The 56726-nt window shown below is 38.5% G+C and carries 33 protein-coding genes and 1 pseudogene (1 of these 34 cut by a window edge); 3 read left to right on the forward strand and 31 right to left on the reverse strand.

The window, feature by feature from the left end:
- From ABDJ41_RS07785 to ABDJ41_RS07860, 16 genes are all read right to left on the reverse strand, one after another.
- Positions 1–1078: the 5' portion of an L-rhamnose mutarotase gene (locus ABDJ41_RS07785; protein ID WP_349785335.1), read on the reverse strand. It extends 1475 nt beyond the left edge of the window; only the first 1078 of its 2553 coding nucleotides appear in the window; its start codon is at positions 1076–1078; its stop codon lies beyond the left edge, outside the window.
- A 10-nt stretch (positions 1079–1088) separates the two neighbouring features.
- Positions 1089–2018: a sugar phosphate isomerase/epimerase family protein gene (locus ABDJ41_RS07790; RefSeq protein ID WP_349785336.1), complete on the reverse strand. Its 930-nt coding sequence runs from the start codon at positions 2016–2018 to the stop codon at positions 1089–1091.
- Positions 2015–3418 carry an acetylxylan esterase gene (locus tag ABDJ41_RS07795; RefSeq protein ID WP_349785337.1) on the reverse strand — a complete coding sequence of 468 codons (1404 nt, stop codon included), beginning with the start codon at positions 3416–3418 and terminating at the stop codon, positions 2015–2017. Before ABDJ41_RS07795 ends, ABDJ41_RS07790 begins: the two co-directional genes overlap by 4 nt.
- A gap of 23 nt (positions 3419–3441) precedes the next feature.
- The gene (locus ABDJ41_RS07800; protein ID WP_349785338.1) at positions 3442–4575 is read right to left on the reverse strand and encodes a sialidase family protein; all 1134 of its coding nucleotides are present in this window, start codon (positions 4573–4575) and stop codon (positions 3442–3444) included.
- A 7-nt stretch (positions 4576–4582) separates the two neighbouring features.
- A complete protein-coding gene (locus tag ABDJ41_RS07805; RefSeq protein ID WP_349785339.1) occupies positions 4583–7324 on the reverse strand; it encodes an alpha-L-rhamnosidase in 2742 nt (913 codons plus the stop codon).
- Between the two features lie 63 nt (positions 7325–7387).
- Positions 7388–10177, reverse strand: coding sequence for a glycoside hydrolase family 2 TIM barrel-domain containing protein (locus ABDJ41_RS07810; protein WP_349785340.1), 2790 nt, complete (start codon positions 10175–10177; stop codon positions 7388–7390).
- Between the two features lie 12 nt (positions 10178–10189).
- Positions 10190–11635, reverse strand: a complete 1446-nt coding sequence (locus tag ABDJ41_RS07815; RefSeq protein ID WP_349785342.1) for a sialate O-acetylesterase — start codon at positions 11633–11635, stop codon at positions 10190–10192.
- Between the two features lie 5 nt (positions 11636–11640).
- Positions 11641–13488 (reverse strand): exo-alpha-sialidase, encoded by a 1848-nt coding sequence (locus tag ABDJ41_RS07820; protein WP_349785344.1) that lies wholly within the window; start codon positions 13486–13488, stop codon positions 11641–11643.
- The gene (locus ABDJ41_RS07825) at positions 13488–14411 is read right to left on the reverse strand and encodes a glycoside hydrolase family 43 protein (protein WP_349785346.1); all 924 of its coding nucleotides are present in this window, start codon (positions 14409–14411) and stop codon (positions 13488–13490) included. Before ABDJ41_RS07825 ends, ABDJ41_RS07820 begins: the two co-directional genes overlap by 1 nt.
- Positions 14411–15841: a glycoside hydrolase family 140 protein gene (locus tag ABDJ41_RS07830; protein ID WP_349785347.1), complete on the reverse strand. Its 1431-nt coding sequence runs from the start codon at positions 15839–15841 to the stop codon at positions 14411–14413. The genes ABDJ41_RS07825 and ABDJ41_RS07830 overlap by 1 nt, the downstream gene beginning before the upstream one ends.
- Before the next feature lie 13 nt (positions 15842–15854).
- On the reverse strand, positions 15855–19043 hold the full coding sequence (locus ABDJ41_RS07835; RefSeq protein ID WP_349785348.1) for a DUF6298 domain-containing protein: 3189 nt from the start codon (positions 19041–19043) through the stop codon (positions 15855–15857).
- A 4-nt stretch (positions 19044–19047) separates the two neighbouring features.
- Positions 19048–20676 (reverse strand): polysaccharide lyase, encoded by a 1629-nt coding sequence (locus ABDJ41_RS07840; RefSeq protein ID WP_349785350.1) that lies wholly within the window; start codon positions 20674–20676, stop codon positions 19048–19050.
- Between the two features lie 2 nt (positions 20677–20678).
- Entirely contained in the window at positions 20679–22334 is a 1656-nt protein-coding gene (locus tag ABDJ41_RS07845) for a pectate lyase family protein (RefSeq protein WP_349785351.1), read from the reverse strand.
- 607 nt (positions 22335–22941) lie between these two features.
- A complete protein-coding gene (locus ABDJ41_RS07850; RefSeq protein ID WP_349785352.1) occupies positions 22942–23568 on the reverse strand; it encodes a porin family protein in 627 nt (208 codons plus the stop codon).
- A 133-nt stretch (positions 23569–23701) separates the two neighbouring features.
- Positions 23702–25480, reverse strand: coding sequence for a RagB/SusD family nutrient uptake outer membrane protein (locus tag ABDJ41_RS07855; protein WP_349785354.1), 1779 nt, complete (start codon positions 25478–25480; stop codon positions 23702–23704).
- A gap of 11 nt (positions 25481–25491) precedes the next feature.
- A complete protein-coding gene (locus ABDJ41_RS07860; protein ID WP_349785355.1) occupies positions 25492–28581 on the reverse strand; it encodes a SusC/RagA family TonB-linked outer membrane protein in 3090 nt (1029 codons plus the stop codon).
- A gap of 581 nt (positions 28582–29162) precedes the next feature.
- On the opposite strand from ABDJ41_RS07860, the gene ABDJ41_RS07865 reads away from it, so the two are divergent.
- Complete coding sequence (locus ABDJ41_RS07865) at positions 29163–30053, forward strand: sigma-70 family RNA polymerase sigma factor (protein ID WP_349785356.1); 891 nt, start codon at positions 29163–29165, stop codon at positions 30051–30053.
- Between the two features lie 77 nt (positions 30054–30130).
- Here the strand turns inward: ABDJ41_RS07865 and ABDJ41_RS07870 are convergent, their stop codons facing one another.
- From ABDJ41_RS07870 to ABDJ41_RS07885, 4 genes are all read right to left on the reverse strand, one after another.
- A complete protein-coding gene (locus ABDJ41_RS07870; RefSeq protein ID WP_349785358.1) occupies positions 30131–31081 on the reverse strand; it encodes a hypothetical protein in 951 nt (316 codons plus the stop codon).
- 33 nt (positions 31082–31114) lie between these two features.
- Complete coding sequence (locus ABDJ41_RS07875; RefSeq protein ID WP_349785359.1) at positions 31115–33001, reverse strand: RagB/SusD family nutrient uptake outer membrane protein; 1887 nt, start codon at positions 32999–33001, stop codon at positions 31115–31117.
- A 10-nt stretch (positions 33002–33011) separates the two neighbouring features.
- Entirely contained in the window at positions 33012–36155 is a 3144-nt protein-coding gene (locus ABDJ41_RS07880) for a SusC/RagA family TonB-linked outer membrane protein (RefSeq protein WP_349785360.1), read from the reverse strand.
- Between the two features lie 301 nt (positions 36156–36456).
- The gene (locus tag ABDJ41_RS07885) at positions 36457–37194 is read right to left on the reverse strand and encodes a DUF3826 domain-containing protein (protein ID WP_349785361.1); all 738 of its coding nucleotides are present in this window, start codon (positions 37192–37194) and stop codon (positions 36457–36459) included.
- 241 nt (positions 37195–37435) lie between these two features.
- On the opposite strand from ABDJ41_RS07885, the gene ABDJ41_RS07890 reads away from it, so the two are divergent.
- Complete coding sequence (locus tag ABDJ41_RS07890; protein ID WP_349785362.1) at positions 37436–38320, forward strand: AraC family transcriptional regulator; 885 nt, start codon at positions 37436–37438, stop codon at positions 38318–38320.
- Here ABDJ41_RS07890 and ABDJ41_RS07895 read toward each other — a convergent pair.
- The 7 genes from ABDJ41_RS07895 to ABDJ41_RS07925 all read right to left on the reverse strand — a co-directional run bounded on the left by ABDJ41_RS07895 (position 38309) and on the right by ABDJ41_RS07925 (position 52441).
- A complete protein-coding gene (locus tag ABDJ41_RS07895; protein WP_349785363.1) occupies positions 38309–39241 on the reverse strand; it encodes a dihydrodipicolinate synthase family protein in 933 nt (310 codons plus the stop codon). The two genes, ABDJ41_RS07890 and ABDJ41_RS07895, sit on opposite strands and share 12 nt — an antisense overlap.
- A gap of 87 nt (positions 39242–39328) precedes the next feature.
- The gene (locus tag ABDJ41_RS07900) at positions 39329–42844 is read right to left on the reverse strand and encodes a malectin domain-containing carbohydrate-binding protein (protein WP_349785364.1); all 3516 of its coding nucleotides are present in this window, start codon (positions 42842–42844) and stop codon (positions 39329–39331) included.
- Entirely contained in the window at positions 42841–45663 is a 2823-nt protein-coding gene (locus ABDJ41_RS07905; RefSeq protein ID WP_349785365.1) for a glycoside hydrolase family 95 protein, read from the reverse strand. The genes ABDJ41_RS07900 and ABDJ41_RS07905 overlap by 4 nt, the downstream gene beginning before the upstream one ends.
- Positions 45664–45679: 16 nt before the next feature.
- A complete protein-coding gene (locus ABDJ41_RS07910; RefSeq protein WP_349785366.1) occupies positions 45680–47287 on the reverse strand; it encodes a glycoside hydrolase family 28 protein in 1608 nt (535 codons plus the stop codon).
- Positions 47288–47309: 22 nt separating this feature from the next.
- A complete protein-coding gene (locus tag ABDJ41_RS07915) occupies positions 47310–48854 on the reverse strand; it encodes an MGH1-like glycoside hydrolase domain-containing protein (protein ID WP_349785367.1) in 1545 nt (514 codons plus the stop codon).
- Positions 48854–51592 carry an alpha-d-galacturonidase gene (locus ABDJ41_RS07920; protein ID WP_349785368.1) on the reverse strand — a complete coding sequence of 913 codons (2739 nt, stop codon included), beginning with the start codon at positions 51590–51592 and terminating at the stop codon, positions 48854–48856. Before ABDJ41_RS07920 ends, ABDJ41_RS07915 begins: the two co-directional genes overlap by 1 nt.
- A gap of 165 nt (positions 51593–51757) precedes the next feature.
- A complete protein-coding gene (locus tag ABDJ41_RS07925) occupies positions 51758–52441 on the reverse strand; it encodes a helix-turn-helix transcriptional regulator (RefSeq protein WP_349785369.1) in 684 nt (227 codons plus the stop codon).
- 166 nt (positions 52442–52607) lie between these two features.
- Between ABDJ41_RS07925 and ABDJ41_RS07930 the strand changes: the two genes are divergently transcribed.
- Positions 52608–53033, forward strand: coding sequence for a lipocalin-like domain-containing protein (locus tag ABDJ41_RS07930; protein WP_349785371.1), 426 nt, complete (start codon positions 52608–52610; stop codon positions 53031–53033).
- 88 nt (positions 53034–53121) lie between these two features.
- Here ABDJ41_RS07930 and ABDJ41_RS07935 read toward each other — a convergent pair whose 3' ends face one another.
- From ABDJ41_RS07935 to ABDJ41_RS07950, 4 genes and pseudogenes are all read right to left on the reverse strand, one after another.
- Positions 53122–54462, reverse strand: a complete 1341-nt coding sequence (locus ABDJ41_RS07935; RefSeq protein ID WP_349785373.1) for a S8 family peptidase — start codon at positions 54460–54462, stop codon at positions 53122–53124.
- An 80-nt stretch (positions 54463–54542) separates the two neighbouring features.
- Entirely contained in the window at positions 54543–55196 is a 654-nt protein-coding gene (locus tag ABDJ41_RS07940; protein WP_349785375.1) for a DUF4136 domain-containing protein, read from the reverse strand.
- A gap of 136 nt (positions 55197–55332) precedes the next feature.
- Positions 55333–56286: an IS3 family transposase gene (locus ABDJ41_RS07945; RefSeq protein ID WP_349785378.1), complete on the reverse strand. Its 954-nt coding sequence runs from the start codon at positions 56284–56286 to the stop codon at positions 55333–55335.
- A pseudogene (locus tag ABDJ41_RS07950) lies at positions 56250–56678 on the reverse strand (transposase); the annotation flags it as partial. The gene ABDJ41_RS07945 and the pseudogene ABDJ41_RS07950, both read right to left, overlap by 37 nt.
- Positions 56679–56726: the final 48 nt, after the last annotated feature.

Below are 56726 nucleotides of genomic sequence, written 5' to 3' on the forward strand. Positions count from 1 at the left end.
TAAGTTTATAAGCATCCAGCATATACATACCTGCCTGATGCGGTACATGTCCAAAATGTGAAGGCCTTAACCAACCTGCATGCTGAAAGGAAATGCCCTGAAAGAACACATATGAAACGGGATGATCAATAGTTCCCTCCATTTTAACTAAAGTTTCCAGATATGGCGCAATCACTTTAGCAGTATTCATATTTTCGCCAGCCCTTGGCCAGTAATAAACCTTGCCATTCTTCAGATCCTCATACCACTCGCCCGGCTCATCTAAAAACTGAATGGCATTGGTTAAATAAAAAGGTGAGTTGCCGGTCTTCTCAGAAATCCATGGCGCTGGCCAGGGATGCTCTGACTGTACACGGCTTTCGGGTTCCATAAAACTTAATTCCGCTTCATTGCCCTTAACTTTTACAGATTTTATGCGCAGATTGGCGATGGCCCACCATTGCTGAATGACCATTTCCATGCCTTTAATCTCTTCGAAATTGCTTATACTTTTTAAAGCTGGCAGAGGGATCTTGCAGGTTTTTGCGGGAAAATTCCAACTCAGAATGCGGCCCATTTTATCAGAATTGAAATCCTTAGCCCTGATTGCCTTTTTTTCATAAATCCACAACTGCCTAAATTCTAAATAACTATTATTCAGATCATATACATCGGCCACCAAAAGTTTCTCTTTAATATGATCTGGTACCCCTCGCACTACTTTTGACAGCTTTTTCCATCCGGAAATTGAAATTCCACCACTTAGTACAACCTCTGCTCCCGCAGCTTTTTTAATAATAGTCGGACTCTCTGCGGTACCTGAATCTTCAGGCCTTATCACTACCGGTTCATTCAATTGATAAAAACCATTTTCGATAATAATATTAATCCCCCCTTTCACTGCCGGATCATTCAAACGTCTCATTTCACGAGCCTTACGTAGTGCATTATTTAATGTCGCTACCGGCCTCGCTTTTGTACCTGCATTGCTATCTGATCCTTTTAAGGAAACATAGATATCTGCAGCCAACAGGTCGGAATTATTAAATAGCAATCCCAGAACCAATGCCCATAAGCATGATTTCAAAGTGTTGTTCATTTTCTTTAAATTATTGAAAAACAGACTTTACATAAGTAGTATTTGCAGTAAAATTCCATTTTACATTTCTTGGGTTTGTAGCATCTCTTGAACGTTCAACAACCAGCCAGCCTCTCCATCCCATATCATCCAATGTTCTTTTTACCGCCTTCATGTCAATTTTAGGGTCATTCTGCAACCAAACCCCATCATCATTGGTACAATGAATCTGAACAATATTCTTTTTGCCCAGAATTCTTAACTCCTGATGTATATCACGGCCATTTTTTATAGCGTTTGAAAAGTTGAAATAACTTTTAATATGTGCTGAACCTATGTCCTTTAACAATTGCAGTTCGCCACGAGCATCCAATGCAGTTTCAATACCAATGATTACCCCCGCCTTTTTAGCCATGTGTCCTGCAACCTTCAGCCGCTCTACGATTGCCGGCCTTAATTCCGGGTTCTTAACCAAATCGCCCTGTACACCCAATGGAAGAAAAGCAACCTTTACATTCATCGCTTTCATTGTATTAATACAATCACCAATCATTTGCTGATAAGTTGGCCTGGTAGCCAATGATTGAGCATAAAAACCAGTCATAGCCAACGAGCAGATTTCCAGATTCAGTTCTCTGGCTTTATCTATAAACTGTTGTCTCAGAACAGGATCTGCTAATTTACTATCAAAAGTATCCCTGTTACCTAATCCACCCATATCCAGTTCAATACCATCAGCACCTATTTCCTTACTCAGTTCAAAAGCACTTAATTTCTGCCTTTTTAAGATCATCAGATCTATTACAGCAACCTTATAGCGCTGCTTTTTGCCTTGCAGAGCATGATGATCAGTCGGCATCATACTGGTAAAAGCCTGACTATACTGACTGCTCAGTAACAACCCACCTGTAAGCAAGCCTAGCTTCCCTAAAAACTCACGTCTGTTGTCTATTTTGCTCATTTCGAAATGCTTTCGTTAAATACCTTTTCTAAACTTTCAAATCCTTTTATGGCATTTGATGGTAAACGTTCCCCCTTATCGCCAAATACATACATGGCAGATTCCTTTTCTACCGTACATCTGCTTTCATCATACTGACCATTTTTATCCTTTACCGCAGCAGCGTTCAGCCTGAACTGATCAATTAAAAAATCATACAATGCCTTGCGTTTCGAAAAACCAAAGTCATGTCCTTCCAGAGGTAAATGAATATTTTGCACCAGGTCTGTCCGACCATAATAGCCATATATTTTCTTCAAAAAAGGCATGTCGTGATCAGGTACTGAAACCGTCCAGTCTTTACCATCTGATACTACTAACTGTGGATTCGGAGCGGCCATTGCAGCAATCTCCACATTGTTAGTCCCACCACCACAGAGATGAACAGGCATTCCACTTTCACAAGGACAACCACCATAAAATGAAGATGATAAAGAAACTACCGGAACACTTAGTTTAATACGATCATCCATAGCAGCCATCAACACGGTATGACTTCCACCACCAGATCCTCCACTGATCCCTACCCTACTCTTATCGGTTTCTTTGAGTGAAATCATGTAATCCAGAATCCTGATACCACCTAAAGTTTGTATGGTCTGAGCCAGGCTCCGTCTGTGATCTTCCGACTTAAACTGAAGCAAAGATTCACCCCATGCAAACAGGTCATAGCTGACCGCCATTGCCCCCATCCGTGCAATCATTGCACAGCGGATCTGGGCGTCTTTACGATAACGCTGCTGTGCCCAATGTCCATCCGGACTCAGCACTACAGGAATTTTTCCTTTAATTTTTAGAGGCTTGTAAATAGAGCCGTTTATATATAACCCCGGCAATATTTCAATTGCAATATTTTCTATGGTATAACCATCCATCACCCTTTTTGGCGTCAGGATTGGTTTTGATGATGGTTTCGGAGGTAAAGGCGATAATTGCTGGGCTTCATACAGCAATGGCTTCAATAATGCTTTGCGTTGTTCCCAGCCTGACTTATCATGATAGAGGGTAGCCAGATGATCCAATGTATTTTGCCCCTCCTGTACCTGCCAGCGGTAATATTCATAATCCTTTAACTTGTAAACACCGGCTGCCTCTTTATTCACCTTCATATCCAGTGGTAAAAGCACATTATTCAGCGTTTCATCAATATCAGGTCTGAAGCGCCATAAGGCATAATTCACCCAGCGGTCTTTTACCTGTTCATCATTATACTTTATCTTCACGTTAAAACGACTTTCTATCTCCACTATGACCTTTTTTAACGGCATACGGTACAAGAAGTCGGAATTCTGAGTTTGTGCAATAGCAGCGCTTAAAAACAGCGAAAAACCAATAGCCAGAAAAAAAGTATATCGCTTCATCAGATTACTCCTCGTTTTAAATGTTATTCCTCGTTTTTAAATTCGGTAAGTACTGGTGCTTTATATCCTTTTACAGTCGGCCAGATACCATTTACAATCTTTTTAAGTTTTAATTTTGATGGATCTACCACAACATGTTTGATTTTTTGTCTTCTCCAGGTATAAATAAAATGCAACATCCCATCTGATGTCTGTATCACTGCCGGATAAGAATACTGGCTGATTGGCGAATCTTCCAGAATTAATGCTGCAAACCATTGCCTGCCATCTTTAGAAATTGATACGTTCAAAGGTGTTCTTGGCCCTTTTGCCAAATCTCCCGGAGGCAATACATGGTTGTAAACCAATACATGGCGACCGTCTTTCATAGTCACAGCATCCGTACCAGAGTTGTTATTTGGTAGATTGGTTTTAGCTAATGGCGACCAGGTTTCCCCATTATCGGCAGACCAGGATTCAACAAGTGCCCTATTTTTGCTTCGGGCTAATATCTGCAACTTACCTTTTCCATGATCTAAAATACTTGGTTGTATTGCATCAAGCCCGCCACCAGCGATCGGCCCTACAGTGCGCCAGTTCTGACCATTGTCTTTCGTTACTTCGAAATGGACTTTCCAGCCATTACCTTCAGTGCTTGATGGATTAAACAGGTTTCCATTGCTCAGCAGAACCGGCTTGTTTTTAACAGGGCCAATATAACCTTCAGGTAGTTTCTTAGCATCAGACCAGGTAATACCACCATCTTTTGAAGTCTTCATTAATCCCCACCATTCTGATGGTTTAGGGCCAATTTTATAAAAAAGTATTAAATCACCACCCGGCACCTGGTATAAAACAGGATTCCAGGTGGGTAATCTTAAACTATCATTTTGTATGCCATTGGCTACGGAAACTGGCGCTAACCAGGAACCATTTACTTGTCTGCTGATGTAAATCTCTACATCGGGATGGCGTTCTCTGGTCCCACCAAAATAAGCTGCTACTAAACCAGTTGGAGTTTCTGCAATGGTTGCAGAATGACAGGACGGAAACCCAGCCTTTTCATATAAAAACTCATCCGTTATTATTCCTGAACGCCATTTTTGCGATTGCGCAGAAGCGTTTAGCGTTAACAAGGCAATCAGAATAGTTAGTATATATATTTTTTTGTTCATCATCTTTCTTTTATAGTTCAGCTACAAATGAATAATCGCCTGATCCCAGTTCAAGGACTGCTCTGCTACCCTCCATTTGTATAAATTTCACACCTTTAACATTTGCAGTGATCCTCTGTCCGCTTTCCTTTATCTGTGCTACAGATTTAGCTGGAATACTTATCCTTGCTATCGTATTAGCAGGCACAGTAATTTTCCATTTAAAATCCTTTGCCGACTTCGTCCAATTGCTTTTAATCAGGCCATGAACAGAATTGTATGAAGCATTTACAGCATCCAACCCTTTAATTAATTCTGGCTTCATTATAATTTCTTTATAGCCAGGCTCTGCGGCTTTGATCCCTGCAAGGTTTTCATAATACCAGATCAGCAAATCGCCCAGCATCATTACATGGTTCTGCGAGTTCATTTTAGGAGCTGCAGTGTTTCCATTCCACAATTCCCAAATTGCAGTTGCGCCGTTTTCAATCATATATCCCCATGAAGGATAAGTCTTTTGCGAAGCAATCTGATAAGCAAGGTCAGCACGGCCATTTTCAGTAAGCGTACGCATCAGGAACTGAGTACCTATAACTCCTGTACTTAAATGTCTTTTATTCTTTTCTACAATGATGTATTCAATATGTTTCAACACTTTCACCTTTTCAACATCATCAGTCAGACCAAAATAAACAGGCAGCAGATTATCTGTTAACTTATCACCATAATAGCGCTGAGCATTGTAGAACTTACGATTAAAAGCTTTTTTTAAATCTGAAGCTAGTTCAGTATACCCAGCAAGATCTCCTCCATTCCCTGTTAAAGTGCTATAACGGATCATCATGGTAGTCAGATGATAGTAGTAAGCAGTAGCAATTAAAGCACTCGGATGCTTCTGGTCAGCTATTACACCTTTACCATCTTCAGCAGTTACAGGTGGCGCACACCAGTCACCATAACTATCTTTGGTAATAATTCCCTCAGCATTCATATACCTGCCTTTCATATAAGCCATCCACTTTTTTACTGCCGGATAGTTTTCCTGCAATACAGCTAAATCGCCTGTTTGCTTGTACAGCATGTCAGAAACCATCAGCAAAGTTGCCGGCCAGGTTACATTATCACTGTAATACCTCCAAAATGTTGGTGCAACATCAGGAATTGCACCATCTTCTTTCTGGGCACATCTAATATCCTGAAGCCATTTCTTATACATGGCGGTGTTATCGAATAAAAAGCTTTCCCCATAAGCACCAACAGTTCTGTCGCCCAACCATGGCTGGCGCTCATTACGTTGCGGACAATCAACAGGCATCCCTTTATAATTGGATGCTATCCCCCACCATGAGTTCTTAAAAATCTGGTTCAGCAATGTATTGGAAGATTCAAAAGTCCCAATTGTTTTCATGTCATCATACACCAGACAACCTGTAAAGTCACTTTTCTGAGGAACACCAGGATAACCACTCAGCTCCACATACCGGAAACCCTGATAAGTAAACCTTGGCGCCCAGGTTTCTAAGCCCCCGCCTTTAAGGATATAAGTATCTGTAGCTTTGGCATCACGTAGATTTGTTCTGAAAAGTTCACCGTTTGGTTCCAGTGATTCTGCAAATTTTATTGACACTTTGGTTCCTGCCTGTCCCTTAACATTAAACTTAACCCATCCAGCGAAATTCTGTCCAAAATCAATGATATATCTACCATTATCACGCTTTGTAATAGAAACAGGAGCAATATTTTTCATCACTTTCATCTGTTCGTTCATCTGTGCCTGATAGGTGCCACCCGGTTCCTGAACATATTCAGCCGTTAGCCATTTGTCTTCCTTAAATCCCGGTTCAGCCCATCCTTTAAACTCCTTACGGGCATCATATATTTCACCATCGTATTCATTATTGGCTAAAATTGGCCCATCTGCAGTGCCTTTCCAGGTATGATCTGTTTTTATAGATAATGTAGAGCCATCGGTGTATTTAATGATTACCTGAAGTAATAACTTAGGAAAGCCAAATGTTTTAACTTTATAGGGCTTAGCCTGTCGCATGGCAAAAAAGCGTCCGTTTCCCAGCACCACACCAATAGCATGCTTGCCCTGCTTAAGGTGTTCAGTAATATCTAAAGCATTGTAATTTATATTCTTAGTATAATCAGTAGGCGCAGGAGCTAAAACCTGATCACCTATTTTTTTACCGTCGACATACAGTTCATAAAGCCCCATCCCCATAATATAGGCAGTTGCAGATGCTACTGTTTTTTCTGTTGTAAACTCTTTTCTAAAATAACGAGCAGATAAACGTCCTTCGGACAGACTATCCCATGGAAAAAAACGATCGAAACCTATCCAGCGACCTTCCCAATCTTTATAATTCAGTAAGCCCATTGACCATGAAGCAGTCTTGCTCCATTCAGAATCACCTTTAGTTGTTGTCACTTTAACTTTCCAGTAGTATTTGTTTTTACTCTTTAAAGCTTGTCCCCCATATTGATTATAAACCGAAGCTGCAGAATTTACCAGACCTGAATTCCAGACATCTGCATCCTTTTCCGTCAATTTATCGACTGAAGAGGCGACTAACACATGATAAGCAGTCTGCTTCACATCACGCTGAGCAGAATGAATCTCCCAGCTTAGTTTTGGTTTTAGTATATCTATCCCTAAAGGCTCTTGCAGCAATTCAGTACGGAGGTTTTGCAGCGACACCTGAGCAAAAGCAACATTAAGACTAAAAGTCAGAAATGCTGTAAGAATAATACATCGTTTAAATATCATTTGGCGCAGCTTTATCAACTGAATTATTTATATATGAATTTATCATTCATATAAATATAAGTATTATTTATTTGAATTACCTGGCAAAAAGTCAAAATACAATGTCATATCCAATGCCCTTGCCGGTTCTTTCTCATAATCATAAAAGATATTCTGCATCGACATCGGACCTGTTCTGTCCTTTCTCTGTGTTTTTGTACCTATTCCGGGAATTCCATGCATAAAAGAAATATCACCTGATGGGAAATGTGGTTCATAATTATGCCACTGATCAGTTTTCCAGGCTGCACTAAATAACCTTAAAAAGATATCTTCATTCTCTGTAATAACGGTAAAAGGCTGATCTTTCGTGGTGAATTTACACCAGTACATATTAGAATGATAACCTTTAAACTCCGGATATATCCAGGATTCACCAGTTTCAGTATTGTTATAATCTTTTTTCCATATGCCAAACTCATTACCTTTCATACGGTTCTTCCATACCCTGTGTGGTCCACGCCCCATATATTCCACTCCTTTAATCTGATCTTCCGGAAAAGAGAAGTTCAGGCCAATAAAGTTCGTCAGATATTCTGCAGGGAAATATTTTACGTTTAGTTTTAACATACCGGATGGATAGATTGTCCATTGTAATGTATTGTATGCTTCTTTTCTATCGAATGAAGACTCAATGATCAGGTTCTTTCCATCCTTACGGTATGTGATGTCCCTGAAATTCGTTGCCCCCTGTTGTACAATTGGTCCATTTGTAAAGGGGATGATTCCCTTTTCGTTTCTTACTTCCCGAAGAATCCCTGTTTTCTTGCTAAAACTCAAGGAAATTCCATTGGCAATAGTGGTATACAATGAATCTCTATCCTGAATTTTTACAGCGGCAGCACCATCTTTTTTAACCATTGCCAAGGCTTCTTTATCTGGCAACGTAATAGGGAAACTCCAGGTATATAATTCCTTACCATGGAAATCAGTTGCAGTAATACACAATACATCAAAGGCAGTCCAGCTTGCAGGTAAAGCAATACTTAACTTACCTTTCTCCAAAGGTTTAACATCTGGTGCCAGGGCTTTTCCTTTAAGCGTTTCCTTAGTTTTAAAGTTAGTTAGCTTCCAATCAAACGTACAGGCATTCAAATTTGCAAAATGATATCGGTTCTCGATATTGAATACCCCATCAAAACCAACTGTCATTTCCCTATGCTCAAAAAACACCGGACTCCAGATCTCTTTAATTGCAAAGTAACTACCTTCTTTTTCATGATATGGACCAACAATTCCATCCGCTCCACGATTACCATCTGCATCTATGATATTATTCTTATCAGTCCGTACCACCCCCTGATCTGCAAAATCCCATAGAAAACCACCGGCAGATAAAGGATTCACTAACATATCATTCCAGTAATCTTCTAATCCCGCACCATGTCCACCATCAAACATTCCATGTAAAAACTCGGTAGGCATCACTATGCTATGTCCGTGTCTGTAGTTACCAATACCATAATTATACTCCCGGTAGTGCTGGGTATCGAAACCATTAAAATCTTCCCAGGGATGAATCACAGGACGTTTCTGAATATCAAACTGTGCAAATAAAGGATCAAGCTCACGATTATGACCACCCTCATTCCCATTTGCCCAGATCACGATAGACGGATGATTCACATCATGACTCATCATCTCTTTCAGTAATTTAGTGCCTGTTGGTGTATCATAATGACCATGCCATCCCGCTAATTCATCCATCACATACAAACCAAGTGAATCACAAACATCAAGGAAATGACCATCTGGCGGGTAATGCGACATACGTACCGCATTCATATTCATTGCTTTTATCAGCTCAACATCTTCAATGCTGTTCTTTTTACTTAATGTTCTGCCCGATGCAGGACGGAATGAATGCCTGTTTACTCCTTTGAACTTAATTTTAACACCATTTACAAAGATTCCATCTCTTGGTTTAACCACTACAGTTCTGAAACCAATCTTTTTAGATATGGTATGTACGACTTTGTTTTTCTGATATAAAGTAAAAGTTGCTGTATAGAGGTTTGGAAACTCGGACGACCATAATTCTGGCGCTGAGAACTTTCCTGAAATACTTAGCGGAACTGTTCCCTTTTTATCTGAAGCAGTTTTATTCAGATCTGAACTTAATAATGCGCCATATTTCTTGCCATCAGCTGCATACAACTGAACAGTTAATTTATCGGCATTTCCTTTTACAAAAGCTTCCGCTTTAAACTGACCATCTGCTTTTGCATCAATAGCTACGCTTTCGATATGGGAAACTGGTAGAGTTTCTAAAAACACTGGTCTGAATATCCCTCCAAAAATCCAGAAATCGGCTTTGCGCTCTGCCTCATTTACAGATTGGTTAGCAGAATGTTTGGAAACCTTTGCTTCTAGCAAATTATCAATGCCATATTTTAGTAAACTGGTTATATCGTAGCTGAACACATAAAATGCCCCTTGATGTATTGGTCCGGCCAATTTACCATTGATCTTTACTTCAGTATCAGTCATCGACCCCTCAAATACAATATTTATCTTTTTACCTTTCCAACCGTCTGAAACCTTGAATTTATACTTATATAAACCTTGCTCCTTACCTCTAACGCTATCCTTTGCAAAACCATAATCATACTTTCCAAAACCTTGCAGTTCCCAGTTTGAAGGTACAGCAATGGTAGACCATTTACCGGAGTTCATTCCCCCGGTACTGAAAAAGTCCCATTTTACAGTATTATCGTTACCAGTTCCGGATAGGTAATAACGTTCTGTCTGCTGTGCATAAACAATGGTGGAAAGCATCAGCAAAATATAAGAAAGGATTGATTTAAGCTTCATGAATAAGGGATCTTATATAGGTTTAAATTGTCTTGTTAATGGATTATCTGTTCTAAAAGGTAATGCTGGCAAGCCATCCTTATTATAAAGATTTGCCCGCACGGCTTCATTCCAACCAAACCGTACCGCTACAGGTTTTTTCAACCCCTTTACCGAGACGATGATTTTTTTGCCTTTAATTATAGCTTCTGCGGGGAAGAATTTTCCATCTTTAGCTGCCATAGTGAAACAATTCAAGGCTTTTCCATCTTCACTGATCAGGCCTTTTCCTGTATGTTCAAATTCAAGTTCAGCGGTATTTCCTTTAAATTTTACAGATTTATAAATTGGTCCGGACCAGGTTAATTGCTGATTATAATCTCTGGCTAAAGCCCATAATGCCAGTCTTCTTCCAATCTCCCATTTATAATTAGGATGCAGATCGTCCGGATAGTCATTCAGGTCTGTCGTAACAACCATACCTGTATTTGGCATTCTTAACAGTTGCGCCTGTGCTTCCCAGAACTCAGGTTCTGTTTGTTCATCCAGGGCTACTTTCCCTTTGCTGGCAGAATAATTAAAAGGTGCAACCTGCACATAGTAAAATGGCATATCTTTATCCTTCCATGCAGATCTCCAGCTATTGATCAATGCTTTCATTTTATAACTATAGCTGATGTTCTCTTTTAAAAAGCAATTGGTCTCTCCCTGATACCATAAAAAACCACGTAAAACGAAAGGTGTTAAAGGTTCAATCATCGGGGTATAAAACTTACCAGGGTCGTTTCCTACCTTTTGTCCAGCGAAATAGCCGCTTTCCAGACTTTCCCGGGGAATCCATGGCTCGATAGCGCTACCACTTACAGCAGAAGAAATCATTCCGACAGGAACATTTAACTTCTCCTGAAGTTCCTTTGCAAAAAAGTAACCTGCTGCCGAAAAGTTTTTTAAGGCAGAATCCTGAGCTATGCTCCAGCTTTTATGTAAGGAATCCGGCTTGCTCAGTTGCTTTCTGTTAACCAGAAAAATACGAATCTGTGAATTACTGGCTTTCTCTAATTCATCAACGGGATATCCTAACTTTTCATTCAGGGGCTTTTTTACCTTTGCAAGTTTACGCATCGCGTATTCCATATTTGATTGCCCGGAACACAGCCATACCTCTCCTACTAAAATATTATCAAGGACGATGGTATTGGAGCCTTTTATAATCATTTTGGCAGGGAAAGCAGAAGTTTTCAGCGCGGATAAAACTACGCTCCATTTACCATTTGAATCGGTAATGGTCTCTTTAACTTGACCTGCAAAACTTACAGTAACAACTTCAGCAACCGCAGCAAAGCCCCAGATATTTAAAGGTTTATCACGTTGCAAAACCATATTACTGGATAAAATCTGAGGTAAAAGTACTTTCGCATCGGCAGAAACAACTGATCCGATTAACAGCATCAACAAGAAATAACCTTTTACCCCTTTCATCTTTTTTACTTTATCAATTCTGTTTTTAATGATTTAATGTAATACACAGCCTCTGCAACAGGTGTTCCTGCATCTTTCAGATCATAATCCTGATCTGTAGGGGTATCTACATCTGGAAAGCGACGCACATCACCTGTCCTGAAAGTTACCTTTTCAAAATCCAGAACCGGATCAAACATCAAACGAGTGCCCTTGCTCTCACCATTTATAAAAATGTTGTACATCCTTTTATCCATGTCCAACTCTACACGGATGTTATAGGTTTTTCCAGCTTCATATTTCGCAATTCCTGAATTCCTGTACCCAACTTTAGCACTTAATTCACCATTTGCATCAAATATCAATCTGGCCGCAGCTGCTCCTTTTGCATCCTGAAACTCTACCTGCAAAGAACCTGTATTATTTTGAGCGGGCGTAACAGCAAATTCCACATTTACTTTTCTACCTTTCGGCATCATCCTTTCTGCTTTAGCATAGTCGTATGGATCTTTATCTCTAAGCGTAAGTGCTTTGGTTCCGTCTTCAGTTTTTTCAATTTTAACCGTTGCCCATAGTGGACTAAAGGTATTCCAGAATTTCAGTTCTTGTCCGTCTGGGATTGTATTAAAAGTTTCATTTACCGGACCAGGTGCTGCAGAGATTACAGGAACAGGTACATTCGCTATCCAGATATCTTCCTTGTTCATGCTATAAGTAAGCCACATATTGCCATCGGCCGGCTTACCATTGCCTTCCAGTATTCCTCTGATATATTGCGGACCGTATGATTTATAATTGCCACCATAACGCATTTGCGAAATCTCACCATTCACTAACAATAGATCTTTATAATTCAAGCCATCATCACTTGTAGAGACAGCTAAAGGCCAACGGAACTCTGAGGGATTGTATACAGTAGCATATCGACCATCTGAAGTTCTTTGCCCCCATATTTTCGCATTGCTATTTACCACTCCTGGTGCTCTTAGTGGTGTATATTGCCAGGTTTTTGCGCCATCATTACTCACTGAAGTCAGCGCATGTTTCCATAAACCCACTACTTTTCCGTTTGGTAAATGATAATAACTAAATGCCTTTACGGGTCTGTGGAATGGAATTAAAGGATCATTTCGATCTGCTTCTTCTACCATTTGCTGCATCATCAGCGGATCCGCTAATATTTCTTTACAGGCAGCCAGCAATCCCTTATCCTTACTTTTGGTATATAAAGGATAAAGGGTATGCTTCATATCCCAGGTAGAATTTGGTCTCAATAAGTAAACCGGCCCATATGTTCCGTCCTTTTTAATTTCACGGATAACCCTGCCAATTCCTTTTCCATCGTTAGGGTCATCCTTTTTATCCATAGCAATACCATAATAAGCTAAAGCAAAAAGCCGATCGGCTTTGGAAACATAAAAGCCCACACGTTGGTGCATTGTAGCATATAAGTCCTTTGCAACTCCTTCAACACCTTCTTTTTTCCATCCATCAGGGATTTTGTAAGGTGGGAAAATAATATCCGGTTTAGACCAGTTGTATCCATCTTTAGAGGTTTGCAATAAGGTTCTGCTTGGCGGAATATGCTCTCCTACCGGATCACTTAAAAATTCAAGGTAAAACGTATTGTTCCAATAAGCCAGCATTGGTGCATGGTTATAGGTCCAGTCTAAGCCGTCCGATAATTCAGGATGCTCGCGATTTGCTCTTAATGTCTGGATATTATGTACCCCCAGTGCAGGCACAAGCTGACCATGATGATAATCGGAATTTGAAATTGTACTACCTGTATAACGTAAAGTATCCTGGGCTTGTGACACCTGTGCTGTTACAAACAGCATTGAGGCCAACCATATTTTATTATATATCTTCATTATTTTATCAGTCTTTCTATCACTTTCCTGTCTACTTCTACTATTGTTCCGTGTTTATGTCCGGCAGGGATTACCGTTTCTGCAGAAACATCCTTGAAATTCTTAAAATCATTTGTTCTTATAGCAGCATATCTTTTTTCGCCATAAGCATCATAATAAATCAGCCAGTCATTACCTATTTTCACTACTGATGGCCCTTCTGTAAGCAAGCCGCTAAAAGGTTCAGAAATCCTTATATAAGGTCCCAAAGCCTGTTTGCTAAAAGCCACCTTCAAATTCCTGGCTGGACGGGTATTGTCTTTCAAAACCAGTACATAATCGTCTTTAGCTTTCTTTACAATAACTGCATCAATCACACTATAACCTGGTTCCAGGAATAATTTAGCATCCGAGAAAGTCTTAAAATCTTTTGTAGTAACTGAGTACATCCTGTGGTTATTATCTTCTGCTTCAATACCTTTTGCAAAACGATGAGGAATAGTTGATGCCCAGATAATGATATATTCTTTTTTTACATCGTCATAAAAAATCTCAGGTGCCCATACATTTACTGTTGTCGGCTCATTCTGCAATACCGGAATAAACTGCTGTTCAGACCAGTTGATTAAATCTTTGGAACTGGCATATCCAAATCCCCTATCGCCCTTCCAGCCACATGTCCACACCAAATGAAAAACACCATCAGGTCCTTGTACCATTGATGGATCACGCATGATCTTTTCTTTACCGATTTCTGGTTTCAGAAAAATCCTGTTCAGATCATTCCATTTATAACCATCATAGCTATACAACATCCTTAAACCTTCATTTGCGGGTTCATGAAAAGAAGTAAATACATACGCTTTTTTAGAGCAGGCACTAAACGTAACGACCAGTGCCAGGAACAAAAACAAACGACTGTAATGCTTATATCCCTTCATCATTATTTCTTATCTATGATTAATACCCAATCATTACCATCCTTCACATCACCTGGAGGATCAAAATCATGAGTCCCTTTATTATCTATCAAACCTATTTCAGTAGTTTTTCCATCACGCGGACTAAACCACGAAGCTTTAACCTGATCTCCATCAATCACTCCCATTTTCAGAGAAATATTGCGGCCATTATAAGTATATACGAAAATGTAATCCTTAGCCCGTGTAGCCAATAATCTGTTGTATTTTTCACCCACATCACCAGCTATTACCGATTGATCAGGGATCCTGTCGAAATAACCACTTGCATCCGAAGCAGTACCATCACCTTTAATGCGCGATAACATCAGATTTTTCAGATGAACCATTTGTCCGGCTCCCGGATCATTCAAGGCTTTTTGCCAGGCTTCCGTTGCACCGAAAGCTGCGTCTTTAGCTGCGGGATTATAAAACTGCATTACAGAATTACTACCATAAGTATATCCAAAGGCACCTGCAAAAACTGACCAGTAGCCGTATCTTCTTACGTCAGCATCATTCCAGCGTATCTCTTTAGGGTTATGCAGACCTTGTGGTATGCCTTCGTAAGATGGCTCCGCATCAATTGTCGGCATGATTCGTTTTTGATTATAATCCTTTTCAACATATTTCCAATTGTCCTCACCATAATGCCATTTCTCTTTAGCAGAAGTATCCTGATCATAACGACGGTGCCCGGACTGTATCATATTAAAGTCCATCCATTTTGATTCCTGAAACCATTCTGATGAGCCTGTCCTGCCTCTTGGATGGAATGTAATCAGGTGGGTTGAATCCGTAGCTCTTAATGTGTTACCAATAACTTCCCAGACATCCTTTTTATCCGATCCTTTAATATCTCCACCATTTAACCAGATAATATTGCTTTTATCTTTATATCTCCTGGTCAGGAACTCTGTGTAAATCTTAGCCTGAGCTGTAGTCACTTTATTTTCTTTAACATTAGTACCCCAAACCGGAACCAATGCCATATAAATACCTTTTTCTTTAGCTTTATCAATGATATAATCTATATGATCCCAGAAATCGTATTGTGCAGCATCCTCAAAAGAACTACCTTCAGTTACAGCTGGTTTAGAGATATCACCATTAACCAGTGAAGAATCTCCATATACATTTACAGATGGCACCGTATGCAAAACCATTGCCTGTACCACATTAAATCCTTTTTGTCTGCGATCTTCTAAATACTGATCAGCTTGTTCACGTGTAGTTTTATTAAACAATAACCAGCCGGTATCGCCTAACCAAAAGAATGGTTTACCATCTTCAGTAAGATATCTTCCATTTTCTGAAACTTGTAAACCCTTTTTTAAAGCATCGGGTTTCTTGTCTGATGAACAACCAAACAGCACTGACGAGATAATAGCGAATAAGACTATCCTTTGATACATGGCAATAATGATTTTAATTTTTGTTGATGAAAACGATCTCGTCTCCAGATGAAAGTTTATTGAATTCGATGGCTGATCCACCCTTGATTTTTTCTTCTTTAACTACAACACCGGTACCCGGGTTGATTCGTTTTACCGTATAATTACCTGATAAACGAGTCAAATCGAGCTTTAAAGCTGCTGTTGAACTATTGTATAATACATATGATTGACCTGGATTTACAAGAGCGTACTGACCCTTAGGCTTACCACTTAGCTCAACGGGTTTTAATGTTGCGCCATTTAGCAATACCTGATCTAATCCAGATGCATTGGCTGTAACATCAGATAATGATCCACCACCCATAAAAACAGCCCAGCCAAAGGCATCATAATTATCGCCAGAATAAATCACCGCTTTTTCAGGGTATTTTGTTTTGTATTCAGATACTGCATGGTATACCTGTTCAAAAGAGGTTTTCTTAGGCTTTAACAGACGTGCATGCTGACGAGGCGCCAGATTTTGTCCTCCCTCAGGAGCATAAGCTGATCCGTCTGCCTGATAATGCCAGTACCTGATATCAATCAGATCTACAACTGCGGCTCTATCTTTATCTGCCAGAATTGCATCCTGTACATCTTTAGTTACACTTAGACCAATTATTGGATGCTTACCAGTTTCTTTTTCCCATTCTTTAATGGTATCAATCCAGAATTGAACGAAATGCAAAGGGCCTGTAAATTCAGCACCGATCATTTGAATTACACTACTGTTGTCTGCGAAATTATCCAGACATTTCCTGATATAAGCCCTGTGTAATTCTCTACGTCCAGGATTACTGATATCATAATACTGCTCGGCCATAAATATGCGTTTATCTCCCGCATAAGGTACTGGCTCAGGAAAACCTGTACTATTAATGTTGTTTGCAGTACGCCATGGAAAATCAGCATAATGTGCTCCTGCTTCAATAATATTATGCTGAAAGTAATTCTGATGGATCAACACCAGTCCTTTTTGATCTGCAAGGTCTGCGAACTGCTTTAACCTATCCCAATACCAAAGATTATATTTCGTCAGATCATATTTACTCAACCCATCCCATGCAGTACCCTGTCCGGATCTGGCAAAAGGTAATTCATAAAATGGTGCCCACACATCACCATCCATTCTTCTGATACGTTCATGGTCGTCACGTCTGCGATCATACCACAAGCCATAATTATGATCTAAAATCTTTACCTTTCCATTCTGCATGGAATCAGTGGTTGCATCCAGATCATCTGTTAAGCCCTTACCAGAGCGACCTGGGACAAAACGTGTAATATGTGCTTTTGTATTTTTTAAGCCATAAGGCCTTGCGCTACCATTCCACCATTGAACATCTTGTTTGTCACCCGTTACCAGTTGACTTCCACGAGTGAGCCAGCCATTGTTAACTGTCATAGCTGCAAGTTGAGTTTTTTCTGTTGGCTTACTTTTTAAACTAATCTGATCAACACTTTTAGAACCGCGTTTATCAACAGGTATACGCTGTCTTTCTGCAGCCTGATCTATATATTCTGTTAACTGTAATGCTGGGTTAACAGCCAGTTTGGTTAATTTCAATGCTACATCTACCTGCGGACTACTTGAAGCTTCTGTTTCTACAGGCATTATAAAAGCACGTGCATCTACTTTAGGGCCTACTCTTTCATTTAATTGTGCATAATACAAACTGCGTGGCTGAATCTGTTCGTTTGACATCGCCCAATATCCATCACCTGCAAACTGTGCCCAGTTGCCAAAGGCCCAGTTTTGTGCGGTAGGTGGCTGATAGCAATCGATCCTTGCAGCAGTACACTGCCAAAAAACGCTATTTGCTGCTGCCCATCCAGCACCTTGTCCGTCCATTCCACGGTTCATAAAGCTCAATGCCTGTCCGTCAACATTTACAATATCAAACAATACACCAGATGCCCAGCTATCAATTGCTCCACTAAAGCTAAATGGCAAATAAGACTGACACTGCACAAAAGCATTTGGTCCGGGAGCACAAAATCCAACTGCAAAATCATGATAACCATATTCAGCATACAAACGTTGGAATAAGGTTTGTCCACCCGTAGTGAAAAAAGTATTTCTGCGTTCGCCACCAATTTCTGAAACCGGAGCCAAAGACTTGCAATCTTCAACAGTTACTCTGTTTGCTGTAGCCTGAACGGTGACAACAGAGCCTGCGAAATGCTCAAATACCACTTGCCGTATCCAGGCATCAGTAACATTTTCTAATGAAATACCTGTCCAGCGGTGGTATTCATCTTTAGGATTGCTTTTATCAAAAGAGGATACAATCCTCATATTTTCTGCACCAGAATGGGAAACCCTCCCTTTCCAGCTATATTTAGACACTGAAGATTCACCAAAAGCTACGTCAAGAGCTGTAGTTAAAGGAGCATCCAGAATCAATTCATCACCATTTACAGCCAGAATTTTTCTATCCCAATAAACATCACGCTGTCCGGGTTTCCAACCTAAAGAAGTAATACCTCCACCAAAATGATCTGTACCTATAGCATCAATCCATTCTTTTGTAGAACTGCGTTGTACAATTACCTGATCGCCTTTTTTAAAAGCAGTTCCATTGGCAACAGTAATTTTCATGGCATTTACAGGAACATATTTATCTGTAATGCTGACTGGTTTTTCTTTTATCTGATCATTCCTACCCAAAATACGCAGTACCCCTAGCCTGTCCAGCCCGGTTGCATACACAACCGTTCCATCTTCAGCCATACCGCTCCCCCTTAAAACTACACCAGAAGCATTTATTTTAAGTACTCCGGCAACTTCATACCTGCCTTTTTCCAAAAGCACAGCACCTCTCAATCCATCTTTACCTAATGGTAAGGAAGCAACGTAATCTAATGCTTTTTGTATCCTTAATGTAGCATCACCAGTTTTCAATGGTACTACCAACTTAACTACTGCATCCGGAATAGCCTGCTCTCCAGCCATGTACCCTGCATACGAAAAATCCGGTACGCGATTACCTTTTTCATCAGCTGTATAATTTAGTTTGCCATCCTTACCTTTAAATATTGGTTTAGGTGGTTCAACAATTTTTACTTTCTGCGCATACAAATTGCCAACCTGCAAACAAGCCCAGATTACACAGAGCAAAACAGGTAGTATTTTCAACCTGCTTTGCTCTTTAGAAGTATGTTTAGTAGTCAGTATCATATATTTATGGTTTCACGGCCGACAAAGGCACTACACTATTGATATAATTTTCAATATTCGAATAGCCGTTTTTAGTGATCTTAGCCGCATCTGATGCATCCTTTGGGTTTAAGCCATTCTTAATTTCCCATGCATCAGGAATACCATCGTTATCCGAATCCTTATAAGGTTTTCCTTTGTATTCAGGATATCCACCTACCTGACTGATGTCTGAAATAATCCCCTTCTTATAGGAATCCTCAGGCAAACGACGTTTCACATAAGCTTTACCCAAGGCTGTTTTACCGTTTTCAACGTAAGTAATTTTACCTGTTTTCACTTGCTCTATAATCCTCTTATCTACCGCATCTCGTACAGGCAAATTGGCTCCGGCATTACTCAGCGTAAAATCATAAGCTTTACGTGTATCCATCATACTTATTTTTGCCATTGGCAGAGGTTTATTTACGCGTATAGAATCCAGCAGTCTTTGTTTATCAGCCACTCCTTCAACCTGCACACCACCATCCCAGTTGTTTCTGGTTACTTTATCATTCCCTTCTATGATGTTTCCATGAATGTAAGCTTGACCAAACATATGTGTAAAGCGTTTATCCCTGCCACTTTCCGGTTTTAGAATACGATAGGAAATTGGCTGATCTAAAGGGGTAATCGGTCCTGGTTTATAATAGTTATTAATGAAATTATAGAAAGAGTTATTGTCTCCGCCATCAGCACTACGGTTCCACCAGTTAAAGATTACGTTATTCACAAAACCAAAATCCCCATACATACCTACAGAAGGATTTCTACTGATATTGCTTGCCCAAAGGTTACGCATAAAAGTACTGTTTAAACCACCAATCGTACTACCAAACGCATGATTATAGGTATCCAATGCTTCAGAAAATATTGAGTTTTGTATCGTTACGTTAACTGTTGGCAGCTTTTCTGGTTTTGAACCATCTTTAGGATCATATACATGCCTGTAAATAGACATATTTTCGTCTAATCCCCAACTAGCAGAAACATGGTCGATCATAATGTTTCCTACCGGATTGCCACCAATGGCATCATCCCTGCGGGTTACATCTGTTGCACCTCTGCGGAAACGCATGTATCGGATTACCACATCATGGGTATTGATCCATACCGATTCTCCTGCAACACAAACACCATCACCAGGAGCTGTTTGTCCGGCAATTGTGATATATGGTGCCCGAATAATCAAAGGAGTTTTTAATTGAATAATACCTGCGACATTGAATACAATAATACGTGCACCACCTTGTTCACAAGCTTCACGTAAAGAACCTGGTCCGGAATCCGCAAGACTTGTTACTACATATACTTTTCCCCCACGACCACCAAATGAATAAGCACCGCCACCTTCTGCTCCCGGAAATGCTGGCAATTTGGCTTGTGGCAAATCAGACGGTTTTGCAGCCCATGGAATAAAGGGTTTACCATTTTTAGTATCACGGTCTATAATGTGCTTTATCTTTTCAAACTGAAGATCAGAATTGTGCTGGATTACTGCTGCAATAGAATCTGCTTTAGCTTTCATTGCTCGTGGTATAACTGGATATTGCGCAATAGCATTCTTTGTCAAACCCGAAGCAGCAACTAACAATATTAAAGAAAGTGCTTTCATAATTATGGCTTAACTGTTTTAACCGGAACTACACTGTTCAGATAAACTTCAATATTTGCATAACCACTTTTGGTAATCTTAGCTGCATCAGATGCATCTTTAGGGTTCAGACCATTTTTAATTTCGTAGCTATCAGGCATACCATCATTATCCGAATCCTTATATGGTGTTCCCTTGTACTCAGGATACCCACCTACCTGACTGACATCAGTAATTATACCCAGTTTATAAGAATCCTTAGGTAATCTGCGATGTTCAAAATCCGGAGCATCAGATAATTTAACATTTGGTGGGGTAACAATCTTTCCGGTCCTCACCTGTTCAATCACACGTGTATCTACAGGATCACGTTTAGGTAAAGTTGCACCAACATTAGCTAATACATATTTATGTGCATCCATAGTTGGCAGAATAGTCATCGGCGCCATAGGGAAAGGTTTCTTTACACGCATAGCAGCAAAATATGACTTAGCTTGTTCGTAAGACATCAGTTCCCCTTTTTTATCTTCAAGCTGCACACCACCATTCCAGTTATCTTTCGTTACTTTCTCATTACCTTCAATTATGTTTCCTTCAACATATGCTCTTCCAAATACAACGTAAGGCAATTTACTACGACCAGATTCTGGTTTTAATATTCTGTAACTGATCGGGTCTTTTAATGAAGTTACCGGACCAGGTTTATAATAGTTATTAATGATGTTGTACATGGCAGTATAATCGCCACCATCTGTAGAACGATTGTTCCAGTTAAAAATCACATTGTTGGCAAAGTTGAAAATTCCATTCCATCCTATAGATGGATTACGGGCACCATTGTCTGCCCACAGGTTACGCATAAAATTACAGTTTTCGCCACCCAGGGTACTACCAAAAGCATGGTTCCAGGTATCTAAGGCTTCAGAAAAGATTGAGTTTTGAATGGTAATATTTACCGTCGCTAATTTCACTTCTGTTTTTCCTGTACTATCATTATACATATGTCTGTACATAGACATATTTTCGTCTAATCCCCAACTTGCAGAAACGTGGTCGATCATTATATTCCCTACCGGATTTCCACCAATAGCATCGTCTCTGCGACCAACGAAGGTTTCTCCTCTTCTGAAACGCATGAAACGTACCACCACATCGTGTGTATTTAACCATACCGATTCACCTGCTACACAAACACCATCGCCAGGAGCTGTCTGCCCGGCTATTGTAATATATGGAGCACGAATAATCAAAGGAGTTTTTATGCGAATGATACCCGCTACATTGAATACTACAATTCTAGCTCCACCTTGTTCACAAGCATCACGCAAAGAACCGGGGCCACTATCATTTAAATTGGTTACTACAATTACACGACCACCCCTGCCACCGAAACTATGAGCTCCGCCACCTTCAGCACCAGGAAAAGCCAGAAGTTCAGATTGAGGAAGATCAACAGGCCTGCCAGCCCATGGAACATAAGGCTTTCCTTCTTTGGCTTCCTTTTCGATAATAGGTTTGGCTTTTTCCCAGGCGATATCGGATTGACGGTAAGCTTCATTCAGCATATCGTCTGATGCCTTTTTAACATCAGCAGGAATTTTAGGATATTGAGCGAAAGCAGAGGGCGCTGAAGCAACTAGTGCTGCAGAAAATACGAACTGTAAAAATCTCTTTTTCATTTGTCTCGAATAATAGGTATACCAAAAAGTACGCAATTATTTTATAGATAAAAAATCTACTCAGTTTCTATAAGGGCGGGGGTATGATTTCTTGGTATTTCAGGTTAAATAAATTTGGTTAGATTGTATATTTATTCAAAAATGCAACCTAATAAATGCTATTTCCTATAGAATTTTCTCAATCTATTGTACGATATTATCTGATTGAATTTTTATACGTCAAAATAACGTTTTATGTCGCAAGTATGTTACAGGATTACTGCAAAAAATGCAATCTGAACAATATTATTTTATCGGTGAAAACCAGTTTTTTTGAGAGGTTCAATGAGGCGTATACTCGTAACTTTGGGGGATTAGTTCATTAACGTGCATGTGAATCGGCAACAACATATCTCACACTTACACCCGAAATATTATTTAAAAATAAAGAATAGTATTATCACAAGGAGATAACAGGAATTTAACAAGGATTTGTCCCTGTTAGATCCCTGTTAACCCCCTATTATTCCCCTGTCATTTCCCTGTTGAAATAAGAAACAAATCGGAGAAACTATGGGCAAACACAACAGATATTAACTGTTAATTAACATCTGTTGCTCTGGATCAGTTATAGATCAAAAACTAGGCCTGTACTAAGACTAGATCTTGAATTCTTAACATTGAGCCCATCATTTTGTTTAAAGGCATCAGTTAAACCAGCCTGACCATCAAATTCAAAGATAATCTTTACCTTTTCAGCAATAGGTATTTTCACACCAATCCCCAAAGCTATCCCTGCATCGACAGCGGCGGTAATTTCCTTTAAATCTTTTTGTGATGTAGTTTCCTTACCACTTAGCAAAACACCAGCATAAGGACCAAAATGAAGATACCAGTTTCTTTTTTTACCAAAATGCCAGTTTGCCATTACAGGAATAGTTAAATAGTCAAGGTGATAATCGGTTTTATAGAAGTCAAAGGTCATTCCACCGTCCGTAGTCTGAAAAAAACCATTACTCCAACCCTTTTGATCGTAAGTAAGTTTAGCTTTAATGCTCCATCTATCAGAAAAGAAATAGTCCCCAACTGCACCAACTGCCAACCCACTCCGATAACTACTATTGGTCATTGTACCACTAGTTACAGTCGCTCCGTTTAAACCTATATTAAATCCAAATTCAAACTTTCCTTTTTCTTGTGAAAAGCTATTTAAGCAGCTTCCGGTTAGCAATAAACCGGCTAATAATTTCTTCATATATTGATTTCGTTAATTAAGATTACGCTAATATATATATGAACATTAATTAATTAGCAAAAAAAATACATAAAATAAAAAAAAGCTGCACCTTTCGGTTACAGCTCTTTACATTTATCAAATTAAATATATTTTAGTATCCTGGATTCTGGAATCCGGCAGGATTACTGATCGCGTCGATCTGACCTTGTGGGATTGGCCTTACACCATGTCTGCCATCAACAAAATACTGTCCCACATCAGGATTACTCTGCATTAAGTAGGTCTTGTTCAATTTCCCTGTACGTTTTAAATCATACCACCTGGTATATTCACCACAAAGCTCTCGTGCCCTTTCATCCAATAAAAACTGAACAGATATATCAGCTGCTGAGATCTGCTGGCCAACAACTCTTGTTCTCAATGCATTTACAAAACCTGCAGCAACACCATTTGCTCCTCGAAGATAAAACTCTGCTTCGGCAGCAATCAGATAAACTTCACCAAGACGCATTACTGTCGCATAAGCATCGCTGGTATAACCGTTTGTTCTCGGACTAACTAATGAGCCCGAATTGAATTTGGTTAATGATGGATAAAGGCGGATAAAAGGGTTTTCTACTTCACCTGGTGCCTGATTTACACGTGTATATTTCATTTTAACCTTTTGGTCATTATCATATAAATCTGCAAAATCTACCCAGATATAAGGTTGAGATAATTTATTTACTTTCTCAGCCGCATAATTTGCCTCTTCCGGACGCATAATTTTAATTGCGGTTGCGTTATTTGCTACCGTTGTTCCCACAGGAACTGCGGCACCTACCCTATCAAATTGTCTGACAGCATCAGCTGTCCAGCTATAATTTGTATTAGCAGTCCAGGTAGTTTGAAATGATAGCGCATATCTCGGATCCAGACTTCCGTCAGGATTTCTAAACACGTCCATCAGATATTTAGTTGGCATAAAATTACCCCCTGACCAACGACCTACAACAGTCTGAAAACCTGCGGATACAATAGCTCCAAAAGCAGTTGGCGAAGCGTAAAATCGTTTAAAATCATTATTATGATCGTGCGTATTTGTAGAACCATAGTTCTGTGAATACGTTAACTGGTAAAGTGCTTCCTGGTTGGTCTTATTATTTGCAGCATTGAAGTTATCTGCAAAATTATCATACAACCGAACATTATAAGTCGCTGGTCCTTCTATTAACTTTTTAGCTGAAGTAATTGCTTCTTCCAGATATTTATCCGTTCCATATTCTTTGGTTTGCAAACAAGCTTTAGCCAAAAGACCAAGTGCAGCTTTTTTGGCTGGACGACCTGCTACAGCAGCAGATGCAGGTAGATTATCAGCTGCAAAGCGTAGATCTGGAAGGATTACTTTTTCATAAACTTCTAATGCTGGTGTACGGAAAGATTCAAAAATGGGTGATTGCGTTTCCGTAATGGTTAATGGAACAGCTCCGAATTGTTCTACAAGATGAAAGTAATACAGGGCTCTTAAAAAATGTGCTTCTGCAACCAGTGCATTTTTTTCCTGTTCACTACTAAAATCAGTTACCTGATCTGCTCTTAAGATAACTATGTTACAATAGTTTATAGCATCATAAGCCCCATTCCAATAGTCTTTAGCCATATCTATTGACATCACTCCACCAGAAGCATATTTCATATAATTCTGATTATTGTTGGAATTGAAATCAGAAGTCCAGATATCTGTTCCACCTTCTGTTACCAGTATTAAGTTACGTCCATAGAAATACCTTGACAAATCAAAATAACAACTGGCTACAACCTTATTAAAGCCTGATTTTGTATTGGTCATTTTGTCTACAGTTACACCGGAAGGATTTACCTCTTCCAATGAACAGGAACTGGCAAAGAGGCCCAGTCCCAACATAGCTATGTATATATTTTTTATCTTCATGTTTTCAAAAATTAGAATGTCACGTTTAGTCCGAGCACAAATTGTTTGGTTAAAGGAAAGTTATCTGATCCGTTAGATTCAGGATCCTGATATTTTAACAAATCGCTTTTAGTAAAAATGAACGGGTTATTAGCCGTTGCATAAAAACGAAGCTTTTTCATAGACATTTTTTTCAATATCCCCTCCTGCAATGTATACCCAAGAGTAATATTTCTGATTTTAAAGAAAGAGCCATCGACAAACTTCAAAGCATCGAAACCAATATATCCACCTGTACTACTATGAATTCCGGGTCTCGGCAAATAAGCTCCTGGATTTTCCGGTGTCCAGTAATCAACATCATCCGGGCTATTTGCTGTTGTTCCGTTTATAGGATTATAACGGGTAATCAGATTGCTGGAAACCATTTGTCCCCATCTAGCAGTTAACATCAGGCTGGCATCAAAATTCTTGTATTTGAAATTATTCTGTAAACCAGCTGTCCAATCGGGTACTTCTGAACCTAATATCACTCTATCATTTGCACCATAAGGATGTTTACCATCGCTATTAAATGTTCCATCTGTCTGCAATTTAATATCTCCTGGTACTGAATTGTATTTTGCAGCTTCCAATGCTTCATTCTCCTGCCAGATACCCAAATACTTATAATTAAAAAATGTTTTGATTGGTTGTCCGTAAAAATAATTACCTGAGATTATGTCTTTACCATCAGGCAATGCAGTAATTTTTTCTTTATTAGCGGCAAAAGTAAAAGTAGTACCCCATGAGAAATTATCCTTTTCAATATTTCTGGTATTGATGAGTATCTCCAAACCTCTGTTGTTCATTTCACCAATATTTTGCCAGATTTTAAATGGAGAACCCCATGATCCACCTAAAGATCCCGGAAGTTCACGCTGGAATAACATATCCTTTGTATCTGTATTGTACCAATCTACAGTCAGGTTTACTATGCCTTTAAAAAATTCAGCATCTAAACCCACATTGGTATTATATGACTTTTCCCATCCCAGATCTCTGTTTGCCAGCAACTGGTTCAAGATAAAAGCAGGAGCAGCAACATCACCAAAACCAACAGGACGTGGAGCATTATAACCTCCCGCCTGAGTGCCATAAGCGCCTACACCTCCTGAGTTCCCCGTTATACCATATCCAACACGCAATTTCAAACTCGTTACACTTTTAATGTCTTTAAAGAATCCTTCATCACTAATCCTCCAGGCAGCTGCAGCTGCAGGAAATGAGTCCCATTTATGACCTACAGACAATCGTGACACTCCATCCCAGCGATTAGAAACTGATAACAAGTATTTACTTTTATAATTGTAATTCATTCTTCCCACGAAAGATGTTGACTGATCCTGTACAAATGCAGAACTGATGATTGGCGATGACGCTCCGGCAAGGTTATGAAAAGAATAAGAATCAAGGTCAAATCCTGAACCACCAGCAGAAGAAGATTCCGCCCGGTTTTTTGCCAGTGAAGTCACCCCTGTCAGACTAAATCGGTGATCTTCATTGATATCAAAATCGTAAGTGAGTATATTTTCCCAACGATAGTTGACAATTCTTTGATTATCTATAACCGCAGCAGGTACTTTGTAGCCAGCAACAGGATTGGCAATAGATTGAGTACCAAAATACCTACCTGTTCTGGATGATCCCAGAACTGTTCCAATCACCGAACGGAAAGTTAAGCCTTTAAAAGGTTTAGCTTCCAGATATGCATTACCAGCAAAATAGGTATTCAAGGTATTATTTACATATTGATTTGGAATCTGATCAGATAAAGGGTTAGTCACATTCTCCACAGGCTTATGATTGATTTTTCCATTTGCATCGAAAGCATCTCCAAAAGGAGCAAATGTTAAACTGTTGCCGAAAATATTCTGCGCAGCTGCATCATTGTCCGTATAAGTCAACTGCAGATTTGTTCCCACCTTAAAGAGTTTCGAAAGCGTATGATCTATGTTCGCGCGTGCACCATACTTTTTATTCTGATCATTTTTTATCAAACCTTGCTCATCATTGTAGTTTAAAGACAGATAAGTCGCTGTTTTTTCTGTTGCACCATTTACAGACACATTATAATTTTGCTGCAATCCATCTCTCAATGCAAGATCTACCCAGTCTATCCATTTCCCCGCTTCATAGGCTGCCTGTTGTTCGGCGTTATTGATAAATATCTCGCTATTAAATTCTGGATAATTCCCTTTCTCACCGCGATATGCTTCGCGTTTCAGCTTTATATAATCGTCTCCGATTAATCCATGAGGATATTTAGGAAAGCCATTGTATCCGAAAAACGAATCGAAGTTGATATTCATACTTCCAACTTTTCCCTTTTTAGTAGTAATCATTACTACCCCGTTTGATCCGGCTGATCCATATATGGCTGCAGATGAAGCATCCTTCAAAACATCAATGGATTCAATATCATTTGGGTTCAAATCAGAATAACTGCCCGGGATACCATCGATAATATACAGAGGATCGTTACTACCGGAAGCAGAGTGATTTCCCCTAAGCCTGATTGTTGGGCTCGAACCTGCTTTACCTGAAGTAGTCATAATATCCATACCCGCTACCTTACCTTGTAAAGCATTCATTGCATTTCCTGTCGGTGTAAGCACAATATCATCTGCTTTTACAGAAGCCACTGAACCAGTAAGGTCACGTTTTTTAACTGTACCATATCCGACTACCACTACCTCATCAAGGTCTGATGCTTCATCATTCAATGTAACAGTTATGCTTGTTTTGCCTGCCATTGATATTTCCTGGGTTTTATACCCCATCATAGTAATCACTATGATTTCATTTCCTGTAGGAAGATTTAGTTTAAAAACTCCATTCCCATCAGTTGAAGTACCAGTAGTAGTGCCTTTAATTTTAATGCTAGCACCTGGTAAAGGCTGCCCCTTGCTGTCCTTTATTGTACCTGTGATATTTACCAGAGGGGAAACAATACCATTGCTTTGAGTCTTTTTAATAGTTGGCATCACTGCAAACCCTGATACAGGTAAAAAGAAGGCCATAACTAAAGGAGCCCAGGTCTCTTTTAACCCCTTGCTTTTAAAAAGCTTTTTTCGTTTCATACTTGCTCGTCAAATGATTTAAAATTTGGTTGATTTTTATTCTTTCTTTTAAAATGAGATTGCGGAATTGATGATTACTTCATCTGAAGACAGTACGTCATCACAGATCAATATCAGGCCAGATTGGTTGGATCTGACAGTGGCTACATGTATAATTTATAATGTTTAGGTTATTTAATAGGTTTCAAAAATGCGATCAATACCTATGCGTTTACTATAGCATTTTCTCAATCAACTGTACGATATTAGCATTTCATTTATTAAACGTCAAAATAACGTTTTTAGTCTCTAAAATTTTACAAAAGCTTAACTTAAAAACACAAAGTCTAAAATGTTTTTTAATCGAGCAGTCTCAGGTTCCATTTATATTCTGTGCTCTAAAAGTGTTTTTTCCTATAGCAGAATGATTAAGGATATAGATTAAGTTATTGCATCTGCTAAATCATATTAAAAAAGAATATTTTCCTGATTAAATTATAATAATAGAAAATATATCTACTATTATTCATTTTTGACGTACCAAATATTAAACTAGTATGCTAAACGAATCTATTATTCCAAATTAAAGAGGGGGGATTATTATGAGAGCTTTAAAAATCGGTCAATCCATTACTAACCGTAGTCATGCTTCTTTACAGCGTTATTTAAGTGATATATCAAAATATACCGTATTAACTGTTGAGGAAGAGATATCCCTGGCCAAAAAGATAAAAACTGGCGACAAAGCTGCCTTTCACAGGTTAATTAATGCCAACTTACGTTTCGTTGTTTCTGTAGCGAAGAAATATGAAGGTCAGGGCTTATCCCTACCCGATCTGGTTTCTATTGGAAATCTTGGTTTGGTTAAAGCAGCTGAGCGCTTCGATGAAACAAAAGGCTTTAAATTCATTTCTTTTGCAGTATGGTGGATCAGACAATCGATCATGCATACAATTGGTGAACAAAGGCGTATGATTCGAAGACCAACGAACCAGAGAGATGATATTTTTGAAGTTTATAAAGCACAGGATTTTCTGGAACAGCGATTGGAACGTGTACCAACACCTGATGAGCTTGCAGACCACACTGGGATTGCCGTAGAAAAAGTTAAAGATTATCTGATGGATTCTCCATTTGGTATTCCTTTAGAATCGGATGATGAGGATGAGAAACCAGGTATTTCTACTTATTTACAGGACCATACTTTTAAAGCACCTGATGCGCAGATTGAACTAGAAGGCAGACAGCAATCGGTAGCTGCTCTGATAAAAAATCTAACGGATCGGGAGGCACGGATTCTTCGTATGTATTATGGATTAAACAATGATACACCTATGTTACTGGAAGATATTGCTACCAATTTAGGGTTGAGCAAAGAGTCGATCAGGAGAAGTAAAACGATTGCAATAAAGCGTTTAAATACTGATCAGAAACTGGGGCACTTAAAGGAATATATAGTTGAAAGTAATTATTCCTGGCGGGTTAGTATTTAAGGATAATTTAGTCTCAAAAAAAGCTGCCCCTTTCGGTAGCAGCTTTTTAAACACACACTCATTAATAGTTAATATGTTTATTTTTGGGTCTTTATACTTATATCAGCATAAGGTTTTCCATCCAGATCTTTAGTTATACTGTTAATATGTATGACACCATATTTACCCTCAGGAGTTAAGAAATAGACAATAGATCCTGCTACAAAATTACTTGTAGTCTGCGTAAGATTAATTGTTCTTTTCTTAGCCTCTTCCTCTATGACTGAAGAAGATCCTATTGTATTACGATATATGTTAGTACCTCCAGTAACAGGTGCACTAAACTTAGTTGATCTTTTAGTCCATGTACTCACATCGTAAACAGTTAAAGGATTAGGATTTGCATCTAATGCATAAATATTAGCAGGATATGTTATCTGCCCGGTCGTCGGGTTAATGGTCAACCTTCTATAAAGGCCAAAATCAATATCAGCAGCATTTGCCTGACCATTGGTATAACTAAAAGCCTCACCTTTTTTAATAGAAAAAAAAGCAGGAGCTACTCGAGTAGCAGTATCCGGGAAATACACTCTCCGGTTGACAGTATGAATATAACTAGGCGAAACTTCGACTGTTAAAGTCTTCCCACCATCACCCATAAAATATCCTGCCTGATTTAATGGATAAATCCGGAAGCTTGTTTTACCATCTCTTTGCATTTTAAGCGACATCTGTCCACTAATTTGCCGTCTTTGGTTAGGATCCGTTATTGCTGTGGTTGTCCTTGTTTGTGTATTGGTACTACCTACTGAACGTTCAAAGGTGATAGAATACATGTCCTCCTTCGCCGAAGTTATAGTGTAGTCAATGTTGATGATATCACCATCCTTTACCAATTTATAATCAGTAAGACTTAATTCAGATACCGCATTATATGTCACAGTTACATCTGTAAACATATTAAATATATTTTCTGAATCTTTCTTACAAGAGCTTAGCCCTATAGCCACCATAAAAAGACAGCTTATCAAGATTTTTTTTGATTTCATATTATTTCAGTTTTAAAACAACCACCGTTCATATTAATTAGCAAGTGGGTCAAATGTGCCACCGGCCCAACCGATTGTAGCCTGTATATTTGCCCCGGTATTAACAAAATCGTTATGGAAAGTATAGAAATAATGAAACTCCGGAATGTTATAAGGTAAATATCCTTGAACACCAACTGTATTTTTTCTAAAATACTGACTGTAAACTGCTCGACTTTCCATATTTAATGTTTCTCTAAATCTCTCTCCTGTAGTGGTATTCACAATTGCTTCTAAGGTATTTCTAGTTGTGGCTCCATTTACAGGCTCTATTTCTATGCTGGTCATGTTACCAGTTAACAAGTGCATTCTTCTTGTTCTACGCAGATCCGAATTGCGCTTATTTTCAAATGCAAACTCAATAAACCTTTCATTTAAAATTAAATCCCGCATAGCAGCTGGAGTGTTTACTGCACCTAGACCATAATCATTAGCCGGTGTAGCGCCTATTTGAATTCCTGCTCTTACCCTGATCTTTCTAACCATTTCTTTCGCTAAATCAATGTTTCCGGTTTCATTTAAACATTCAGCATAATTAAGTATAACCTCAGCAAACCTCATTTCAATCCAATCCATACCATTTCCACCAATGTTATTGGTATATGCAGTAGCACCGGAAGCAAGGGCCGCAATATTGAAACGTTTACAGTAAACAGCCATCAAATTCGCTTCTCCAGTAGCTCCTGTATATGTCCACTGTTTTCTATTAGGCTTACCACTTAAAGGCCATACTCCACCATTATAGGCTATAGTTGCATTAAATCTCGGATCTCGGTTCTGCCAGAACATCAGGTCATCATATTGGTACTGACCTGCTGTACTAATTGAATTACCATCTAGCATAGGGTAAGCATCTAGCAATCTAGTGGTAGCACGATAGCCTTGAGTGGGTGTCCCCCCTTCAGAAGATGGTCTGGCTCTCCTTTCACCATCATGTCCACGGCGCTCTAAGGTATTTGAGTATGTCCGGACCATAATTACCTCAGTATTCGCATCACCTTCCGTTTGAAATATACTTGCGTAATTAGGTAACAGAACACGACCAGAAGTAAGGGCTAAATCATAGGCAGCTTTATTAGCTGCTAAAGCAACAGTCCAACGCCCTCCGTCGTTGCCAGGATTAAACTGCGGACTCGCCCAATACATCGCTACTTTTGCTTTAAGACAAGTAGCAGCCAACTTACTAATTTTACCTCTATCTGTTGCGTCATTATTCCAGTTAACCCCATTTAAATTACTTATGGCCGAATCTAAATCTTTTGTAATAGCGTCAAAACATTCTCTTGCACTAGCTCTGCCACTTACTGTCAAATTATCCGGAGTTTGAGGTGTCAAAACTAAGGGTACACCACCATAAACTTTTACCAATTCAAAATAAACCATTGCTCTCAAAGCATAGTATTGACCAAGAAATGAACGTTTTACGTCTGGAGCCATAGAACCTTTGGGTAAATTGGTTATGGCATCATTACATCTAGAAATATCCATATACTTGTTACCACCTGCATTACTGGTATATACATTACCTGCGAATCGGATATCATTGTTTCCCAATTCTCCTTGTAAGCCCAGAGCAGCTCTTGCCCATTGATCAACAACGGGAAAAAAACTCTCATCACTCGCATAATGAACACCATACCGTCCATTCATATTATTGGTATTATGATCCTGAAAAAGAAATTGTGGCATAATAACATCGTATGCCCGGTTCAAATGCATTTGTACAGCACCTGGGGTATCCCAAATCGCTGCATCTATTCCACCCCTGTCTCTAAGTTCAAAAAATTCATCATCATTTACTTTACAAGAAGAAAATAGGGTTGCGGTCGTTGCTAATACCATTAGATATTTTTTAACAACTGATGTATATCTTTGTATCATATTTAATCAATTATAAATTAACACTTAAACCTAAAGAAAGTGTCCTCAAAATTGGATAGTCGTAGGCACTTGAAGTATAGGGATCTTTATATTTTAAAGGATTAACTATAGTCCAGAGATTATTACCAGTAGCCAATATTCGGGCACCACCTAATCCAATTCTACTAGTTATTTTAGATGGCAACTTGTAACTTAAAGTCATATTGTTTACACGAATCATCGTTCCATCTACTGCCCAAAAATCAGAATTCCGGGTAAGTGACGGGTCATCAAACCTTGGATATTTCCCTTCTGTCGGATTATCAGAGGTCCAACGATCGTTCCATATACTCAAAATATTTCTCGTATTTGATGGGGCTATACGTGCACGACTATCGTAAAATACTTTACCACCTAGCCTGGCAGCAATGTTAGTACTTAAACTAAATTCTTTATAATTAAGATTCAGAGAAATACCTGAAGAAAAAAAAGAATCGGTATTATTGTACATTGGTGCCATATCCAAATCATTAACAACACCATCTCCATTAGCATCTTCGTAATACAACCACCCTGGTTGTGGTACAAAACCATACAATGTATAATTTGGATTCTGTAACAAAAATGCATCAATTTCTGACTGAGTTCTAAACATTCCCAGCGTTTTTAACCCAATATTGTTTGAATTATATTTTCTCGGATCAGTTCCGAAAGAAAGAGCAAGCCATTGATTAGGTCTGTTCTCTTGTAAATTACCCGGCGCATAAATCATACGATCAACCACTGAATTACCATATCCAAAGTTAATGCTGGTAGTCAATCTTAAATCCTTTGCTAAATCTGCTTTGTAGCTGATGTTAAATTCCGATCCCCAATTATAAACTTGCCTATAATTTACTACAGGAGCCGTAAAACCGGCATATAATGGATATCTGCTATTTGCACCGCGGTCAAAACCGTCAAATGTACGATTGCGAAAAAACTCAACTCCAAAATCTAATTTGCTATCAAAAAGTGAGGTTTCCAAACCTACATTTATAGTTTCCTTTTTCTCCCATGTGATATCTGGATTTGGATAGACAGATGGGTTCAGGCCATTTCCATTGTAACCGCCAAACAGATACCCATTTGAAACGTCTACCTGATAACGCTGCTGCCATAATCTTTCCGATACCCTATCATCACCAACGATACCGTAATTAAATTTCAGCTTAAGGAAATTTACAAAAGACACATTATCTTTGAAAAAGCTTTCCTGACTCACAACCCAACCTAAGCCAATACTCGGAGATAATCCCCATCTGTTCCCGGATGCAAAGTTGGAGGATGCATCCAGACGAGCTACCCCTTCTACAAGATATTTTTTATTAAAATCATAACTGAAGCGTCCAAAAAACGAACGTTTTGTTGATTCAAATATATCTCTACTCTGACGCGTCAACATATTTGGATCAAATGCCCACCAATCATCAGCTCCTGGTATCAGCTGATTCCTCCAGTAAACAGATAAATTCTCATTTTCTGATTCAGTCTGCTCGCCTCCAACAATAGCATCGAAGGTATGTGCACCAATTGTTCTTCCATACTGTAAAGTAAAAAATCCTTGGTAGCTATTATCCTTACCTAATCCAGGCATGACTTTAGCATTCGCTGCTGTAATAACATCTACCGAAGGTGTTGCAGGATCTGGCTGATTCACATAAATAGATGAATTATTTCCAACTCTTAAAAAATTATAGGCCTTGTAGGGTGGTTCGTACTGTGTACTTGACCTATTTCCCCCCCCCTGAGATACCTGAAATTTTGCTGTTAAGCCTTTCAAAAATTTCGGCTGATAAGTTAAACTAGCATTAATACGATACGATTGAGATTTGCTGTTCTCGTAGTATCCCGACTGTAACACTGCTAAAGGGTTTCGCACCGAACCATTGTTAAAGTTAACAGGAATACCATCAAAGCTTATTGGAACCCATCTAGGCACAGATATGATAGATTCAAAGAAGCCTGCATCATTTTCAGTAACTGTATTTTGACTATTCCGAATATTATGATCCACATTAAATGCGATATCAGCTTTTAATCCTTCAACAATGGTAGCCGTTAAACCGCTTCTAAAGCCATACTTATCAACTTTAAGTCCCGCATAGTTTCCATTTTCATTCTGATAACTACCCCCAACAAAAAAAGTAATTTTATCACTTCCACCAGAAATACTTAAATTGTGTCTCTGTGTTGTTGCAGATTTCCAGATTTCATCATACCAGCTTTTGTAATTGGTTCCAGCAATATAATCTAAGTCGGCCTGACTGAAAAAAGATGATTCTGAAGAATTATATAACTTATAAGTATCATTAAGCAAAGTTGCATGCTCCAAACCAGTTAACATTTCTGGACTTCTTGAAGCGTCAGAAACACCAAAATAGCCATTATAACTTATGCTTGGCTTTCCGATTTTCCCTCTTTTAGTTGTAACTAAAACAACACCTTTTGCACCAGATGCACCATAAATTGCAGCTGAAGCATCTTTCAAAAATGAAATATTTTCAACCATTGAAGGATCTAATGCATTAAAAGCATCACTGTTAGCCATTGTAATACCATCAATAATATACAGAGGTTCTGCTGTGGCTCCTGCAACTGTCCCTGAGGCAGTGGCATTTCTAATGTTCAATGTTATCGCTGAACCAGGCCGTCCAGATACCTGACCTACGCCAACACCCGCAATCCGGTTTCTTAAAGCGCCTGCAATATTTGGTGCAGGAATGTCCATAATTTCCTCACCGGAAATAAGTGATACCGCTCCCAGAATTTCTGATTTCTTTTTTGTACCATAACCTACAACGATAACTTCATCCAGATCGGAATTATCAGACGCCAATGAAACGTTCAATGTAGATTTACCTGCCAATACAATGGTCTGTCTTTTGAAACCGATGTAAGAAAATACCAGCGCATCTTTAGCCGGATCTGCCTGAATAGTATAAATACCATCAGCATTGGTGGCTACATTACTTGGTTTACCCTTAATGCTAACGTTAACGCCGGGCATCGGCCCTCCGTCGCTGGCATCAGTAACTTTACCTGTAATTTTCTTTACCTGCGCGTACGATGAAGCGCAGAAAAGCAAGGATAAAATTATTACCCCTTTTAACACTCGTAAAAGTTTAAAGTTCATACTTGGTTTTGTTATATAAATGGTTCTTTTATTATCTAGCTACTTAGTAAACTGTAATTAACTGTTCTTCTTGATAATAGATATATTGTTTAGTTGATTGAGATTGTTAACAGCTCTATTTAATGTAAATGTTTTATCGAATACTTTTGTTTTAGATTACGGTTTATATTAAACAATTTATGGTTAAGAAATTAAGAGAAACCCGTTACCAATTTCACTTTAATCAATAACGGGAATTCTTTCTAACCAAATAAAGAACGACTTGAGAGCGTCGACTAACCAAATAAAAGCGTTTTATATTTTAATTTTCTTTCGCTGCTGCCTTTCTACGTAATTCCCAGTCTTTCCCTTCTTTTTTCAGATCATATCCTGCAGCAGATAAGTAATTATTGATCCTTCCTTTATATTTTCCGAACCATGCATGTTTTTTATTTGATGACTCTGCATCCATTGCATGTTCGCGTGCTTCTGTAAGCCATATCAGGATTTGTTTTTTCTGCTCTTCAGTTAACGTTAAAATCTGTTCCTGATATGCTTTATATGTTAATGGCAAAACTCCATAGGTCATTCCATTTTTCACCTGGTCTATCTGCTCTGCACTTAACTGTCCCGAGAGTTTTGCAAGGTACTTTTTATGTAGTTTAGCTAATTTAGCATTTACTTTAGCCTCTTCCTTTATTTTAGCTGATTCAAATGCAGCTTTATTATCTGCATTCTCTTCTTTTAGCGCCTTTAATTTCGAATCCCGCTCTGCATAGATATCATTTAGGTTGCTGTATTGATCACGGATGATATGAGTAACCTTTTCTTTTCTGGCTGCATCATTAATATCAAGAAATGCTGTGATCTTCTCTGCCCGCTCTGTGATCATCTTCACATATGCTGCCTTCTCTTCTGAAACATTTTTTGAAGAGGTATTATTCTGCGCGAATAAAACATTTGTAAATGAGAGCAGGATTACCATTAAAAGGTAGCATCCTTTTAACCTTAAATCTCCATTGGAAGCCAATGAAATTTCCATTTTTTTTCCTCGTTTCATGATTCACTAATAAACAAATTATTTATATAAAAACAATTTGTCAGTTTATAATTTGGTTATTTCTTGTTATGCTTTATACAAAACTCAACAATAGTACTTTTTATTTTCTCGTATTTATTAGCAACTTATTGTAGGATATTATCACAATATGTATTAACTTTAGTAATATTATATGCAATATTTGCTAAAACATCGTTTTCAATAATTAAATATAAATATAATATTCAAATATAAAAATAAAATGAAGCCTCATTTTCACAAAATTCCGCCAACGCTCCAAAATTCTTTTAATATCCGCCATGATATTAAACCTGACTTTGGAAACGTTTGGCATTATCATCCTGAACTTGAACTTCACTATGTGATCAAAGGTGAGGGTGTCCGGTTTATTGGTGATAACATCAGTAACTTTGCCGAGGGTGAAATGATTTTGCTCGGGGAAAATCTACCGCATACATGGAGATGTAAGGATGAGTACTTTCAGAGCAGACCGGATATAAATGTAGAAGCTATGGTGATCCAGTTTCTACCCGACTGTCTGGGGAAGTATCTATTAAATCTGCCGGAAGCCTACCTTATTCCCAAACTTTTTGAAAAAGCCAAGAGTGGTATGATGATTAATGGCAAGGCTAAAGAAAAACTGGCTGAGCTGATGCGCTCTTCCCTGGAAGCTACGAATCTTGACCGCATCATTATTATGCTTAACATTTTGAAAACTTTAGCCGAAACAGATGAATTTGAAACTATAGTTACCGCGAAGGCTAACTTTTACCAGAGTAGTGAGTCTGAAACTGCAAGGATTAACAGGATCTGTAACTACACCATGACTAATTATAAGAATGACATCACATTGGAGGAGATTGCTTCTTTAAGTAACCTTAGTATTACCTCTTTCTGCAGGTACTTTAAATTGATGACCAAGAAAACATATTACGACTTCCTGATTGAAATCCGTGTAAGTCATGCCTGCCGCTTTTTAATTGAAAACAAACTGCCTACAGAAATGATCTGTTTCGATTGTGGTTTTAACAATGTATCTAACTTTTACAGACACTTTAAAAAGGTTACAGGCATGACTCCTTTGGATTATAAACGTAAGTACCTGCTGGAACAATTAAAAAACTGAAATATTTAATTCATTCCTTAATATATTATAATTACTATACAAGCCTTCTATTTCCTTAACAACGTTGTTATCGAAAATACCTACATCTCTGCGGGTAAATGTGGATATATTTAATCCTCTTTTCTGCAAAAAATATTTTGATACAACCGGATACACATTGTGCATCACATCCATATTACTAATCAGGAATTGCTGTACTCTGTTAATCTCTTCTTCTAATTGCGGATCATTGTAATTATCGCAAAGCCATACAATCAATTCCGGAAAATAATTCCCTTGTATACAGGATACACCTGCAGATCCGGCTTTTAAAGAGTCAACCGCATGTACCATATAAGCGTCATACAAACCAAATTCAGGATAATCAGCAGTTACAGCAAGCTTTTCTTTAATCTGTGCCAGATCCAGACAGGTATCTTTATGATAAATCACTCTTCCGGTTTCTACAAATTGTTTTAGCTGAACAGCATTTAATGTTCTTTTATAAGGTACAGGACATTCATAAAAACCAAAAGGAACATCAGCTGTCTGGTCAAACAGTTCCAATACACGTTCATTGAATAACTGATCGGACTCCTGCTCTTCTGCGAGTAAGCTACCAATAATAATCACTGCTTCTGTACCCAGGTCGTTCACTCTTTTAACAAAATCTGCCTGTTTACTAATTGCTCCGCCAAAAGTACCTGTAGCCACTACCGGCACTGTACCTCCCGCTACTTTTATAACATGACTGATTACTTTTAGTCTTTCTTCATCCGTCAGTTCGAACATCTCGCTCGACAGACAGTTCGCAAATAATCCTGATGCACCTGCTTTTAAATAAACTTCTGTAAGTTCTGTAAGTGCTTTATAATCTATATCTCCATTACCCGAAAAAGGGGTTAGCATGACAGGGATGAACCCTTTTCTTGAGTTTTCCATTTTATGTTTAATCTTAAGCAAAGATCTACCTGTCGGTAACTGTATTCATATAAGATTTTCTCCAGATATTATAACATCTTACCTTGTTTACTGGACATCAAGTGCATCTATACTTAATCCTTCTGCATCTTCAGCTATTAAACGTACCCGATAAGTCCCCGCATTGATCATAGTTCCTGTGGTTGTATTAAAATAATTCCATTTTCCCTTTCTTGTCTGCTTAAACTCTATTGGTTCCGCTGGCTTTAATACTGTTCCATCTAAGGTTAACACTTCTATTTTCCCTCTTAATGAACTTTCAAATGGATTATGATACTTTACTGTTAGCGAATAGGTGTCAGCAACTCCAACAACCATATGCCATTCTAATACATCGCCTGATGACTTTTTGAAAGTTATACGGTCTCTTCCCATCAATTCTTCCTGCACCATACCCTCTCCTATTTTTTTTGCTTCAATTGCTTTATAGGTAGTAACAGTTTTCAGGTCGTAGGCTGGCAGCATACTCGTTTTAGGAAGTACAGCAATGGTATACATGGACGCACCTGTCTGATTCTGCCCTGGTACAATGGTCGCACCTTTTAAATATGCCTTTTTATATACATTATAGTTATGTCCTTTGCTATTCTTAATTATTGTTTTAGTGTCTTCATAGTCCGACAACCAGTTTAACCTCCCATTAACACCGGCATCTATAGCAATATAAATATCCGCATCTCCTGTAATTTTAAATGGTGCTACAGTGTTTTCCTTACTGCTGGTCTGAATCCATTCTGCACCGTAAATAGCAGATGGGAGTACAGTAAAATAGACCTGCTCATCTGCATATTGCTGATCGCCCATATCCATCCAGGTTGTTGTTTTGTGACTACTACTTATAATAGATAGACTTTCTTTTACAGGTTTAATCGATTTATTAGCTGATGCAATAGCTATCCCAGATATAATGGCCTGCCCTGATTTTACCTGTGGAAAGGAAACAACCAGCATTCCACCTTTTACTTGAGCTTTTACAGTTTTCTTTAAGGCAGAATCATGTCCTGCTGCAGACCAGATATCTATATCTTTAAGCAGTGTTTCTCCATTTATAGCTACATCAAACAAACGCATTCCTGTAGCATCCATTCCACCTCCTGTACCTAACCAGGGCTCAACAAAATACAGCTCTACCAGATATTCACCATCTGGCACAGGAAAATGATAAGTCAGCTGATCACGACCGTATCTGAATGTCTGAAACAGTTTCCAATCTGTACTACCCTTTATCGGGTCAAAAGTGCGCCTCTGACTGGCAAAGAATGCTGGCATACCCGCAAAGTTCGATGTCCATGACTTCGAGCCAAAACCATCTGGTGTAAGTTGTCTATCGGCCGACCACAACTGTCCGTTCTGATCTTTATATTCAGGCCCTCCGCAATTGATGCGATATAAATAGTTATATTGACTTACTGCAGCAGTAATGTTCTTTGCTTCCTTATTGAATTCGTTAAAATTAGGTGCCTTTGGCAGATGATTTAAAACGATATAATCTTTTGCAACTGCTTTCCCATTTACATATCCAACCGCATACAATACATTATATTTAATATTTACGCCGTTCCATTGAAAATGTGTTCCTGTTCCTCCGCGCTTTCTTTTCCCCAACGAAGCTGAATTAACATCATTAAAAAGCTCTACCTCATCACAGTTCGAGTAAATGGTAATGCTGTCTTTTATACCTGTTACAAGCCATCTTTCCGGCCAGGTATGCGATACAATATAAACCATCGGGTCTGTAGCTTTTGGTGCATAGTTGGCTCTGAACATATAAAAAACATCAAGAGGCTCTTCCCATGGGGTAAACAATCCTTTGTAATTTACCGGTCCGATACGATCCAGTTCTCTTAATCCTTCACCTCCTTGCACCCTTCCAGGATTATCGTGCGAACTATATAGCCAGAAATAATGTCCAGCTGTTTTATCTTTTACAGACTCCGCCAACCGTACTTTAGTTTCCATTAGCTGGGTCATGTTATTTTCACTGTAAACTCCTTTCTGATTAAATGGACCTTCGGTATGTAAATCAAGTGTGCGCCATGCCCCATACTCACCAATTAACACCTGACGCTGTATATCTTCTGCATAAGTCAATGGATCACCTCCATAAGTTCCTGTCCAGTTCTGCGGCACATCCCAATCGGTACCTTTACCACCATTACAGGTCGTTACTTTTCTTTGTGATGATGCTGTAGGGTCTAGTGTCCGAATAAGTTCTGTACATTCCCTTGCAAAATCTTCAGGCAAAGTACTCTCATTTTCCAGTCCCCATAACACTACTGAAGGACTATTTCTTCTTTCTTTAACCCAATCAATCAGTAACTTTTTAAAATTAGTTCTGAACTCAGGGGTATCATACCAGATATGAGCGGCCATTTGTGTCCATGATAGAATCCCAAGCTTATCCCAATATTCCTGATACAGCAAATTATGTGGCTGATGGGCATCGCGGAATGAGTTAAAACCTGCAGACTTAATCTGCATTACCCTTGAACGAATCTGTTCATTACTAAAAGCATGACTTTGACCTATCAAATGTTCGTACTCTGCTATACCATTGATGAATACAGGTTTACCGTTAAGTAAAAACCGCTTACTATCTACCGGATTTTCACCTATAGGCCAGCTGATCCAACGGATACCATAAGGTGTATTCAGTTCATCAATAGTCTTACTCCCTTCTTTTATACTGGTTTTCATCGTATATAAGTAGGGTTCTTCTATAGACCAGAGCTTTACGTTATTTAATTGTTCTGTTTGTTGTTTTAATGCTAATGTTTTTCCGGGCTGGATCTTTTCTGCACGTTTCATTTCCGCTACTTTCTTACCAGCTTTGTCAAATAGCTGGTTAACAACAGTAATATTGCGTGCTACTGTACTATAGTTTTTAACAGTGCTTTCCATTTTCAGCTGTGCTGATTTTTCAGTTACCTTATTGTCGTTCCAGATATGCACACCAAAAGGTTCGATCCTTACATCACTGGTTACAATAAGATGTACAGGTCTGAAAATACCCATAGGTTGCGATCCTTCAGAAAAGCCTCTTTCAGTGGAGCAACCTCCGTCTACCCAGGGCAGATCTTGTATGTTTGCCGGATGGTCAGCACGTACTGCAAGTAAGTTAGGCTGATTATTTAGCTTTATAACCGAAGTTACATCTAATGTAAATGTGGTTCGTCCACCTGCATGATAGCCTACCTTTTTACCATTTAACCAGATCGTTGCATATGAACCTACCCCCTCAAAATACAGAAAGAAACGCTTCCTATCTTTTTTCTCTGAACTTGTAAAGCTTTTACGATACCAGGCATAGCCATGACGATTGCCATGCAACATCCTGCGGTACCCCTCATACTGATCCCAGTTGTGTGGTACATTTACTTTTTTCCAGGCTTTATCATTAAAACCCTGTTGTTCAAAACCTTTATAGGCATTGATATTATTGTCATCAGCAATACTCTGCCAGTTCTCATTTAATGTAATGTTTTTACGTACTCCTGTTTGAGTAAACCCCGTGCTTGTAAAAAAAAGGCTTATCAGAAAAGATATAACTTTCCATTTATTCATAATCTCTCCAAATCTCCATTCAATTTATATATCCCGCCTTTTTGTGTGGCGATGCTTGTAATTTTATTTCCATAACGGAGTAAGCAAACTCCATTAACTTTTGATTGTATTTCAAGTGCTGTCAACACACCTTTGCTCCATTTAAAGCTCAGTTCATAACCTCCTCTGGCTAACATCCCTTTCACTTCTCCCTCTGGCAGATCTGCAGGCAATGCCGGCAATATTTCAACAAACTGGGTATGGCTTTGTAAAAGCATTTCAGCAATACCTGCGGCACCACCAAAATTGCCATCAATTTGAAAAGGTGGATGCGCATCGAATAAGTTCACATAGGCCCCACCACCTTTTGCTGCCGGGCTGATCAGCATTTTTACCATTTTCATGGCATGATCTCCATCTTTAAACCTGGACCAGAAATTGATTTTCCATGCTAAGCTCCAACCTGTACCCTCATCACCCCGGTAAATAAGGGATTGACGTGCAGCTTTCATCATATCCGGAGTATCCCAGGTGATGTCATTGCCCGGATGAACTCCCCATAAATGTGATACATGCCGGTGTTTATTGGTTGTGTCATCTTTATCTTCCATCCACTCCTGTAGTTGATTATATCTGCCTATCTGATTGGGTGCTAATTGTGTAAGTTTCTGTTCCAATGTCTTTCTGAATTCCGCATCAGTGCCTAATATATTGGATGCTGCAATGCAATTTTTAAAAAGGGTACGAATGATCTGATGATCCATAGTCGGGCCGGCAACTAATCCTCCGTTTTCAGGCGAATTAGATGGGGTACTGATCAACCAACCTGTCTTCGGGTCTTTAATAAGGAAATCAACATAGAAAACTGCTGATTGCTTCATAATCGGATAAGCCTCATTTTTAAGAAATGTATAATCCTGAGTAAACTGAAAATGTTCCCAAAGATGCTGACTAAGCCAACCTCCACCACCTACCCAAATCCCATGATTTGAAGAATTTATGGGCGCTGTTGCATTCCATAAATCGGTGTTATGATGTAATACCCAACCATTGGCATTATAATGAACCTTAGCAGTTACAGAACCATTTTTGGCTAATGAAGCTATTTTTTTAAACAAAGGTTCATTCATAGCCGAAAGATTTAATGTTCCAGTAGGCCAGTAATTCATTTCCAGATTGATATTTGTAGTATACTTACTACCCCATGGAGGTGTAAGCTGATCATTCCAGATACCTTGTAAATTTGCAGGTTGCGTTCCTGGTCTTGAACTCGAAATGAGCAGATAACGCCCATACTGCATAAATAAAGCTGCAAAGGATGCATCTTTTGAGGAAGCAAACTTCTCTATACGTTCATCAGTAGGAAGATTTTCGTTATCACCTTTTCCAAAATTAACCGTAAATGGATTGTAGTACTTCTGGTATTCTTTTATATGCGCTGCTTTTATCTGTGCATAGGTTTTACCTAGCAAAGCTACATTAGCCTTTAAGCAAGCCGCAGCTGGATTACCAGTTACATTTTTATCATTGATAAAATTGGTTCCTGCCGTCAGGTAAAGGGTTACATCATCAGCATTGCTGATGCTTATCTTACCTTGACTAACCAATAACTTACCTTTTGTAATTACAGCTTTAAGCTGACTTTCTCCTTTTAAAGCTCCACCTCTTACCCGTACACTGATCGACAATGTATTTTCACTGATCTTTTTGACCACGTTATACTTATGTGGGCTCGATAAGATTGCATCCAGACTGATGCTTCCTTTTTTATCAGCCGTTAATCGAACTACAACAGCCTGATTGGGCTGACTTGCAAAGTACTCACGTTGGTAATTGACTCCGTTTAAGGTATATGTAGTACTGCTAACAGCAGAATTTAAGTCGAGCTTGCGCTTATAGTTTGTTGCTGTTGAATTATGATTTTTAAAATTCAGCTGTAAATCGCCGAATGCCTGGTAACTCGCCTGAAACTGTGACACCATTGGTGGTTCATCGTTTTGAACTTTATACTTCCATTCTTTAACCAGTGACACACCATTTTCTGGTTTATCTCCCTCAGGATATATTGAAATGGGGCGACTGGTATCTTTATATCCTGCAATTCCTCCTTTATCGAAATAATTTAATACCTGTACAGCTATTGTATTTTTCCCTGTTTTAATCAGTTTTGCCGGGACAATGTACTTTCTTGGGGTAGTACCATCCGTATTACCTACCAGGGTCCCATTGATATAGCTAAAATCCTGATCACGAACCCTATTTAAATCGAGCACCAGGTTTTTACCATTCCAGTTTTCAGGAACATCAAAGGTAGTGCGAAACCAGATTGCACCATCAAGGTCTTTTAATCCTACAGCTTCCCAACCTTCATAACTGGGTACTTTAATCGTTTTCCATTGCTGGTCATCATAATTCTCTGATGCAGGATTGCCAGACATCCCTTTTAAGGTTTTCATTTCTGCAACCCATTTAGCTCTATCACCAGCAACACTTTGAGTACCCATAAAATGTTCGGCAGCCAGTTTTTCCGCAGCCATCTGTTTATCCTCAAAAAGTAATTTTCTGATTTCGTTAAGGTAATTTGCAGCTCCTTTATGATTATAATCCCTCGGCCCTCCTGTCCACAAAGTCTCCTCATTAAACTGAATCCGATCCTTTTCTACCCCGGCAAATACCATAGCACCAATCCGTCCATTCCCAATAGGTAAAGCATCCGTCCATTGTTCAGCTGGCTTATTATACCAGAGCTGGTAGGCTGGTTGCTGAGCAATAGCATTTATAGTAATCAGGCTGCCGATGAACATTATGCTCATGCAGGTAAAAAGACTCGTGAATTTCATTTCGATACAAATTAAATTACTTAATCGGATCTCCTGAGATAACGCGCAAACTATCTGTAACTTTCCCCACTGTTACAACCGGAGCTTCAACTTGCTTAAAGTTATTGTTTCCCAGCGATATACCACTGTTTTTCTCTCCACTAATTTTCAGATAAGTATCTGTACCAGATACAGGAAATGCATTATAAATAAATGCATTATTCACATCTTTCAGGTCAATTACAGCTACATTTTTAAGTGGCATATAGGTCTTTACATTGTCAATAGTTAATGAATTAACTCTATCGGCTTTTATCGACGAACCTATTTCTGTATTTACCTCTACGTTATGAAATTCAATACGATTAGCATTACGGATGTCAAAACCCGTTTTCGCTTCCATATTCATATCATTAAAGGTAATGTTCTCAATAGGCATTTCCTCCAGACCATTTAAGAAAGCAGCCTGATTCACCTGTGAAGCTGTAATATTACTAAAATGAATATTTCTGAACCTTGGCGTACGTTCTGAAACAGGCTCAACACTTGTCTTTGTATATTGTAAATCCAGAACTATAGCCTGTTGTTTTATATTCTTCATGATGATGTTATCCACCCTGATCTCTTCAACTACACCACCTCTTCCGCGTGCAGATTTAATCCTCAATCCACGATCTGTTCCATCAAACACGCAATTGGAAATGGTAATCTTGCGTACATCGCCAGACATCTCACTACCTATTACTACACCACCATGGCCAGAAAGCATCGTACAATTGGTGATGGTATAATTCTCTGCCGGAACAGCCATTTTTCTACCTGGTCCATCTTTACCAGATTTAATGGTGATACAATCATCACCCACACTGATATGGCAATCGGAAATTCGGACATTTTTACAAGACTCCGGATTAATTCCATCTGTATTAGGTGCAAACCTTGCCGGATTATTAATGGTAACAGCATGTATGGTTACATTCTCACAAAACTCCGGATTTACCGTCCAGAATGGTGAGTTACGAATGGTTATACCTTGTATCAGGACATTTTTACAATACATCGTTTGTATAAAAGGCGGGCGTAAAAAGCCACGTGTCATTTGTTTTGGCTCATCTGGCAAAAGAATATCCTTATTCAGTTCATCAAACATATATTGCCATTTAGAACGAGGCTGATCTGCTTTGTAACCTTCTACAAAATCCCACCATTTTTTACCGTGTCCATCTATAATTCCTCTACCTGTTATCGCAATATTTTCTGCCTTATAGGCATAAAACAATGGAGAAAAACTAGTAACGTCAACTCCTTCATACCTACTTTTTACCATAGGCAGATAGTCGTCAAAATTATCGCTAAAGTGAAGCTCAGCACCAGCGTCAATGAATATCGTAATGTTACTTTTAAGGTGTATTGAACCTGTAAGGTATTTACCAGCAGGAAAATAAACTGTTCCACCCCCTGCTTTTGATGCTGCATCTATAGCCTTTTTGATGGCTTGGGTAGCCAATTTACTACTGTCATTTTTAGCACCATATTTAAGTACATTATAGTAAGTCTGTGCTTTTGCATTTATACTAAAGAGCATTGCGCAGCAGCATAAGATTAAAACAGCTAAAAATTTAGAGATAGGGCTATAAAACTTCATTTCCGATTATGTTTGTGGTTGATTACTTAAGTTTAATTACTGCAGGCTTTAGCTTTGCAGACTGATAGATTTCTTTGCCATTGGCATATACACGCAGGCCCTTACCTTTGTTGTATTTTTTCCCTGTTTTATCCCATAATAAGGTTAAAGTCTTACCATGATAAGTAACATTGTCTAATAAGAACCAGTCCCATTGTCCCTCAGGAATGAGCGGGTAAAAACCAAAAGCATTATCTAATCTTGGCTTTATTCCTATAAGGTCATTAATCACTAAGTCGCAGAATGTTGAATGGTTATAAAACTTACTTCTCGGATGATCTCCTTTCAGCCACTCTCCTGTTTTTTCATCCTGATATTCACCTAAATAAGGTTTACCGTTCATTTGATGAGATTTAGCATATTGGTGAAGTTCATCATAAAAAACCTTAGGAGTCATTTTCCCATGGTGCTTATAATTGGTCAGCAGGTTCGACAATCCTTTTAAGGTTTGCGAACTCGCAAAAGGCCATAATGCTCCATCCCATTCACATCCATGTCCAGACCCACGGGTTCTGAATGTTGGTTCTCTTCTTTCGGCTGTTGTTAAACCCCATGGTGCTTTAAAACCAGCAGTATCTAACAATTGATCCCATGCCTTTGCATATTGAGGCTGATCTGCCGGCAAATCAAAGTTCCAGGGTATAAAACCAATGGCTTCTCTGGCACGTGCAAATTGCGCATTAGGGTGTTTGGTTTTAAAAAAGCTATCCTTACTATCCCATAAACTATCCTGTACTATTTTTTTAAGATTAGCTGCTTTAGCAGTATATTTCTGTACCAATGCTTTATCGCCAATGATTGTACCTATTTCGACTAACGCTTTTGCGTTTCCATACATATAACTGCTAATGGTAGGACGTCTGTTCTCGTCTTTTCTTGATCCACTAACCGACTCTTCCATTCCATCTTTCACATCAAACTGCCAGAACAGACCATCTTTTAATTGTCTTTCTTTTTCCCATTTGCTATAATCAGCATCTAATGCAGGAACAATTTTATTTAGATAAGCTTTATCAGGATGTACAAGGTAATTTTGATAAACAGCATCATCTACCCAGCTGCTGAATTGATGAAAACGTTGCTTAGTCTGTCCAACATCCGCATGGTACAACCAAAAATCTACATACTCTTTTAGGTACTCTGTATTTTTTAGCCAACGACCTTCATAAATATGATGGCCTAATGCGCAGCTGATAGAATTATATTTTCCAGCGTGTTTTACAGGCTCAATAAATTCTGTAAATATGAAACCCTCAGGTGTTTTTACCAGATGCTTACGGAAAGACCACCAGCGATAATAGTAATTCTGTTCCAATACCTCGTCCGGACATTCCAGCAAGGGTACATTTTGTGATAACCAATCAAATGATTGTGCATTATTCACATGGTTCTTTACTGCCTCGTTGTCTATAGAATTAAAGTAATCCACATACTTCCTAAGCTTTGCAGTACTTGCAGATTGTGCAAAGGCTCCAGTTGCTATAATCAGCGATAAGGCTGTTAATATTAGTTTTTTTCTATTCATCATTATTCAAATAACCAATCTATATCTTTTCCTTTACCATCCAGTCCGGCATTATAAATGCGCATTTCCTGTCCTTCACTAATAAAACCAAGAACCATAGCAGCTCCTTTACCTAAAGTTAATGTATTTGTACCTGCCGGAAAAGAATAAGCATGTACGTTTACCGGAGGATAACCGTCTAACACCATTGCATTCATGATCTTGATCTCCGATTGTCCGTAATTGTTTGCACTGGCATCTGTTTCCAGTTCCGGTGCCTTTAAGTATTGAGAGCCTTTTACATTAAAAAAACCTACCAACACTTTTACAGGGCTGGCATTACTGAATCTTATTGTAGTGCCTGACTTAATTTGCTGTGCCTTATTTAATTTAACTCCTTTAAGGCCCATCAATTGTTCGGTAACATCTTTAATAACAGCCGTTGAATCGGTAAATATTCCTGCATTTTTTGCTAAAACATAGCTTTCATTACCTGATAATACCTTAACTGCTGCATTTTTAAATGATTTGATCGCATTTGATGTTCCTGAGTTCGCAGATTTTAATGAATCTATACTCCTTTTAAAATGGTTCAATTCTTTGGTAAATACTGGTAGCATTTCAGTCCAGTGGATGAAAGTTTTATCAACCCCTCGCATTGGTATTTTACGTTGTTTGGTCTGCATGCTATTGGCATACAAATAATCGTTCTCTGTTAATTTAACCAGATCTGCATAATGTGCTACACTCTTTTCAAGGAATGGCAGTGCTTTTTCAAGATCCGCCACGTCATTGGAATATTTATAACGTAAAACCCATAATGCTGATTTCACTTTTTCTGCATAGAAATTAGCCATAGCGTCATAACAATACATGTCGTTCCTCAGCCTTCTGAATTCTGCAGTATCTTTAGTAACTGATGGTGCAGCTTCATTTATTGATGTCAATGCCTTTTTGCCGTGTTCAATAACTTCTTTGGCAATCTGAACTGGCGTTTCGCCAATATGTCCTTGCTTTTTCCAGGCCTTTTCAGCATATTCAATGATCATCTCTCCTTCTGGCGCTTCGGATTCATACAATAAAGTAAATAAGCCATAACGGTATGGATTAATCAGTTGGGTCATTAACATTCCTAAAGTCAGCGTTTGCCGGTTACCATCTGTAATTCCATAGCGACGTAATAACTTAGGTGAAATCTCTCCTGATTCTTCATAGGCATTAAGAATAGCTTTTCCAGCTTTCAGATCTGTGCCATATTTAGCCCCAAGCTCTTGTCCCCAGTAATTAATTTCCTCGTTTCTATCTCTGTAAGAATTCCATGCATACCTGCCCCATTCTTTATACCAAATCCAGTCCCGGTCTATCTGTAATTGTCTATCCTTAATTTTATCTGCAGTATAAGGCCAATCCCAATAACCCGATTGAGGGTATAGGTGCAAGCCTTTAGCGCCATATATTTTATCCATAGCTTGTACAGACTTCTGAATAAAATCTGCCGAACCATAACGGAAAGGTTCAAGATTTGCTAAAATATGTACGTTCGCAATATGTACAGTGCCAATATTACTCAATTCTCTATGTAATGCTGCCCAACTCCCTCTTGGCTCATAAGTAGTTAAAGCTTCGCCATTGAATTTATTTTCGGTGTATAGATTTTTATAAAGTGGCAATGAGGCTTTCATTACGCTGGGTGCATGGGTATCATGAGCCCTTAACACTATTGGTGGTTCATTTTTAATCCCAGCAGCTTTTAAACCATCTTTTACACCAGGGATAATGGTTTTTGTAAACCAGTCGATATCATCTTGTCCCACCCCTTCCATAGCTTCGCCCAATGCAACCAGCAATCCAACATTAGGATATTTCTCCACAAAAGCAGCAACAGATTTTCTGGTGTAATCAGCTATCAAAGGAATAATGGGACGGTTTCTGTCTTGCGTTTCCAAACCATGTTTATCAGCAAATGGTTTTGGTATTAAAATATTGTAAAACATCTGAATTACCCATATACCTCTTTTGTCAGCCTCTTCTGTTAAGAATTTGAATACTTCCTCATTCTTTTTAAAAGTCTCATCGTCTACCTCTACTGCATAGGGGTAATCCTTAAGTCGCACCAACGATGAAAAAGGATGTCCATTCCACAGGTATAAAGAGTTATAACGGTTCTCAACCATCATATCGAGGTAACGGATCCAATGCTCTTTATCGTAAAACCAAGGGAAACTTTCCGGTGTATAAGGGTATTCATAAATCTCTCGCCCAGGCAAAAACTCGGTCTTTTGTAAACCTATACAAGTACCACGTAAAACCATTTGAGGCTGATCTGAAATGGAAATACTTTCAGGCAATTTGTTTTTTGCCTTTATTTCATCCACAAGTTCCATACAACCATATAGCGCACCAGAATGGTCTGTTCCTTCAATAACAAGGTTTTTATTCTTATTATACGCAATGTTAAAGCCTTCTTTACCCGGTTGCTTTGTTGAATGATTGGATACTCCAGAAAGTAGCTTATCTCCTTTTACCCCAATTACAATAAAACCACTCCCTTTAGGCAACTTATTCTTCTGTACAATCTTAACATTGTAACCTATTAATGATAAAGCTCTGGATATTTTTTCTGCGCCAAATTTAAGCCGAGGATTAGGCTGAACGGGGATAACAATGGTACGTGTATCTTTTTTTAAAACATCAATGGCCTGAACTTCAGCTATGCTAAAGAGCAAAAGACAAATAAAAGTAAATATGGGGAGATTTCTCATGTGGCTCAAGATTTCACAAGTCCTGAAGCTTTATGAAAAGTTCAGACTATATTTGGTTTTTGTGTGAATTTCAAATATAGCGACCGGTATTATGGCTTTAATGTAGCATTTCCCCAAAATGCTGTACGATATTATCATCAGCATTTTAATGCTGTAAAAAAGCTGTTATATTAGATCAAAAGCTCTTGCGTACTGACAAACTTCATAGTAAGAACTCGTTTTCAATTTCTGTTTGATATTCTTTCTATGGGTTTCGACAGTAGTTTGTGCAATAAATAGCTGCTCTGCGGTTTCTGCAGAGGTTTTACCTAATGCCATTAATGAGAGTATCTCACGTTCTCGAGCCGACAGTCTGGCAAAATTGTTAATGTTTTGTCTTAAAAAGTTATTTTCCTCGAGCAAACGAGATGCTTTAGCAGTCATGTGGTGCATGGCATCAATCGGTGATGAAGTCGTAATGGTAAGTAAAGGCAATTGGTTCTCATCCCTTAAGAGGATTTTAGTGCTGCTCATATACCATTTCCATTCAGCGTGTCCAGATAATCTCACTTGCTGAAAATAGGTCACACACTCATCATCTCTATTTCTTTCCAACAAACCTAATATTTTAGGAACATAATCTTTCGCATCATCAGCATTAAAATAAACGTAATAATACTCATCAGGAGTTAAACTTGTAATTACATCCAAAGTGATTCCCAATTCACTTAAGCCTTTTTCAGACATCCAGGCTACTGTTCCATTAATATTATGAATAATTACTACAGCAGGTAGTTTATCGGCTATGACTGCAATTTCTGCAATTGCTTGTTTTATCCTATCAGACAGGACTAGATTATACTCGGTCATTTTGAGATTTAATTATTAATAAAGATGATTAATTGTAAAAATACCCATTATTAGGTATTGGCCAAACTATTATGATTATGTTTTTTTGCAACAGTTTCAATTCTACTTATTATATTAAAATAAAAACTATTAATTAACCATCTAAACATTACTCTTAAACAAAAAAATGAAAAATTTCTCCCTATTATTATTACTGATCACGACTATATCTTTTTCTAGCTGTAAAAAGGATTCAAGTCCAGAAGAAAAGAATGCGAAAAATATTGTTGGCAAATGGCAGTTAACCTCTGTTACTCAGAAAAGCCATAAAAATGGAACATTAGAAGGTGAACAAACCCATCATGTTGAAGGTAATAACGTTACTACAGAATTCAGAAATAACGGAACAGGTGTTGACGGAGACGGAGATGAATTCACTTACAAAATCTCTGGTTCAAAAATAATCATAAGTTATAAAGACGAGGACGAAAATACTGAAGGGGAAATCAAAAAGCTCAATTCAAATGACCTGGTTATTTATATCGAAGAGATTAACGTTCAAGGAAAAGACACCTATAAGTATTCATGGGAAGAAACATTCTTAAAGAAGTAAAAGCTCCTCTTTCTAAGTTATGCACTCAATAAAAAATCCTGGTAACCCAAAAGGTACCAGGATTTTTTATTTAACAGGTATTTCTGTTTTAGTTTTTCTTCGACATATTGTCTGCCATTAACAAAGCATTATATGCATTTACTATTCCTCCTGTTTTACACAGTTCTGTCATCGCAACTTTCTGACCGCCTGATTTTGGTTTTGTAACCGGAATATCAATTTTGGTAACCGTTTGCTCAATGATATGCTTTATCTGCTTTGCAGTCAGCGTGGGATAATAGCTTTTAATTAAAGCAGCAATTCCTGCAACTACAGGTGTTGCCATACTTGTTCCTGATAACGGGCTGTATTTATTCTCAGGCATAGTTGCATATACACCCACTCCCGGAGCAAATACATCTACTGTCTGCTTACCGTAATTTGAGAATGAAGCAATCAGTCCGGCTTCTGTAGCTCCACTTGCTCCTACCGTAATCATGTTGGGTGCTTTTTTGCCTCCTTTAATAAAGAATGGAGTTGGATAATGTGGATAAATATCAATATCCATACCTTCATTTCCAGCCGCATTTACAAGTAGCACACCTTTTTTCTCTGCATAACGAATTGCATCTTCTACCATTTTACGATCAGGAGAAATTCTTTTTCCAAAACTCATATTGATGATCTGCGCACCATTATCTACTGCATAACGGATACCTAAAGCGACATCTTTATCATGCTCGTCACCATTTGGAACAACACGTACGCCCATAAGTTTAACAGCATCAGCGATGCCATCCATTCCTTTTCCATTGTTACGCACAGCACCAATAATACCTCCTACGTGTGTACCATGAAAATAGGGATCACCCATCAGGTTAGCGTTTCCATAAAAGCGGTCTTTGATATTTGTATAATCGTCTTTTACCTCCTGGCCTCTATAATCAACAGGAGCAATAGTATCTGATTTTTTCAACAGACTTTTACTCAAAATCCACCATTTATAGTTTTGTAAGTCTTTCTTTTTTACCTGTTTTTCGTCAGTAACATTTGCAAACTGATCTTTATATTTAAAATATACACGTTGGTATTCAGTACTTTCTTTAGTTACCTGTCCAGTTGGGCCACCAATGAAATTCCAGCCTTGTGTATCTCCTTTATAACCATTACCATCCACATCTTTATCACCAGGTAATTCTTTAGCATTACGCCATAGGTTAGCGCTTAAATCCTCATGCAAGGTATCAATACCTCCATCTAATACAGCAACAACAACTTTTACGGGCGTTTTACCTTTTAGCAGTTCATTGTAAGCTTTTATAACATTTGTACCGTATACTTTATCTGTATCCTTTGATAATAAATGCCAGTTTTGATTTTTTTGCGGTTGCTGCTGTGCAAAGCTTAATACCGGGACCAGCAGTCCCAGTACCATAGTAAGTCTTTTCATGTATGTTTTTAATTAGTTGCCGCAACATACGTATATTTCCTGAAATTGCCTTTATGCTTTTAGTAGCATTTTTATTGCGATTACTTCCTGGTCATACTCAAAAGGCCATCTTTTACCAATTGATCAACCAATACTTTTGGATAAGTTCTTACAAAATTATCTATAGAACCTGGGTTCACTGTCTCCGATTGCGCTGACCATATCAATTTACGGCCTTCCAGATCATAAAGATTGGTTTCCATAAAGTAAGTGCGATCTGTCACGTAATAACCTGGTTCATAAAACATTGGATACCAATAATTATAATAACTGTAGAAACCTCCATACCACCTGTAATATGGATATGGTGCATATCCTCTTGTTCCTGGAACGTATCTTGTTTCACTATCCTTGTTGATCATTGAAATTGTCATTACATAATTCGCTCCTGAATTCTTGATCTGGTTTCTTAATACTTGTTCTGTAGGTATCTTTTTATAAAATTCCGGATTAAAATAGTCGTTTCCCTTTACAGTTTTTACATTGTTCATTGCAAGCAGACTTGTAAATCCATTTTCAAGTTCAGTCCGTACTTTGATGTTTTTTGTTAAAGAAGCAATAAAAATGGTTTGTCCATCTAAGACTTTACCTTTTGAAGATGGTTCAACCCAGGAACCTGTTATCCTCGTTATAGGACTGCAGGACAATATCATCCCGCTCCCAAGCAGAATGACAAACAACTTAATTGTTTTCATAATTAGCACTTTATAGTTTAAACACCTAAACTATAAAAATGTTTACCATCAGATTATTGAAAGTATACAATTTTCATAAAATGAAAAGGGTGTCCAGAACTGATGTGACCCCAAAAAGTTGGACAGATTAACAAAATTAAGTTTTTTGTACGAGAGCTCGGTATTCCACCGGGCTCTTTCCATTTAACCTGTTTTTTATTCTTTTATTGTTATAGTAATGAATGTATTCTTTTAACGAAGCGATAAATTCTTCCGCAGTTTCAAAGCTCTGTCTGTATAGCAACTCTGTCTTCATAATCCCAAAGAAATTTTCGGCCAGGGCATTATCTAAGCAGTTTCCTTTTCTAGACATGCTCTTTATAATTCCTTGTTTCTCTAAAGCCTTTCTATAGCCATAATGCTGATACTGCCAGCCCTGGTCAGAATGAAAAATAAGCCCTTTTGTATCTTTTACTTTATCAAAAGCCTTGTATAACATTTCCTCTATCATCTGCATGTTTGGACTGTTGGAGATACTATAAGAGATAACTTCTCCATTGAACAGGTCAAGTATTGGAGAGAGGTAGATTTTCTCTCCTTTGATGTTTACCTGAGTGACATCCGTAGCCCATTTCTGATTAGGCAAACTTGCCTTGAAATTCCTTTCAAGTAGGTTGGGGGCAATTTTACCAACTTCACCTTTGTATGAGCGATAGCGGACTTTCCTGATATTACATTTTAGGTCCAATGTTCCCATTAATCTTTGAACAGTCTTATGATTTATACTATAACCCAAGTTCTTCATTTCGGCCGTTACCCGTCGATAACCATACCTTCCTTTATGCAAGTGATAAATGCGGACAATATCTTCTTTTTCATGTTTGTATTTATCATCAACATTCAAGCGCTTGCGATGATAATAAAATACAGAACGAGCCATCTGCTTGCAATTCAGAAGAATTGCAACATCGTGTTCGGGCCTTAGTTCTTCGATGGCTTTTGCCCACTCCTGCGTTCGCGGGCTTCTCTTTCCTTGACTAAGGCCGTGACTTTTTTTAGTAGTGCGTTCTCGGCTCGCAAACGGGCATTCTCTGCCTGGAGCTTCTCTAATTCTGTTTCAGGTTCATGCTTCTTTGATCTTCCCATATCTTTAGGTGGTCGTCCACGGTTCTTTTGTTGATATAATACAGCATATCCCTCAACTCGTACTGATCTTACCCAGCGCTCTAAGGCAGTCTTGCTTACCTTGTATTCCAGAACAACCTGTGTTAAAGGTACTCCTTTTTCTATGACAAGCCTTACAACTTTTTCTTTGAAATCAGCCGTGGGCCGGACATTAGGTTGTTTGTGCAGCCCACTTTCACCATAAAGATCATATTTCCGAACCCATTCCAATATCATGTGTTCGCGGATATGGCGTTCGAGGGATATGCGCAGAATCGGCTTTCCCTTTCTTACTTGAGAAACTATATCTAGTTTCTCTTCAAATGTGTGTTTTGTCATAAATAGTGAACCCCAAAAGTTTTTGTCTAACTTTTGGGGTTCACTTCA

Source organism: Pedobacter sp. ASV1-7 (genome assembly GCF_040203335.1).
In the GTDB taxonomy this organism is placed as follows: Bacteria; Bacteroidota; Bacteroidia; order Sphingobacteriales; family Sphingobacteriaceae; genus Pedobacter.

Bases quoted from the DNA above. Each gene is read 5' to 3' on its own strand.
- ABDJ41_RS07790 (WP_349785336.1), bottom strand. From the start codon at position 2,018: ATGAGCAAAATAGACAACAGACGTGAGTTTTTAGGGAAGCTAGGCTTG.
- ABDJ41_RS07795 (WP_349785337.1), bottom strand. From the start codon at position 3,418: ATGAAGCGATATACTTTTTTTCTGGCTATTGGTTTTTCGCTGTTTTTA.
- ABDJ41_RS07800 (WP_349785338.1), bottom strand. From the start codon at position 4,575: ATGATGAACAAAAAAATATATATACTAACTATTCTGATTGCCTTGTTA.
- ABDJ41_RS07805 (WP_349785339.1), bottom strand. From the start codon at position 7,324: ATGATATTTAAACGATGTATTATTCTTACAGCATTTCTGACTTTTAGT.
- ABDJ41_RS07810 (WP_349785340.1), bottom strand. From the start codon at position 10,177: ATGAAGCTTAAATCAATCCTTTCTTATATTTTGCTGATGCTTTCCACC.
- ABDJ41_RS07815 (WP_349785342.1), bottom strand. From the start codon at position 11,635: ATGAAAGGGGTAAAAGGTTATTTCTTGTTGATGCTGTTAATCGGATCA.
- ABDJ41_RS07820 (WP_349785344.1), bottom strand. From the start codon at position 13,488: ATGAAGATATATAATAAAATATGGTTGGCCTCAATGCTGTTTGTAACA.
- ABDJ41_RS07825 (WP_349785346.1), bottom strand. From the start codon at position 14,411: ATGATGAAGGGATATAAGCATTACAGTCGTTTGTTTTTGTTCCTGGCA.
- ABDJ41_RS07830 (WP_349785347.1), bottom strand. From the start codon at position 15,841: ATGTATCAAAGGATAGTCTTATTCGCTATTATCTCGTCAGTGCTGTTT.
- ABDJ41_RS07835 (WP_349785348.1), bottom strand. From the start codon at position 19,043: ATGATACTGACTACTAAACATACTTCTAAAGAGCAAAGCAGGTTGAAA.
- ABDJ41_RS07840 (WP_349785350.1), bottom strand. From the start codon at position 20,676: ATGAAAGCACTTTCTTTAATATTGTTAGTTGCTGCTTCGGGTTTGACA.
- ABDJ41_RS07845 (WP_349785351.1), bottom strand. From the start codon at position 22,334: ATGAAAAAGAGATTTTTACAGTTCGTATTTTCTGCAGCACTAGTTGCT.
- ABDJ41_RS07850 (WP_349785352.1), bottom strand. From the start codon at position 23,568: ATGAAGAAATTATTAGCCGGTTTATTGCTAACCGGAAGCTGCTTAAAT.
- ABDJ41_RS07855 (WP_349785354.1), bottom strand. From the start codon at position 25,480: ATGAAGATAAAAAATATATACATAGCTATGTTGGGACTGGGCCTCTTT.
- ABDJ41_RS07860 (WP_349785355.1), bottom strand. From the start codon at position 28,581: ATGAAACGAAAAAAGCTTTTTAAAAGCAAGGGGTTAAAAGAGACCTGG.
- ABDJ41_RS07865 (WP_349785356.1), top strand. From the start codon at position 29,163: ATGAGAGCTTTAAAAATCGGTCAATCCATTACTAACCGTAGTCATGCT.
- ABDJ41_RS07870 (WP_349785358.1), bottom strand. From the start codon at position 31,081: ATGAAATCAAAAAAAATCTTGATAAGCTGTCTTTTTATGGTGGCTATA.
- ABDJ41_RS07875 (WP_349785359.1), bottom strand. From the start codon at position 33,001: ATGATACAAAGATATACATCAGTTGTTAAAAAATATCTAATGGTATTA.
- ABDJ41_RS07880 (WP_349785360.1), bottom strand. From the start codon at position 36,155: ATGAACTTTAAACTTTTACGAGTGTTAAAAGGGGTAATAATTTTATCC.
- ABDJ41_RS07885 (WP_349785361.1), bottom strand. From the start codon at position 37,194: ATGAAACGAGGAAAAAAAATGGAAATTTCATTGGCTTCCAATGGAGAT.
- ABDJ41_RS07890 (WP_349785362.1), top strand. From the start codon at position 37,436: ATGAAGCCTCATTTTCACAAAATTCCGCCAACGCTCCAAAATTCTTTT.
- ABDJ41_RS07895 (WP_349785363.1), bottom strand. From the start codon at position 39,241: ATGGAAAACTCAAGAAAAGGGTTCATCCCTGTCATGCTAACCCCTTTT.
- ABDJ41_RS07900 (WP_349785364.1), bottom strand. From the start codon at position 42,844: ATGAATAAATGGAAAGTTATATCTTTTCTGATAAGCCTTTTTTTTACA.
- ABDJ41_RS07905 (WP_349785365.1), bottom strand. From the start codon at position 45,663: ATGAAATTCACGAGTCTTTTTACCTGCATGAGCATAATGTTCATCGGC.
- ABDJ41_RS07910 (WP_349785366.1), bottom strand. From the start codon at position 47,287: ATGAAGTTTTATAGCCCTATCTCTAAATTTTTAGCTGTTTTAATCTTA.
- ABDJ41_RS07915 (WP_349785367.1), bottom strand. From the start codon at position 48,854: ATGATGAATAGAAAAAAACTAATATTAACAGCCTTATCGCTGATTATA.
- ABDJ41_RS07920 (WP_349785368.1), bottom strand. From the start codon at position 51,592: ATGAGAAATCTCCCCATATTTACTTTTATTTGTCTTTTGCTCTTTAGC.
- ABDJ41_RS07925 (WP_349785369.1), bottom strand. From the start codon at position 52,441: ATGACCGAGTATAATCTAGTCCTGTCTGATAGGATAAAACAAGCAATT.
- ABDJ41_RS07930 (WP_349785371.1), top strand. From the start codon at position 52,608: ATGAAAAATTTCTCCCTATTATTATTACTGATCACGACTATATCTTTT.
- ABDJ41_RS07935 (WP_349785373.1), bottom strand. From the start codon at position 54,462: ATGAAAAGACTTACTATGGTACTGGGACTGCTGGTCCCGGTATTAAGC.
- ABDJ41_RS07940 (WP_349785375.1), bottom strand. From the start codon at position 55,196: ATGAAAACAATTAAGTTGTTTGTCATTCTGCTTGGGAGCGGGATGATA.